Below are 57671 nucleotides of genomic sequence, written 5' to 3' on the forward strand. Positions count from 1 at the left end.
CGATGCCGCGACAGATGGGTCGACCGCATCATCCTGCAGCCACCATGCACCCAATGCAATCAACATGGCCGCCACAAAACCTATCATCCAGACAGGTGCTTTTTTCGACGCCGAATTCTTAGGGACCTCCGGGATGCCGCTACCCTCATCAGCTTCCATGTCGTCATATACCGCAGGCGCACCGCCACCGTTCAAGGCCGGCGCTACAGACACTGCGGCAACATTCTGCTCTTGCGCTGCTGGCGCAAGCTGCGACAAGCCCAACAGGTCGGAAAAATCATCTATAGAGGAAAAGCGCAACTGCGGCAATAAAGACATACCGCGATCAATGACGCCAAGAAACTCACGTGAGTATGCTGGCATAGCCATACCCCGCAAGGGATCACATGCATCCGACACCATACGCTGCACAGCATCAGGCGGGGATTGCTTGAGGATCAGCGTACGGATCAGCGCACACATGCCGTAGATATCTGTCCATGGCCCCAACGGCCAGGCCGGATCGTCGGCATGCTGTTCGAATGCCGCAAACCCGGCACGATTCACGTCGCACAATGCCTCCGACTCCACCCAAGTGTCTGCTGGCACCGCCAATCCCGCCGCTATCCGCAGTATCCCGTCAGCATCGATGAACACATCATCAAGCGAGATCCTTGCGTACAGGCGATCTTCCCGATGCAAAGGTTGCAGTGCTTGCGCTAACTGGGCCATGCACCTTTTAAGGTCAACTTCGGTCAGATTGTGCCCGGCAGACAACCACCCACTGTCGCGCACAGAAATCCAACCGGGAGGTACGTTAGTCATATTAGCGATAGCCTGCATGAGAGATAAATAGTTTGTTGAACAAGGTGGCGTTCAGCGCGCCGCCATGGACGTGGCTCTTGTACGCCGCGCCCTCTATCGTGTTGGTCCACCAATAACTGGTGTGCGAACTTGGGTTGAAGTACGAAGGCAGATCGCGCCACCCCAAGTCGTCATTCGTCGTCACGGACAACGGGGTCGCATGTCCGACATTCAATACGCTCAAAATGTCAGTGCCGGGATCATCAGCCACAACAGGTTGCGGCGTAAGCATCGTATTGATCAGACCGCAGGCCGTTCGCAAGGACAGATCGAACTGCTCTGGATTACACCCATGACGCAAGGCAGCCAACAGACTGACGCCAAGCTGTCGATAGAAAGCAGTCGCCCCGGCCAATACCGCAGGCTGGAAATCTCGCTCCGGCATGCTCAACATGACGGCCAGCGGATAACAGCGCCCGACCCGATCCCGACTGGGTCCGATACAGCCCAGTTGCACCACGCCTGACCCGAATCCCGCCGGAATGGCGAAATTCCATAAAGGCGCGTTCAGATAGGACGCTTCAATACTGGCGGCATCTGACTGATGCATGCCTGCCACGCCCATCTGCAGCCACTTGTCCCACCATAAGATCAGCTCGCGACTTAGGCGCCTGTGTATGAAATCGCCATTGGCAGGGATTTTTCCGTACCAACCCAAGGTTTCCCACCATGCCTCGGCATTCTGCTTGTGCATGCTTGCCTATCCTTTGCCCGGGCAGCTAAAGCCCCGCATCTCATCCAGCCTGAACGGGCTTTTCACGGTATTGGCACTGAGCTCCAGCACCACTTGACGTCCACCGATCGAGAAGGTGGCAATGGTGATTTCGGGTGAAGGTCCGCGCTTCAGAGTCGCCTTGTCCAGAAGGCGATTCAGGGCCCATGGTCCTGAAGCCGACAAACCCGACACCCCGGTCTGTGGCAGCAGTTCAATATTCACCTGATTGCTTGCACGCGTGCCCGGCCACTGCACCGTCGTGCCCACCTGCGGACCATGCGCATAGCTAATCGTTTGTCCATCTACGTTCATGATGAACTGCGTGATAGTCGAATCCATTTGAATAGGCCGGATCGACACACGATAAGACGGATCGGTTCCCGTCGCCGTGAAATACACACTACGTATGGTGCTGGCGCGCTGGAAGGCATCCAGGTAGCCCGCCATCTCGCCCTTCTCGCCATCAATGCCGGGTTTGAAACGCCAGCGCGAGCCCGACATATCGATATGATTCGCCAGGTTCTTCTGGAAGAAATCATCCATCATGGCGTTCGGTGCAAACAGGCGCGCGAAATCGTTGGGGGCCACATCGCGTGAAGATTTAGCCGAGAAGGGATAGCGCCCCGCAATAGCCTGGCGGCAGAACACACCCAGATTGGCGGAAATCGTTTGTCCCAGGCGTTGACGCTCGACATCCGACACCTCGTTCGATGCCTGCAAGGACAACTGCGTCAACATGCCTCCCACCGGTTTGGGCAGCCTTCCCGCTTCGGCCTGAAGCTGCGTGACGACGGGCGATGCCGGCACCGGGCCGGCACTGCGCAGCGCCGCATCCGACGCGGTCAGATACACGTACAGGTCATTAATCAAATCGGTGGTCGCAACAATAGGCGCCTGCCCGCCTTGGGGCGCGGTTGCCATATTGCGGTACATGCCAAAATGCCGGTCGACCAACGCTTCGATGCGTTCACCCGGATCCGTTTGACGCGCCGGATCGCCAGGCAATACAGAACCAAACATCCGTTCCAGCGAATGCTGTGTCGAGTTCACCCTTTCTTTGGCGCGATCGACCAAAGAACGCTCATCGTTCTGGCTGTCGCGAAGCAGCGTCGTTTCCCTGGCAACCGATTGAATGAGACGAACCAAAGGCGAATTGCCGCCCGACAGCGTGCGCGCCATTTCTATACTCTGCAATAGTGTCTGGGCGGGGATCAAAGTCAGATCCGCCAGGTAGGCATCCCAGTTCTTGACGTAGTCAGCCAAATACAGTCGCTTGATATCCGCAATCAACTGCGCATTGGGCACGGTACTGTCACGATCTGCGGCGGCCAAACCCATCACCCAAAGATCGTCACGCTTCAAATTGGCGGCAACCCCGCCAACCTGCTTATCGACTTTGTCCCAATAACCCTGATAGCTGTACAGGCCGGGGATGCCTTCGTTCAAGGGCTTGCCGCTGGCGCGTGTGAATACAGACATCGCCGAAGGTCCAGCCAGATCAAGAAACGTCGTGTCGGTCATCTGGTCATTCAGCAACAAGCGTTTCAAGCGGCTATAAGCCCGCGTCGACAGGGCGTGCTGATCAAGGTTGGCCCGTGTTTTTGCAACCAATGCTTCATTCTTGGCGAACGGTGAGGTCAACACGCGACTGTCGACCAGCCGGCGCAGATGCAGGGATAACTGCTCGTATTGCTTTCTGGTGTACCCCACGGTCAACAGCGCACGCATATCGGACAAAAGCCAGGTGTGCATGAACTCCGGGTCATAGCGTTTGGCGTCATACAGCATTAAATAGGCGCGCAAAGCCTCGTAGGAATATTCCAGATCGCCGCCCGGCGCCGACTCCAGCGCTGCAGTGACGCGCTGCGCTATTTGCGGACTCAGCACCTGATCTTGCGCGGCCTGGTAGGCGCCATCGGCCCCCGCCTGCATTTTCCTGCCCTGATAAAGCCCAAAGCCATGACTAAAAGGCGGATCATCCGTTTCAAAACCATCGCCGGCTGGCAATGCCTGCAACGCATCCAGATAGGGAAGCAAGCCCAGCACATCGCCGGATGCGTCAAGCTTGATGTCGCGGCCCAGCGATTCGACGTCAGGAATACGCGCTTCTACCGTATCCAGATAAGCGCTGTTGTGGCGATAGCTATTAATCCAGCCAAGCAGCAGCAACACCAGACATGTGCCAACCATGGCGTACCCGCCCCACTGCAGCCGCCGGTAGCGTTGCTCCCACTTCATATTGCGTCCGGCCAGCCCCGACTCGGGGAAAATCACCTTTTGCAAAAGATTCTGCAGAAAGAAACTGCGCCCATGTCCGCCCGGCGTGCCGTCTTCCACACTGCTACTGGTGGGCGGGCCATCGATTTTCAGATAACGCTTGAGCGGTCCCGTAACATGATCGAAAGTCTGTCCGCCCTGGGTGCCGCTGGTGAAGTAGACTCCGCGCGGCATCAGCGACGATTCGAACCTGGACGTGGCGAACACGTCGCTAAGAAAGTGGCCGAGTATGGACTGCAGTCCCGCAAACTGCTGAGGCAACAGATAGGCCAATGCACGTCGGCCTTCATCGGGCTCGGCGCTGAGCACATCAGGCAAGGCGGTATACAGCCGCTGTTTCAGCAGCTCGTATTCATTATTGAATGACTCATGCAGATTGAAGCCTTCGGCCTGGGTGTCGGCATAAGGAAACGTGAATCCCCATACCTGCTTCAGTGCTTCACGGCTGCACGACGAAAAGTACTCGCTAAAGCCCGACATCAAGTCTGACTTGGTCACCAGAATATAGACGGGAAACTGAATACCCAGCTGATCCCGCAACTCTTGCAAACGACGGCGCAATATCGCCGCATGCTGTACCCGTTCAGTGTCGGACGACGACAACAAGTCTTCGATACTGACCGTCAGCATGACGCCATTGACGGGCTGGCGTCCACGATAGCGGATCAGCAAGCTAAGAAAGCCTTTCCATTCTTCCTCGTCGCCGGCCGAATCGCTTTCGTGCGTCGTGTAGCGGCCTGCCGTATCCAGCAAGACGGCATCGTCGGTAAACCACCAGTCACAGTTGCGGGTACCCCCGACGCCTTTTAGTGCGACTTTGCCGAATCGTTCGGCCAAAGGAAAGTTCAAACCCGAATTGACCAGCGCCGTGGTCTTGCCCGAACCGGGCGCGCCGATGAATACATACCAGGGCAACTGATACAAATGCTGGCGTGAAAAACGTGCCAACGAAAAGCGGCTTGCCTTGCCATCGAACCGCATCTTGCGCAGAAGACCGATGGCCTCATCGAAGCGATCGGACAAGGCTTTGATCTCTGCGTTCTCTTCGGTATCTTGCGCGACTGTCTTTTTCGACGGACGCCGCAGCTGTCCCAGCAGTTGTGCGTTAAGCCGCCCTTCGCGCCATTTCCTCCACAGCACGCGCAATAGCCAGATTGCGAACAGCGCGACAATCACATAAGTACGGGCCGTTACGGATTCCAGGGGTCGAACGGCACCGACCGCCAGCAGCGGACCTGCCACCCATATCAACAGCGCCAGCGCGACCAGACCAAAAAAGTTCCAGAGACCACGGCTAAGCAGAATACTGATTACATTGCCCATCATGGCCGGGGCCCTCCTTGTGCTTGATTGGTAGCACCTGCCGCCACGGGAGACACCAACAGCGTGATTTCCACGCGACGATTTCTGGCTCGATTAGCCGGACTGTTATTGGGCGCTACGGGATTGGCATCACCACGGCCCTCGGCGCGAACACGTTCGGGCTGCATCACGCGATCCTGCAAAAGCGCCTTGACAGCATCCGCGCGCGCTTGCGAGAGTTCCCAGTTCGACGGAAAGCGCACAGTACGTATGGGTACGTTGTCGCTATAGCCACTGACCAGAATGCTGCCCTGGGTTTGGTTCAGTGCGTCAGCAACACGCGACAGCACCGGAATGTATTCAGAACGCAGATCATTCGAGCCCGATGTGAACAACCCATCGCCACGCAGGATGATGACGCTGCGATCCGCCTCATTACGAACTGCCAGCAAGTTTTCCCTGATCTCCGGCGCCAGAAATCCCATCAGGGTTTGGCCAAACGGGACGGCGGCGGGTGCGGGTGGTGGCGCCTTGGGGGCCGGCGCCGGCAGCACCGGAGGTTTAAGCCCTGCCATCGCGGTGTACACGCCATCGGACTTGCTGCCCAGGCTCCAGCTCATACCGAAATAGGAAAACAATCCAATGGCTGCGGCCATGGCGGCGAACGCCCACAGAGGAACCGGCAAGCGTCTGACCTGCGCCAGCAACGGCGCATCCTGCCAATGCGGCGATAGCGCGGCAGCATATTCCCCACGCACGTCGCGCAGTATCAACAGCAGCCGCTGACGCACGGTATCGAGCTGGCTGCGGCCGTTATCCGCTACCCGATATCGTCCTTCAAAGCCCAACAGCAGGCAGTAGTACAACAACTCCAGCAAATCGATATGCTGCCTGGGGTTTTGCGACAGCTTGGCCAGCAACTGGAAGAATTTCTCTCCGCCCCAGGTTTCGTTATGGAAGGTGACCAAGAGGCTATGGGCCGACCACACGCCGTTGCCGCCCCACGGCGTCAAGGCAGCCGCTTCGTCCAGCGCCGTGCATAGACAGTAACGCGCGCCCAGGATGGTTTCGTTCGCAATACCCGCCTGCTGCGCACGCATCTCGAACTGGCGCACTTCATCCAGCAGATGCTCACGCAACAATTGCGGGGATGGGTGCGTTGGCGTTGCACGGATTTGCGGTATCAACACCAACAATGAATTGGCGGCGGCGACCAACGTATTGTTGGACATGGTGAAGCTTTCTTGCGTCATTCGCGAATCGCCCAAAACTCAAGCTGTAGACCAGGAAAATCGCCCGCCAGATGCAAGGCCAGTCCACCGGTGCGCTCGAACTGTCTCCACATTTCGCCGCTCTTTTCCAGTTCAAAATAGATATAGCCCGCGTGATACGGAAGCGGCTTTGGTACGTTAGCCAAAGGTCGCAAAGTGATGCCCGGCAACTGCAGATGAACCAGATCGCGTATGCGCTCGATAGGCCCCAGCTTGGCCTGCGCAGGTAGTCGGGTACGCGTAAGTTCGGACGGCATTTGTGCATGAACGGCCAATACCAGGCCTGCTGTGCGCACCATGTCGAGGTCATTGAAGTGGGCCACCCGCACGCCCTGCCCTTTGTCTTCCAGCGGAATCTGAATGGCCTTGTCTTCCAGAATGGCCGACAGCGACCGGCGCAGCTGCGCCATCAATGGCTCGAAACTCGATGCCAAGTCATCATGCCTATACTCGGGAAAAGAAACCAAACGCCGCGTTTCAGCGGAAAACGTTGCCAGATCACCCGCCAACATCAATAAGTCGTGGAATATGCGCTCTGGGTGCAGGGTTTCAAGCTGCCGCGCATGCCATATCGCCCCGCGATAACGATTAATTGTTTTAAGCAGCAAGAACTCCGATACTTCTGAAACGCCGCCCCGCCCTGGCTCTGCCAACCGCTGAACCAAAAGCTCACTGCGCGCTTCGAGCAAGCCATAAAGCTCGTGGACGAATGAACGAAGTACCGGATTAAAGCCCGCAGCCAAAGTCGGGGGGACGTAGCGCTCGTCCAGCAGCAGGCGGTTGTCGCTGCGCCGCTCTAGCGCAATCGCAACACCCAAAGCCAGCCATTCGCCGCCCACGTCATCTTCCTGCATTAGACGCATACGCAGGCGCCCCAATTGCAGCACCGCAGGCCCCAGCGCCACGGCGCTTGAGTCGGCAACCTCTTCTTCCACGACGCTGTAACGCGCAAGCTTGTCGGCATCATCCTCAAACGACACGTCCTGCCCGCCACGGCGGCGCCGCGGTACGACCAACATAATTTTCTTGTGATGTGCGCCGGCGGGCAGTTCAAGCGCTTCAGGCGCATCCTCTGGTGAACTGAAATCAAAAGGCGTGCCGTCAGGAAAAACACCTGTCGCCTGCTTCAGGGCCAGGCGACCCAACGCCAGTGCATCCAGATCCAACTGCAAAGTTCTGAATCCCCAGAACACACCTGCTGCGCATTGTGTGTGAACGCCGCTGCGATGCTCAAGATGCCGTTCCATCTGTTGAAAATGATGAGGGCGCAAAAACATGCCCTCGGACCAAACCACTTTCTTTCGTTCCATTATCGACCTTAGCCTGTCTATAGAAATAACTGATCAGTTGCTGGGAACAAGCGTCATGCCGCGCTTTCCAACTTCAATCCTGATGCGCTTTTCGCCCGGCGAAAATTGCCAGAACTTGTAAATATTCGTGCGCCTGGATTCCGGCAATTCAACGACTTGACGCCATTGGCTGGCATCCAGTTCCCGATAGCCGGCCACGACGGCCAGGGCTTTGGCGTTGACATCTCCGGGACGGCTAATGATTTCTGTTTGGCCAGGCTTCAGAATGACGCGGCTCGTGGCCAGCAGCTCGTCGCCAAGCGCCGCATTGGCATCGCCCTGCAATGCAAAGTAGCCCGTAGACTGGAATTTGCTGACCGATTTCAATTCATAAACGGTCAGCTGTATGGGGGATGCCTCGCCGTTGACGCCTGGATTCACGTCAGGCATGGCCTGAAGTTCGACCACATAAGGCACAGCCAAGCGGCTAGCCGTCGCCGCGCAACCGGCCAAGGCCAAACAAAAACAAGCGGTTAAAAACGTACGCCCGTAAGGCCGTGTGATCATGCAATGATTCCCTGTTTTTCTGGTTCCCGGATAAGACCGCTATCAAACACAAGACAGAAGTCATTTACGTTAAACCTACAGAGTCTTACTTCATTTACATTAAGAAAAAACAAAAAACATCAATAACGAGTTGCGAAGGCCTAAGTAAGAAAACAGACACATTGAGCCATTAGGATGGCAAGAATTGCGCAACTTTGTATCAACAACATTCATGACTCACAGCATCCTGACACCGCTCAGCGTCCTATTGACCAGCCTTGCCTTAAGCGCCTGCGCCGTTCATCCCAACGGCCCGGATACGGTAGCCACCCCCGCCCAACAGCAAGCGCTGGCGGAACTGGAACAAGACTACAACGCGGGGAACTATGCACAGGTTGCCCGAACCGTCGGACTGTCGGCCACCCTGCAAACGGCGCCACCCAGTGTTTATATACCGGCGATGAAACTTCAGGCCTTCAGTTATTGCCTGCAAAAAATCACCTATCAATGCGAACGCAGCTTTGACAGACTGCTTGAACGCTATCCCGACTTCGACCTGGCTCCCTCTGAGCGTAATCACCCCATGTGGGGCCCGGTATTTTCCAAGGCGAAGGCAAAATGAGATTCGTTGTCACCCACCCATCATCCTCATTCCTGGCAGCATTTGATTTTACGGAGCCGGGCGGAACAATAGGCCGATGCCCCGGCAATCATCTCCTGCTCAGCGAAGACGTGGATGTAGGCCGGATTCAGGCTGTGGTTCGCATCAGGAACGATGACTGCAGCTTGATGAATGTATCCAGCCACACAGAAATGCGGCTTAATGGCCGCCAGTTGCCCATGATGCAGGAAATGCCCTTCGTTCAGGGCGACACCCTGACGATAGGCGCCTATACGCTCCAGGCCGATACCTTAGCGCCGCCCGCCGCAGCCGTCGTAGTCGCCGACACCATACAACCGGGGCCAGAACCTGACATCACCGCTCAAGATGCTCAAGACATTCAAGATACGTCGGATATCTTCAAGGAGTTGCTAGAGGGCCCCGGCGTATTGCCTGTGGGCCTCCCGGCCGAAACCAACGGCTTGCACCCCTTCGAGCTTGATTCACAGGCGCCACGCAATCATCCCGACCCAATGAGACTGCAGGACAATCAGCATAGGCTGCCGGATTACGAGTCAGCCCATGAACGCTTCAATACCGAACCCGGGCAGCACGACAGCCATATTTTCAGTGATCCTGCACCAAGCACCCTGAACCTTCAGGACCCCCTGGCGCCGCAGCGCAAGAGCCTCATCGACGAAGCCCTTGCGCACGGTCATTCCAGCGAGAAATATCACGAGAAATGGTAGACGAACTCGCCGCCCGCGGCGCCCAGGATTACCGAGTTCATCGACTGGAGCGCAACAGCCGAGGTGAGTAGTTCGCGGCTTATTCTGGGCAAGACCGTGTTGGTCAGTATGGTGTCTATCATCCGTCCGCCGGATTCGACTTCAGTGCAACGATTCACAATAAGATCAACGGCCTCGGGCTGTACCGTCATCTGCATCTGATGGTTTTCAAACAGGCGAACGCGTATGCGTTCAAGCTGCATCGATACGATCTGCGCCAGCATCTCGTCAGGCAATGGGTAGTATGGCACCACGATCAGCCGCCCGAGCAAAGCCGCGGGAAACATCTGCAGCAAAGGCTGGCGCAAGGCCTGCGTCAACTTGTCGGCCGACGGCAAACTCGCCGGATCCTGGCATAGGGTAGCCACCCGGTCTGACCCGACATTGGAAGTCAGGATAATGACTGTGTTCCTGAAGTCGATGTAGCGGCCCTCACCGTCTTCCATCCAGCCTTTATCAAAGACCTGAAAGAAAATCTCGTGCACATCGGGATGCGCCTTTTCGACCTCATCAAGCAAGACCACGCTATACGGACGGCGCCGCACGGCCTCCGTCAGCACACCGCCCTCGCCGTAACCCACATAGCCCGGAGGCGCCCCTTTCAAGGTCGAAACGGTATGGGATTCCTGAAACTCGCTCATGTTGATCGAGATTACATTCTGCTCACCACCATAAAGCGTTTCGGCCAGCGCCAGGGCGGTTTCCGTTTTCCCCACGCCGCTGGGCCCGCACAAAAGAAAGACACCTACTGGTTTGTTGGGGTCGGTCAGCTTGGCTCGCGACGTTTCAATACGCTGGGCAATGGCACCCAGCCCATGACGTTGCCCGACCACTCTTTTTTCCATCGTGTCGGCCAGTTGCAATACCGAGGCGGCTTCGTCCCGCAGCATGCGTCCCACCGGAATACCGGTCCACTCGGCGACAATCGCCGCCACCGAGGCAGCATCTACCGACGGATAAATGAGCGGCGTCTCGCCCTGATGTTGCGCAAGCCGGTCGTGCAAATGGTTAAGTTCCGTACGCAGCCGTGCCTGCTCGTCGGACGCTCGTTCCACTTCGTCCAAAGCACCTCGCAAGCCATGTAACTCGGTAACCAGTACATGCTCGACCTGCCAGCGCCCATCCAGTGCGGCCAACCTTTCCCGACACGCCAATAAACGCGCCTGTACTTGTTCGTTGCGCGCCACGTGCTCGATACCCAGTTGTTGCTCACGTTCCAGTATGGCCGATTCGATTTCCAGCGCCTCGATGTCGCGCCGGCAATCGTCCAGCTCGCCCGGCACGGCATGCTGGCTGACCGCAACCCGGGCGCAAGCCGTATCCAGCAAAGCGACAGCTTTGTCTGGTAACTGACGCGCAGGTATATAACGATGCGATAGGCGTACTGCCGCTTCTATGGCCTCGTCAAGCAGCAACACCTTATGATGTTCGCCCAGGTTTTGCGCCAGGCCTCGCAACATGACGACCGTCTGCGCTTCCGACGGCTCGGCTATCTGGACAACCTGGAAGCGGCGAGTCAGTGCCGGATCTTTCTCGATGTACTTCTTGTACTCTGCCCAAGTCGTGGCGCCTATGGTGCGCAATTGGCCGCGGGCCAGCGCCGGCTTCAACAAATTGGCCGCATCACCCGTGCCGGCGGCGCCTCCCGCGCCCATCAGCGTGTGGATCTCGTCAATGAACAGCACGATAGGCTTTTCGCTTGCCTGAACGGCATCGATGATGGCACGCAAGCGTGCCTCAAACTCGCCTTTCATCCCGGCCCCCGCCTGCAGCAAGCCTAAATCCAGCATGTACAGGGACACCTCACGCAGGGCCGGCGGCACATCGCCTTGCACAAGCCGCAGGGCCAGCCCCTCGATCACGGCTGTCTTTCCGACACCCGCCTCTCCTGTTAGCAAGGGATTATTCTGGCGGCGCCGCATCAAGATGTCGATAATCTGGCGGATTTCTTCATTGCGTCCGGATACCGGATCGATCTCCCCCGCCCGCGCGCGCGCAGTCAGGTCGATAGCATACTGGGCCAGGGCGACAGCACCCTGGGATGTTGCCCCCGCTGCTGGCTGGGGCGCCGCCGGCGAAGCCGCATCCTGCTCTGCCGAACCCCGTACGATGTCGTCAAACTTCATCAGCAGGAGATCGGGAACAATTTTCTTGAACTCGGGCGATATGCTCAATAGCACATGACGCAGGCTGGTCGCCTTCAGCAATCCGGCCAACAGGTGCCCACTGCGTATACGTGGCGCGCTGTATTTGAGCGATGCGTAAATCCAGGCCCTTTCCACAGCTTCATCGATATGCTCGGACAGATCCGAGACCGATCCTGCGCCTTGCGGCAACTGGTCCAGCGCGGCAAGAATACCTGTATCGACCGCCGCCGTATCCAGATCGAAGTACGCCATGATGGCGTGCACATCCGTGTTCTGTGCGTGCGTCAATTGATGCAACCAATGCACCAGTTCAACATGAGCGTGATGCCGCAGTTTGCAAAATGTGGTTGCGCCATCGAGCGTCCTGTACATCAAATCGCCCAGCTTTCCGAAAAGTTCTACACGGCTTATATCCGACATGGTTCCAACTTTATCAATGAAAAATTTTCAGATTTCGACACAGGCATCGCGCAATCTGATTCACGCAGCGCCCATGCGCCGTTCAAGATTCAGCACGACATCGCGCGCATCACCTTGCTGTCGATCCCGCTGACCCAGCCAACTGGCCATGCCCAAGGGAGAGGATTGTCCTAACATCAGTCCCCGCACATCCCGTTCATCCAGCACCAACCGCACATCCCACTCATACTCCAGGCCTACGTACTGACGCACCCAGTCGAGCAACTGCCGAGCCTTGCTTGTGCCGGGCATGAATTGCATATAGGCCTCCATACGCAATGGCCCCAACTCGATGCGAAATTTGTGCTGGGCATCCCGCACGGCAGCGCCCAATAAAGTGGTCTGCCCCAACATCATCCCGGCGCCGCCCAGAGCCAATTGCTGGTCTTCATCCAGATGTATCCAGTGCGGTACGAACTCCTGGATCTGTACAGGCACTTCAAAATAGATGCGCAAAATCTGCAGCAAGCCTTCCGGATTGCGCGTCTGACGCAACAGATGACCCGCCATGTAATACTTTGCGTGGTCGGGCACGCTGTCTCTGCCTTGCTGGCCCTCGGTGCCCATATGCAGCAGGCTGGCCAGGTAACGGCTGAACGGCTGATCTGCATGATCCAGACTGACCGTGCTTTGGGCATCGGCCCACGCCCGGTAAAACAACAGGATCAGCCTATGATGAAAAATGTCGGCAAAAGCAGCCAGCGTTTCATCGCCATGATGATGAATCCGTTCCCGCGCATACTCCGTCAGATGCAGCGGCAAGGGACCATTGGGCCCAAATAGTCCAAAGCTGTATATGGACAATTCAGGAATACTATCGGGGGCACCGCAAGACGCCGCCGACAGCGTAGAGGGGGAAAACGCCATGCTCGGCGTCTGGCGCATCCTCACGGGCTCATCCCTGGGGGTGTTCGCCCGGCCCAACGGTTTGCTTGCGCCGCCCCGGGCATCGATCCATCGCAACACATGAAACAAATCATGCGAATAGGGATTCGCCTCGAGGTTTTCCCAAAAATCCACCGGCAAGGTGTCAGTCATTACAGCAACCGGCTCATCAGGCCTAAACGTGTGTTGCGCTATCGGATACTCGCTCAGCATAGTTCCGCCTTTACACCGCGGGGCGTCCGCCCAGTCGGGCCGGCCAGCCTGCGATTTGCCCACGCTGCAGTGTCGACAGGGTCATTTCAGTCATCATATTCATGGACACATGGCGCGCGAAGAACTGCTCCAGCACCGCTGCAAACATGAACGGGCTGATACCGGCAAACGCGGTCTCATCCACGTTGACATCAATCTTCACGCCACGTCCCAACAACAAGGGACCCGGTACAGGCAAGCGGCGATGCATAGTCTCGATACGGATATGACGCAGGCCGGAAATCTGCCGGGCCGTTGCCGCGTCTGCGGCGTTGCTGTACAGACTGAGCAATTCGCGCATGGCTTGCGCACCTTGCTGCGCGTCAACGTCAACCAGGCTCAGGTAATTAAGGCCCATATGGCTGATCAAACGCCAGGTCGCCGCGCTGTCGGTCAAGGCGGGACGGGGCCGCGACGGCCCTTTAAGAATACGCACCGCCGATACCGGCGCTGAAACTCGAAGCGTAAAATCGGTCTCGCCGCCACGGGGCAGCAACAGAGGCAAGTCGCGGTTAGTGCATAAGGTTTCCACATTCAAATGACGCAACTGACCTGAATGCGGCGCCTCGTTGCGATCCACCAACGACAAGAAAACCTCGCTGCCGGTGTAAGCAGTACGTGTACCTTCACGCTGCCCGGTGTCCGACAGCACACGCGCCTCGCGCCGGGCCGAGAAGTAGGCGCCGTAGTCGCCGCCGTCCTTTTCAAGCGAACCATAAAAGGGCCGGAACTCCTGCTGCTTGCCGGACGAATCGCGCCCCACCACTTTGGTCACGCTGAACACCTCGTAGTCCAGAGGGCTGGAACGCTCGACGAGCACATGATATTCATGATCCCGGGCCGTCACTGCTATGGGATCGGCCCGCTTTTGCACCAGATTGATGGCCGGCGAGCAGAACAAGGCCAAGTGCTCTGCCGTGATCAGATTTTCAAGCTCCGCCGCGCTGCGATCCAGCAATATCGTCAGCTCAAACGCTTTGCACGACTGGCTGGCCGATATCCGTTTCAATGCTGGCTTCAGGTCATTGATGCTGAAGAAACGGTAGCGGTCGGGAAAGGCAAAATATTCCTGCAACAAGCGGTAGCCTTGAAACAGTCGCGGGTCCGCTGGCAGAAGCGCCTGATTCGGCTCGAACCCCTCGTGTCGAATAACGGTTTTGGGTAAGCGCTCTATGCAGGTCACCGGCCGGGCCGTATCGTGGCATAGCACCGCCACCGTATGCCCTGCCACCAACTCCAGCAAACGGCTCATCTGCACGTCCTGGCCATTCAAATAGAACATCAGTTGATTCAGATCCAGCTCGTGCAGCAAGGCGCCGCCACACAGCGCGATGCGGATGCGCAGCGCAGCCCGTACAGGCGAATCCCGTCCGGCCAGCCCTATGCGGCTTAACGGCAGATCCGCCGGCGATCCGGTCAGCTCCGCGCTTTCGACACGCAATGGCCACAAGGTCACATCATGCGCGGTGGAAAATTCACAACGGGTCTGCTCCCCCGGCGTCAAGCCTGCACGCAAGACCGTACCGCGCGGCAAATGGAAACCGGTCGCCAAAGTTCCTTCGTTCATGCTGGGCGAAAACTGAACCACCGTCATGGATGGTACAGGCGCCAGATAGTTGGGATACGCCACATCCATCAAACGCTGCGAGAACCGCGGAAACTGCGCGTCCATCTTCATCTGAATACGGGCCGTCAAGAAGCTGAAGCCTTCCAGCAAGCGCTCTACATAGGGATCAGCCACGTCGGTGCCATTCATGGCGAGACGCCCTGCTGCTTTGGGATAACGCTCGGAAAATTCAGCGCCCAGTTCGCGCAAATACTCGAGTTCGCGATTGTAGTAATCGAGCAGGCGAGGCTGCATCAGTGCGCGCCCATATCGCTTAGGTCCATGTGACCGTTTTCAAGGTCCATCACGGTACGGAACAGAAATTCCTGGGGATAAGGCACGCACCAGAGCAAGCCTTTGATCTTGAAGCTTAGAATATTATGGTGTTCAAGCACATCGGAGTCTGTCATGCACCGGACGACAACCGTGTCGGCCAAAATGCGCGGCTCAAAATGAATGATTGCGTTCTTGATGGCGCATTCCAGGTCCACCCAATCCACTTCCGACATACGCTTTCCAGCCAGGGCGCGCACACCGAAATTCAGTGTCGATGACCTGACATGATCGCAATGACCCAAGTCGTGAGACGATTCAATGCTGACTGTATTAAGCAACCAGTTCAGATCTCGCAATACTGCAATCCTGAGCTGGGCGTGCGTCAACATGCCGCGTTGGGATTCAGCACGCCGCCGCGGCGCATCGTCGGTCAGGCGGTCCAGCAGTGCGGGTTGCAAGCGATCACGCGCAATACGTGGGTCATCGCCGGGGCCGCGTACTTTATCGTTGCCGAACTGCTCACTTTGCTGTCTGGTCGTCATATCTGCTTTTTTAGAATAAAAAAAGCCGGATAACATGTCATGAAACCTGCTACCCGGCCGCCCTTCTACTTATGCTTCTTTGTTCTGCTTGATATCCCAGGCAACCAGGCTTTCGGCACCCTTGCCGCCAGCGTCGGTCTGTTCCCAGTACTGCTGCTTGACCTTTGCCGCCTGAAACGCATAATTCACAAGTACGACTTCCGACTCTTTGTCGGCAGCGATTTGCACCGAAGTCACCAGAACATCTTCCAGCGTGACCTTGGAATATTCGATCTGCGTGCCGCCAGCCTTGCACAAGGAAAGCTCAATCCTGCTCAAGTGCTTGCCATTGGCGCAATGCTTCATGACAGCCGGTGCGGCCTTGTCAATACGTGCCACCACATGCAGGTCGTTGAAGCTGGCCTTGCCTATGCCGCCACCGCCGCCGCTGGTAATGGAACCGGGCTGAGTCGCACCCCAGGAAAACGACTGGATATCGGTCCAATCCTTATGGTTCGCATCTTTCGATTCGCCATTGGCGCCATCGATTTTCATGAACATATCTACAGCCATAAAACACTCCCGGATTTGAAAATAGTGTTAATAAAAGGGCACTACTTGCTACTGCGTAGCAAACTTAAGCTTCTGGCATTCGCGGTGTAGCGGCTAGCCATCGTTCTGTTTCAAAGAGGGCAGCTTGGAAACCAGCCGCAAAGAGACCGTCAGCCCTTCAAGCTGATAGTGAGGGCGCAAGAAGAACTTGGCGGCGTAGTAGCCCGGGTTATCCTCCAGTTCCTGCACCTGTACTTCGGCAGCCGCAAGCGGTTTGCGTGCTTTGGTTTCCTGAGAAGAATTCACCGGGTCACCGTCGACGTAATTCATGATCCAGTCATTAAGCCAGCGCTCCATGTCGTCACGCTCGCGAAATGAACCAATCTTGTCGCGCACAATGCACTTCAGATAATGCGCAAACCGGCAGCAAGCGAACAGATACGGCAGCCGCGCCGACAACCGGGCATTGGCCGTCGCGTCGGCATCGTAATATTCGGCTGGCTTTTGTAGCGACTGCGCCCCGATGAAGGCCGCAAAATCAGAGTTCTTGCGATGAACCAGCGGCATGAAACCGTTCTTGGCCAGCTCAGCCTCGCGCCGGTCACTGATGGCAATCTCGGTCGGGCACTTCATGTCCACGCCACCATCGTCGGTGGGAAACGTATGGCACAGCATGTTTTCCACCGCGCCACCCGACTCCACACCACGTATGGATGTGCACCAGCCAAACTCTTTGAACGAGCGATTGATGTTCGCCGCCATCGCGTAAGCCGAATTCGACCAGGTATAACGATCGTGGCTGGCGCCTTCGGTTTCCTCTTCGAAATCGAACTCGTCCACCGGATTGGTGCGCGCGCCATAAGGCAGTCGCGCCAGGAAGCGCGGCATGGCCAAACCCACATAGCGGGAGTCTTCCGACTCGCGCAGGCTGCGCCAGGCAGCATATTCGGTATTGGTGAATATATTGGTCAGATCGCGGGGGTTGGCCAGTTCCTGCCAGGAATCCATTTGCATGACATCAGGCGACGCGCCTGCAATGAACGGGCAATGCGCCGCGGCGGAGATCTTGGAGATTTCCCCCAGCAGTTCAATGTCCTGCGGGCTGTGATCAAAGTAATAGTCGCCCACCAGGCAACCCAGCGGCTCGCCACCGAACTGGCCGTACTCTTCTTCATACACCCGCTTGAAAATCGGGCTTTGATCCCAGCCCGCGCCTTTATGGCGCTTGAGTGTGCGACCCAGTTCTTTCTTGGTAATGCACATGGCCCGGATCTTCAGCATCTCGTCGGTTTCGCTGTTGTTGACCAGGTAGTGCAAGCCGCGCCAGGCTCCTTCCAGCTGCTGAAACTGCTCATGATGCAAGATCACGTTGATCTGCTCGGACAGCTTCCTGTCGATCTCGGCAATAATCGCCTGAATGGACTGATAAGCATCCGACGACATCGTGGTCGAGTGCACCAGGGCTTGCTCCGCAAGTGTCTTGACGGCATGCTCAACAGCAAGCCTTGCCTGATCGGTCTTGGGCTTGAATTCTTTTTGCAACAAGGCCGACAAACCATCCGCCTGTTCGGCGTACTGATCTTCGGGCTGCTCCTGCAACACAGCGTTCTGAGTATTTGCGTTCATTAAACGGATTCCGTATCAAGCCTGGTTAGTGGCATCGTTGCCGTCGCTGCTGCTGTCCGGCGTGATGGGCTGGGCTTTGGGCGCGGCGGCCAGCGCGCTCATCAAAGCGGGGTTTTCAAGTACCTTGCCTATCAGCTCTTCCGCGCCGGTCTTACCATCCATATAGGTCAGCAAGTTGGCCAGTTCCGTGCGCGCATCCAGCAGGCCCTTTAAGGCCTCAACCTTGTTGGCCACCGTAGCGGGGGAAAAATCGTTAATGCTGTTGAACTCAATGTCCACAGCAAGCTGACCATCGCCGGTAAGCGTATTCGGCACATGAAATGCCACGCGCGGCTTGACGGCCTTCATGCGGTCATCGAAGTTGTCGACATCCACATCCATGAATTTGCGATCCGCCACGTCGGGCTGCGGCTGCGACGACTTTCCCGCCAGATCCGCCATGACGCCCATCACGAAAGGCAGATTGACAGTACGCTCCGCGCCGTAGATCTCGACGTCATACTCGATCTGCACGCGTGGCGCCCTATTACGCGCTACAAATTTTTGTCCACTTTTACTGGTCGCCATGCATCACTCCTTGTGCAGGGTTAAAAATCAAACTGGGTCGGGCTTCTTGAAACCGCATCATTCCGCCGCGGCCTTAGGCACCCATGTCTCGAACTGATCCAGCCCCTGAGGAGCCAGATTCTTCAACATTTCGTAAAAATCCAGGGGAATGGTTTGCTGGGCGCGGCGTATCAAAAAAGGCGCAGGATGGCTGGGTTCGTAGCGCTCGAAATAGCTGCAAACCTGCTCGAGCGCAAGCAAGGCATCGCTGCGGGACTGAATCGCCACCTCTTGCCAGGCAACACTCGCCAAGCCGACCCGAACAGCGCCGGCCGGCTCAGGCGAAATTGCCTCGCCCAACCTGGGCGCACCATCTTCCGAGGACTGAATTTGCTGGTCGGGATGCCCTGCTTCCGTAGCCGTTTCCATCACATTGGCGATCACGTTCAAGGTGCGCCGGATACCTGAAAAGTCAGGCGTCCATTCGGAACCGATCCGCGATGCGACGGTGTCTTCGATCGCCTTCAATCCAGCCAGCGATCGCGAGACCCCCAGCAGCTCGGGCGCCCGCAACAGATGGGCATGGCGCAAGGCCTCGATCAGGCGGGGACGCCCCCCCGGATAGGTTTCAGACTGCGTCCTGCTGCCATCAAGCAAAGCCTCCGCCTCACGCACCGATACCTGACCATGCATACCCTTCAACAACGAGGCCGATCGTGCACTGCGAACTGCGCCTTGCAAGTCACCCAATGCAACCAGCGCATTGATACGAGGCATAGGGTCGTACTCGTCATCCTGATTCAACAAAGGATATATATGATCCCAATGCTGCTCCAGAGTCGTAGCCAGCAGTTCGATACCATCGGCAAATCCAGGTAGCCCCTTCAGTTCAGCCCACGCCTGAGTCAACAAGACCACGATACGAATGTCGCAAGTGCGCTCGCAAAGCTGCACTGCGTCGCGTTCAATCAATGTCCAGTTCGGCGCCTGCTCGGGGATGATGGTCGAGCCGAACTGCTGTTCGGGCCTGCCTGCCACCGCCTGTTGCAAAGCCAGGAATTCCGGGCTGTACTCCAGGTTTTCACCGCAAGAAGACGACATATCGAACGTCGTGAATAAGTCAGCATATACAGCCATTGAATCTCAATCCGCCTAGCAGTCATCAAAGGGTCGCCAGAAATGCGGCCCCCGTTAAAGATGAAGCGATTCTAGGTATGGCGTGAGTAGCCTATGTGACACGTTCTCTTTCTTACAGTTCTTAATATATTGTTTGCTATTGGATACAAAAAGCAACCTGAGAAATAAGCGCTCTATTCAGGTGAAGGTCTTCACGAAGACGTTCTGCCGGTCAGCCAATTAGCGGATATTGGACGCAGACCGGTTACATCATCCCCAATACTTGCCTTAGCTCAAAAACGCATATACAATGCATATATCTTTTCAATTCGAGCTTTATTTTTTTGAGTATTTAAAATGTCCGACAAGCCCACTAAAGTGAAGCTCAATAAAAAAGATAGTCAGCTGCTGATTCGTATTAGCACCGCCGATCGCGAGCAGTTTTTACAGTTATGCGAAGAACTGGATACCACAGCCGCTCGTGAAATCAGGCTATTTATTCGCGGATTTATCAAAAAGCATAAATCCACCGAGTAGCCTAAATAAATGCAAGGAAAGCACCATGTCCAAGAAAGTGAAATCGATCAAACAAAAAATCAAAGCTCGTACAGCTAAAGTAGAGAAGCACGAAAACAAAATCAAAGCGCTGAAAAAGTCGCTAAAGAAAGCCGCTTAAATTTCAACTGAGCCCAAGACGTTGGGCCGTAGAAAGTTAAAGCCATAAGGCCTGAGGCCGGTACATAACCGAGCCCGGGCCTTTTACTTTTAGGTCGCTTGTCGCTACAACAGCTGTACCATTCCCTTACTTTTCGTGACGGACACCGAGCGCTGCAATGCTATGATTCTTAAAGAAAATAGCGGTGCCATAGGCGCCAAGGCCGATGATAAATACAAAAAACCTCAATACTCAAACTACAACGCTTCACCACACGCCACTGCGCCGCAACCTATATCGAACTACCGTTCGGGTGTTGCTTGTGTGCGGACTACTGGCCCCTGCTGGTGTTCTGGCCAACGGCTTAGTTGGCCTTCAAGACGTCACCTTATCCAGCCAATTCGCTCTTCAGGAGTGGCCCACGGAAGAGCCAGATTTCAGACCTGAACGGCTAGGCGACCAACACCTGCAAACACTTGCTGAAGAGGCCGGCAAAGAGGCACAGGCAAAATACCTGGCTAAAAAATTCAAGCAACATCCGACGGCGATACGCAAGTACATAGATCTTGCCTGGGCCGAAGCAGAGAAGCGCGAGGGAATAGAGCCCGAGCTTCTTATCGCCATCATGCAGAAAGAAAGTGCGTTCCGCGCCAAAGTGCAGAACCGCTATGGCGCCCAGGGACTGATGCAAGTCGTTCGCCGCTGGCATCGTGAAAAGCTGAGTCCGTCGGAATCGCTTTTTGATCCGGAAGTCAACATTCGGGTAGGCGCCGATATTCTGGAAGAGTACATCGAGCTGGCTGGCGGAAGCCTGACCAAAGCCTTGATCAAATATTCAGGTAATGCGCGCAGCTACTCCAGCAAGGTTCTTAAAGAATCACGCAAGCTTGCCGAGCTCGCCGACCAGGCTGTCGTTAGCGGTTAATACCCTGCGTATGTCTGCCGCATAAGCAGGATACGAAGCGCAGAATCCCCCGGGCAACTCTACAGCCGACGCCGCCCCCCAACAAAAAGCCATACGATTCGGTTGTATTGCATCAACACGCCTTAGCTCTTGCAACGCGCCATTGAAAAAGACCACATCAATGGCATAAGGCAGCCCGAACGTATGAATGGCCCAGCAAGGCGACAAATATAGACCCGTACCTTGCGACAAAGCGGGTACAGCATGCAGGCCACGTAAACGTGGCCAAAAGTTCGTGGCCTTGTATAGCGTCAATGGGGTTTCCGAGGCCTCTGCCCTCCCCTGCGGTTGAAGATCAAGATCATGCCTTGGGCCGTTCAAAATGTCGTCCCCATCAATTTGACCGCAATCGGAAAGCCAATAATCAGAAAGGTGCAGGGGAAGATGCAAAAAACCATGGGGAACAGCATCTTCACGGGCGCCTCCAGTGCGAGCTTTTCCGCTCTTAAAAAACGTTCCGTACGTCGCTGCTCGGACTGCGAACGCAACAGCGGACCCAGGTTCATCCCTAGCTGATCGGCATGCCTCAGTGCAGTTACCAGGCTTCGTACAGCGCGAAGATCGGTACGCGTCGCCAACTCATTCAAGGCTTGCATACGCGGCATGCCGGCTCGCATATCATTTAACGCATGACGCAACTCGTCCCGCAACGGGCCCTGCGGGCCATGCATTGCCGCCTGTTGCAATGCCCCTTGAAGATTAAGACCAGCTTCCACGCATAGGGTGGTCATATCCAGCAAAAAGGGAAACTCGCGCAACATCATCGCCTGGCGATGTCGCCCGCGTTCACCCAGCCATCGGCTTGGCCACCACATCAACGCCAAGCCCACGCATAGCCCCAGCATCAAGCTTTTAAGCAGATCAGCGCTTCCGAAAACAAGCATAAGCATAGAAACACCTGCCGCTGCAACCACAAACGCCAGGCATTGCAAGGCAACGATATGCTCGGGCGAACAAGCGGCGTCTAGTCCCGCCACTTGAATATGCCGTCGAAGCCTCTGGCGGGCGCGCCAAGAAATAAATGGACCGCAAAGCGGTGCCAGCGCTAGCACCCAAGGCCAGGCCAGCTTCATAGCCACATCACGAAAATATTCAGGAGCCTGCTCGTTTTTTACAGCCACAGGTCGTGTGAATACCCATACTAATAAACAAAGCGACAACCCCGCCGCCGCACTGCTGAGCCAGAAAAACATAGCTTGATCTCACACCTGAATATTAACGATACGTCGTATAAAAATTATTCCTGTCAGTTCCAAGCCGGCAATAACGGCCAACACGGTCCAGCCCAAAGGAGTTTGCCAAAGCACTTGCATGGAATCCGGATCAAGGTGATTCAGCACCATGCCCAGCGCAAAGGGCAGACAAGCCATCACCCAGGCCTGCATGCGCCCTTGCGAAGTCAACGCCTGCACCCGGCCCATCAAATGCAAGCGGGCTCGCAACGTCACGGCGATACGCTCCAGTGTTTCGGCCAGGCTGCCCCCGCTTTGCGCTGCTATCTTCAGCGAGGACACCACTAAGCCTGTCCCCTCTGTCGGCATGCGTCGATAGAGATTGGCCAAAGCCTGCTCCAGCGAAACCCCCATTCGTTGCTCACGCAGCATCAGACCAAATTCCTGCGCCAGCGGAACCGGTGACTGCGCGACGATATGCCGCAAGGCGGACTGTACGCCAGACCCTGCACGCAAGGCACCCGCCAGAGCCTGCAACAAGTCGGGCAGCTGTTCATCGAAATGCTGCAAACGCCGTCGTTTCAACAAATTGATGCTGTATTGCGGCGCCAACAAGGTCAGCGCCCCTATCGCCATTGAAAGCCATACGAAGCCGGACACCAGATAAACAAGAGCGAAAATAAAGCTACATACGACAAGGTTTACAAACCAGAGCTGCGCGGGATCCAAGAAAAGAAAGAACTCGCCCAAGCGTACCGTAGCCTCTATTTTGAAGGCGTTTCGATACCGCCCGTAAGCCTGGCTTGCATACTTTTGCAGAAACCAGCTTAGGACCACGGCCGCAATAGCAACGGAAATCACAAACACAATCACCATAAGTGCCTCACGGTTGATCAGATTTGGACACCGGCGGCATCGAAGCCAGCGGCTTTGGCTGCAGTCAAGCTGCCGGACTCTGCGAATGCCGGTGTGCTTTGGCCAAACCAAGCAATAGGGAGGCACGCCGAACCCAGGCTATCGGTAAAAGATTCAGGAACGACCCCGCAGCCGGAAAAAGCGGCTGGCGGCCCAGGGACATAACGGAACAGCTCCTGAATTTGTATCCTGCCGCTTTCTATACCAGTGACCTCAACAATGGAGGTAATCAAGCGCTTTCCATTACCTAAACGTGCCTGCTGCACAATGAAATCGATACTGGCCGCTATGTGCTCACGAACGGCAGCCAGCGGTAAATCCATGCCAGCCATCAATATCATGGTTTCCAAACGGGCCAGTGCATCGCGGGGACTATTGGCATGCAAGGTAGTCAAAGACCCTTCATGCCCCGTATTCATGGCGGCAAGCATATCGAAAGCCTCTGCGCCGCGACACTCGCCGATGACAATCCGATCCGGACGCATCCGCAAGGCATTGCGCACCAGGTCGCGTATATCGATTTTTCCTCGCCCCTCGAGGTTGGCCGGCCTTGCCTCCAGCGACACCAAGTGCTGATGATTCAAGCGTAATTCTGCTGCATCCTCTATGGTGACGACACGCTCGCCATCGCCGATGCAATTGGACAAAATATTCAGCAACGTGGTTTTCCCTGAACCGGTGCCTCCCGAAACGATAATATTTTTCCGGTGCTGCACGCATGCCGCTAAAAAAGCACGCATAGACTCATCTAGCGCCCCGACGCGCAGCAAGTCATCCATGCCAGGACGATGCTGTGGAAATTTTCGTATGGTCAAACTGGCGCCGCGCAGGGCAACTGGCGCAATCACTGCATTGACACGCGATCCGTCGCGTAGCCGGGCATCGACCATGGGCGAGCTTTCGTCAATCCGCCTGCCCAAGGGAGAAACAATACGTTCGATTACACCCATTACGGCCTGTTCGCTGCTGAATGCCGTGGGATGACGGTTTAACCGGCCATTCGACTCGACAAAAATTTCATCATGGCGATTTACCATGATTTCCGTCACCCCGTGATCAGCGAGCAAGGGCTCCAGAGGGCCAAGGCCTACCGCCTCATTGACCACATCAAGCACCAGCGCGGCGTGGTTCACCGTCGCCGGCAACTCCTTATCCTGGGCAATGATGTCTCGCATTGCCGCCATTGCTTCGCTGTGCAATGCTTCATCGCTCATGCTGGCAATGTCGCGGCGACGCAAGTCCAGCGTTTCAAGAAGCATGCCATGCAAGCGCCGGCGATGTCGCAACAGCGTGTCCAGACCGGGCGCGACCGAATCCGGAGGCTCGGCGCCTTGACGAACTTCTTTCGATATCGACGCCACCGCAGGAGCGGACTCATTTGTAGCCAAGACACCGTGAATATTCGGCTCATCTGCCGCCCTGCATGTTGCAATGCGATCATGCGCATGGACGCTGGAATAAGAGCCCTCCTCAACTTCACGCAGGCGAATAAGGCAAGGCCCAATCACGATCTCATCACCTGCGCAAAGCGGCCCATAGTGCGTGACCCGCTGACCGTTGACCATCGTCCCGCTCAGCGCGCCGAAGTCGTCGAGAAAAAGGCCACCATTTCGTTGCTCTATGCGGGCATGCCGCCGGGCGACACGCCACGCTTTTATGCGAAGGCCGCATTCCGGGCCCCGGCCGATATCCAAAGGTAGAGTAGCCTGCATGCTGTCTATTCTTCCATCTTCAAAATGCAAATCCAGTCCCAACATGACTTACTCCAAAAAATGATGCTGATTCATGCCCGTACGAAGGTCACTTTCAGGCATGGAAGACGGTGCTGGCGAACTGGAGTCGTCCCACTGGGAACCTGATCCGGCCCAGGGATTCCAGTAAGCCTGCTGCCCTGCGGGCAAGCCATTATTGGCGTGTACCGGGACATTCAGAACAGGCTCTGCGGGAAATGCATCATGGAGGATATCTAAGCCTTTCTGCACGCGCCGCATCAAATCGGGATGATCAGGAGCCACCACAACCGGCGTAACGAATATGGCCAGTTCGGTTTCGTTGCGTTGGAAACGAGTGGACTTGAATAAGTGACCCAGAATCGGAACATCGCCCAGCCCCGGCACCTTATCCACATTGCGTGATTCGTCGCGCGAAAGAAAGCCAGCCAAAACCAGGGTCTGCCCCGACCTCACATTGAACTCTGTCGATGCTCGTCGCGTTTTCAGAGAAGGTCCGTTAGACGCAGCAAACGAAGCATCGACTGAGCTGACTTCCACTTCAATACGGGAACGCACCGCGCCATTGCGCTCGATTTGCGGCGTGATCCTGAGCGATACGCCATAGGGCTTGAATGACGTATTCGTATTGCCTTTGGCATCCACTGTCGAATACGGAACCTCGCCCCCGGCGAGGAACTCTGCGGTGGCTCCGCTGCGAGCAAGCAGTTGCGGCTGTGCCAATACGACTGCGCTGCCGGTTTGCGCCATCGCGTTGATACGCGCCGACAGCAACGCATTCAGGCCGAAATACCCCGCCGCCGCGGTAGAGGGAAAGGCCATCGGCAGTACAGTTTCACCGGGCCGTTCATCTAAACGTTTCGACCCGCCGTCCCAAGACAGTCCGGTATTGATACCGCCATCGGCGGCTGGATTCCAGCGCACACCCAGCTCTTGTAATTGGGTGCGCGGCACCTCCACCACTTGAACATCCAGCAACACCATCCGGTCCCACCCGACCTGGCTGGTAAAGTCGAGTAGCTGAGGATAGCGCTTGCTCAGTTCTGCAACTCGCTCACGCTCCCTGTCTGACAAGTCATCGCCTTCTACCATCAGCTTGTCGCCGACCACCGACACACGCGCATTGGGGATACGCTCGAGTACGCTACGCAATTCTTCCTGAGCCTGCCGCGTACCTTCTGGCGCGACCTCGACCTGATATAAATGGCGTTGCCCATTGGCCGACCATATCTGCAAGGCACTGGAGCCTTCGTGACGAGCAAAAACGATCACTTCTTTTTCGTCGGTGGTGACAGCATTGAGCACTTGGCCGTCGCCCACCGCAACACGGGCCACATCAGGTATGGCCAGCACTTTGACTTCTCCGACCTGCAAGCTCAACACGCTGGTTTGCCGTGCGAGAGCGCCAAAGGACGCTGCTAAAAGCAATGACGCCAGAGTATTGGAAATGATTTTTGGATTCATGACGAACGCCTATTCGAGCCCGGCATCTGCCTGCGGCAAGGACGCCGCAGTCTCGTAGTAGTGCGCGGTGTCGGGGCTATCCAGTCCCGAACGCATCCAGGCACTCGCCAAAGCAGGGGTATATGGCAGATCAAAAACGCCAGTTGCCGGCGTCGGCGAAGATGGCTTTGGCGCCAGCCCTGGAACACTGCGCACTGCGCTATTGCCATAGATAACGGGCACTTTCTTACTCGTCGGCGGAGGCGTTGTGCTTACCCCCAGCAGGCTCGCCAAATCGCCACGAACCGCTTTCTGAGTAGAGAGGCTATCGTGCGGGTGACGTAGTACGGCTGTAATAGTCCCGCCCTGGCGGGCAGCGACCAGCTTCACTGCATCTTCGGGAGCCGCATCCAGCGTAACGGTAGCGTAGGCGCCCTGGCGCAATTGGGCCGAGTCCTGTACATGCTGGGTATTGGCACCAGTAGCCAGCACTAAGACACCTTGCAGCAGCGGCGCCGTAATCCGACGGCGCTGATACTCGAAAGATACATACAAGTCGATCAGATCGCCCGGCTGCAATAACCCGGAAACCGAATTGATCGCATCCACTGGCATGGTAATAGCCCGGCGGCCGCTAGCCAGATGGTTTGAAAATGCAGTCTGTTGTTGCGCCATGGCATGCGCCGGCAACACAGGGTCCCCTGCCCGCAAGGGCGAGCGCAAGACCGTACCGCTTAGCTCACCGAAACGCTCTGGAGAAATGCTGTCGCTTGAAGCTATCGAAGCGGGTATCGACCGCACAGCCAGATGTTCTGTTCCCAGGCGCGTGCCCGCAGGTAAATCGTAAGCAGCAACCACGCGCTCTACCATGGGCACCCGCGCCTGGGCTTCCAGCAACTGCACACGCCCTTGTATATGCTGGCGTGCGGCCCAGGCGGCACAGAGGCCGGCAACCAGCGCGAGCAGCAACATTGCCACGGATTTATTAAAGAAAGGCCGCCTGGTGGGATTTCCTTTTGCCATGATTCATTCCACGTAATGGACAAACAAAGATGTACCCACCGTATTGGCATGGGGAAACAGCATCAGCCGCGCATGCTTGCGACGCCAGGCGCTGGCGCCCTCCAGGTCAGTAACCGCAGGCTCGCTAATCCAACCTTCCCGGCGCAGATTTTCATTAATGTACGTTGATAGGTCCTGAGGCTGGAGCGCGATACTGTAGACATACTGGGCCACTGTTTGCGACTTGATCGAGATATCCTGGCCGAACTGCTTGCGCGCATGCAACGGCAGCCATCCAAACCGCACATCGGTGCCAGCCGTTGCCGGACTTAGGCGCCTGGCATCCACATACAGGGCAGACACATAACCCTTTGCCCCTGCTGCAGTAGGTTCGATCTCGGCCAGCCAATGCCAGTCAGGCTCCATGCCCGACAGCACAATCTTGTTTTTTGCCGTGAGAACACGCTGGAATATATCGGCATGATTAGCCAATGATTGAGCTGCCTCGATAGCCGGACCGGAGGATAAGAAAGTTTTGACATACACCGGTACACCCGATAACTGCATGGCCTGCAGCCTTTCCCATTGCAATGGCTTGGCCTCGAGCGCGTCAAGGCGTGCCCGTACAGCATGAGCTGCCTGCGCAAATGAAGCACCGCAGCAAACCACGACACACAATATGACCAGAAAACTTGTCATGATGGCGCACGTCTGCGGCCACCTTACCCCTTTGCGACGACTAACGCCGCTGACCGCTGAGTGGATCACCATACTACCTCCTAGTTCCCAATATGGAACTCGGGCACCTGCCCCGCCCAAGGTTCCAGCCAATCAAATACCGGCTCAGTCCGATTCCAGGCGGCATCGACCAAAGCCATTGCCCCAGCGACCTTGGCGCCGTGGACATACGAATCGTTGGCATTGTTTCCCCATGCCACGGAAGATGCCGCCACCCTTTTTTGAACCTCCAAATCACCCGAAGCATGACCCGCCCCCGTAAGAATGGCGGTATGCCGTCGCAATACCAGTTGCTGGGTGTCCAAACCCGCCAAGCCACCGGCAAACGAATCAGCGACCGATGACGACGCTTTAAATACTGGAGCCACCGAAACCTGGCTTGCCAATATGCCGCTATCTTCAAGGCGCCAGCCATGCCGCAAGGATTGAGCATGAGCGGCAACTCCGCCCGCTTGCGCCTCGGCGGCAAGAGCCGAGTCGCGGGTGGCTGACAGGCTGACCTCGTCAAGCTCCTCTCCAAGCAAGCGCTTTCCCCGACGGTCTGCCCATTGATGGGCTGAGCCAGAAAAATAGTGCTGCCGCAGCTCGGTTTCTATATCGGCAAGCGGATCGCGACCTAGCGCGAAGGCAGCGTATCGACTGGCATGCATTGCCTGTAACCCCATATCCTGAAGCCGTCCCAGCCAAGTTATCCCTACCCACAAAGACAGCAACACAAGCAGCGCTATCATTCCTTCGAGTAAAGCCTGCCCCTTCTGAAAGGCGCTTGTGGGTTGCTGGCCAGATTCAGCCATAACGTGGTCACCATGCCAGAGCAATGAGTAATTCATTGCCGGCCTCGCGCGTTAGGCCCATTACTATCATCTGCGGCCAACCTGGCCTGCCAATAAGGATGGAATAAATTGGCGTGCTCGACCCGGCCATCCAAACGTGACAAGGGACGATCAAAGAAAGTCTCTGCAGCACTGCGTGTACTCATGATCAGGCCTTGCGGCCCCGAGTGCTTCAATGTGACGCCAAAACTCAGCGCTTTACCAGCGCTGGCGATATCGAAATAAGTTGGCAAACCGCCGCCCTGCCAGCGCTGCCGGCTTGCCGCTGCTTTGGAGTTGGCGAGCGGATTATCACTGCCTGACAAGATATCCCAATTGGTAGCTTCCTTTACCCAGCGCCAGAAATCCTGTGCCGAAAAATCGGCAGGCGGATTATCTACATACGGATCCGACATAGCCTGTGATGTAGCGCTGGGTATCCAGCCCCAACCCATCGTGTATTCGCGGTAATAACAGCCTATCCACTTATTCGAACGAAGCGCGTGATAAGACTGCGTATCGATGGAATGCCAACGCCCAGCTGCATCAAGCTCGGTATTACCCCGCCGACGCAATTCATGCCGTAAATGTGGACAACTGGTGTCGACCATCCACGGGTTGGATGCCGTGTAGTCGCGCGGCGACAAGAAACCATACAACTGGGCAACGCCCTGCACAAAAGGCCTTAGCTGCTGTCCCGAATAAGCCTGCACATAACCAGGCCAGTTGTCATGATCGATGACGAGATCGAAGTCGTCGGTAGAAGCATCTGGATAGTTGGCCCGAAGGACTGCCTGCATCGCGGCCCACCGCACATGCGGCAAGCCATCAACGACATCACCCTGCACCGCGGCGAGCACCTCCCGCACCGTATTGTCGTGGGCGGCATAAGCCTGGCCCAATTCGCCCGACGCATTAGCCATAAGCTCGAAACCGGCGGCCTTTCGCGCCGCCTGATAGGCCGCGCCGTGCTGTGGCCCGAACATCATGGCAATAAGATAGGACGGCGGATTGCCAGCAGACACCTGACGTGCCTCATGCCCGCCCAACGATGCCCATGACCCCAGCGTAACCAGATGCGCCATGGCCACCTGATGCCCGACCTGAGCGCGATTGATGTAAGCCAGCATATTCAATGCGCGAGCCTGCGTAAGCGCCCCGCTATAAGCAGCCGCATCAAGCGCATGCAATTGCCTGGCTTTGGCTGCGACGACCTGGCCTGCGGCAAAGTAACGGACAAACACCACAATGGCGACCCCTGCCAGCAGCATGCCCATTACCAGCGCCTGCCCTTGCTGTGCACTCAGTCTGCCCGCCAGGACACGGCCGTCCATTATTGCGCCCCGGCGTTGCCGGTGAAAGATTTAAGACTCTTGGCAGCGGTTTGGGCAGCGGCCGCTTCAGCCGCTGTTTGCGCCATGCGCGATTGCTCAGAACCGTCTTCCCCAGCCAATTCTTTAGCCATGGCGGCGGTCTGGGAACGGACCACTTGGCCGAATAATTGATACACCGCTATAGCAGCCACTGCGACAAGCGCAACCACAATAATGTATTCGGTCATGCCTTGCCCGCGTTGCGCGTAACGTCGTTTTTGCACAGCGCTCTCCTGAAAAATAGTCAGGATGACAGTGTCGACGCAAGCCGGTTCACGAACAATTCGGAGATGCCGAGTTGGGCAAAATCCGCCCTTTTACGCCCAGACCAAATACACCCCCAGCAGCGCCAGGCTGCCGAACATGCAGTAGCGAAAAACCTTGGGTGAAAGCGACTGGCGCAGCAACTGGCCCGCATACATGCCTGCCAGAGCCGGCGCCAGCATCACCAATGACGCACCCGCGGCACCAAAGGAATAGCTGTCGTTGATCCACAACCCCGCGGCCAACGCCACGGTGGAAACGCTGAATGAAACACCCATGGTCTGGATCAAATCATCACGCCCCAGCCCCAACGCCTGCAGGTAGGGTACGGCAGGCACGACAAAAACGCCGGTTCCTGCGGTGACAAAGCCTGTCGTTATACCCGCGACAGGCCCCAGCCATTTTTCCATATGGGCCGGTACGTGGAAAGGTTTGCCGAAGAAGCCCCACACGGCGTAAGCCAGCAACACCACACCTAGCGAAATGGATGCCCATGCTCCTGCGGGCGCGCCAAGCACTATAGCCCCTGCGACAGTCCCTGCCCCAATACCCAATTGCATGCCGCCAACCCGGCGCAGCAATGGCATCAGTACGCGCAACGGCCTCGTTTGCCAGACGTTGGTAACCAAAGAGGGAATAATCAGCAACGCGGCGGCTTGCACTGGCGCCATGAACAAGGCCAGCAAGGCCATGGAAATCGTGGGCAGGCCCAGGCCTACCACCCCTTTAACCACTCCGGCCAATGTAAACACCCCGACAACCAGCCAGAACATGCCCGGGGGCAGTTGGGAAAATGCTTCGATATAGGCCATTGATGTTCACCACTCGTGAAAAACGAAACCTATTCTGCCCTGGTTCCGCTGCGCTGGAAATCTGGATTTCACTAAGCCTGGCTTAGGTTTAGCCGTAGTCAGATCATGCTATGCTTTTCCGCATGCGCTTCGACCTGACTGACCTACGCTTATTCTTGAATGTTCACGAGACAGGCACCATCACTGGCGGCGCCCATCGTTCCCACATGACCTTGGCTTCGGCAAGCGAGCGCATCAAAGGTATGGAAGACGTCTTGGGAGTGGCCTTGTTGGTGCGCAACCGGCGTGGCGTTCAGTTGACTCCGGCGGGACGCGCCTTATTGCATCACGCGCGCGTCGTCCTTCAACAGATGGATCGCATGCAAGGCGAGCTCCACCAATACGGCCAAGGGCTTAAAGGGCATGTCAGACTGCTATGCAATACAGCGGCGCTGGATGAATACCTGCCCGACATACTTAGCGCTTTTCTGGCTCAGCATCCGCAAATATCGGTCGACCTGGAAGAGCGGCTAAGCTATGAAATCACTGACGCGATACGCGACGGCATAGCCGATATCGGCATCGTGGCGGACTCGGCCAATTTGCAGGGCCTGGAAACCTATGCTTTCCGCCCTGATATGCTGACGCTGATCACAGCCAAAACCCATGAACTGGCGCAGCGCGCCTCCCTAAGCCTTGCCGATGTCGCCGATTACGATTTCGTGGGCCTGATAGAAGGCAGCGCGCTGCAGGAACACGTGGCACATCATGCGCGCAGAGCGGGCAAAAAGCTCAGCTATCGGATACGCTTGCGCAGCATTGAAGCGGTCTGCAGAATGGTGGGCCAAGGCATCGGCATCGGTGTGGTGCCCAAGACAGCGGCCATGCGCTGCGCACGGTCTTCAGGCATTAAACGGATACCGCTAACCGATGAATGGGCATCCAGGAATTTGCTGTTATGTGTGCGAAGCGCCGACGCACTGCCTGTTTATGTTCAGCAAATGATGCAGCACATCCTGTCGGCTGCCAAGAAAATGTAGCGCGGCTATGGGCGTGATGCCCACCCGCGTAAACCCATCGGTTAGGCTAACGCCAATATGTCGCCATCAACGCCAATCGACACATTTTCAGGCAGCGTATTGCCAGGGTCCATTAGCCACGTGTCGAAATCATGCCCTATGTGGGTCAAAACGGTTCTCTTCACCGGCAAGGACGCAATCACTTCCAGCGCTCGGGTCAAATCATTGTGATTGCGCGGTGCTTGCGGCATTGGCGGAAAAGAACAATCCATGACCAGAAGATCCAGTGGCCGTTCCTTCAAAAAAGCATCGGTGTCGGGCGGCAATCCCACCGTATCGGTCAAGTAAGCGATGCGGCTGCCCTCGCCTTCGAACAGATAACCCAAGGTGAGTTTTGAATGGTTCAGTGGCAACGGCGTCAGCAGGAAGTCGCCCATCTCTCGCGTTTGAAACGGCATCAGCTTCTGCGAAAAATCGAGTATGCCGGGGTTCTTATATAAATCGGCAAACCCTTGAGGGTCGTCCGGCCCAAGCACCGGTATCCGCATGCCCTGCCCCCAGCGCAAATGCAGCAGGCCCTGTACATGGTCGGCATGGTAGTGGGTTTGGATAACGCCGCTCAGGCTGCCCGGCACAAAACGTTCGGCAAGATCGGTTAAGCCCGCGTCCAGCAACCAGCGCGCTGAGCCGCACTCCAGCAGTGCCGAACAGGGGCCGCGCCGGTAGTCCGCTATACGCCGGGCCCGCTCGCAAGCCAGGCAATGGCAGTTGTAAACCGGCACTTGGGGCGCGTTCCCGGTCCCTAATAAACGTAATTGCATACCTGGCTCGAATAGTCGTGGGTTGCGGAACGCCCGGCAACCAGGGCTTCCGGCGGCCGTCCGTTCTTCAGGTAAGCATACAAGGTCTCGACCGTGTGATCGACATCACCGGAATTATCAATAACGACTGTGGGCTTGGCATTCTTGGCCGCATCCAGGCTAACGAACTGGGCATTGCGTTCCAGGCGTTGCTGGATCTGCTGGTCGTTTTCGCGGCCACGCGCATGCAGGCGCTGCCTTAACAGCTCGGGTTCGACGGTAAGCAGCACAGGCACCAGATCTGCGTAGCGAAGCTGCGCCTCCGGCAAATAGGCCCGCGACCCATTGATCAGCACATCACAACCTTGCACCAATCGGTTGTTGATATCGCACATGAAACCATAGGACAGGCCATTGGCTCGCCAGGCCATGGCCAGCTTTCCGGCCGACTCCAGCCGCTGGAACTCTTGCGAACTTACAGAGACGGATTCCGGCCCCGCTGCCGTCGAATCGCGGGTGACCAGTCGAGGCGCAAGATAACCGCCGCTGCCCAACAAGCGGGACAAGCCTTGCAAGACGGTGTCTTTGCCTGCGCCTGAGGGCCCCATTAAGTAGATGATGCGGCCCATCATCAGAACACGCGCGTCCCGCTGCGCCACACATGTCGCACCACCCATTGCTTTTCGCATGAACGAACCCGCAGCAGATCGGCCCGCAGTCCAACCCGTATTTCCCCGCGATCGTGCAGACCGGCCGCCTGTGCAGGCGACAGGCTGATGGTGCTGACAGCCGAGGGGACGTCGTAACCCACATCCTGATCGGACAGTTTCTGCGCCGCCTGCAGCAGGCTGGACGGATAATAGTCGCTGGACAAAATATCCAGCACACCTTGCGAAGCCAGGTCGGCCGCCGCCACATTGCCCGAATGCGAACCGCCGCGCACAATATTGGGCGCCCCCATCAGCACCTTCAAACCCAGCCTGTGGCTGGCTTCAGCCGCTTCCACTGTGGTGGGAAATTCGGCGATGCTCATGCCGTAATCGGCGGATTCCTGCGCATGGGCCAGGGTCGCGTCATCGTGGCTGGCGACCGATAATGAACGGTCGTGGCATTCCTGAACGATGGAGCGTCGATAGCGGTCGCTGTACTGGCGGGAATTATCAAGCTGCTGCTCGATAAAGGCTTCCATGTCAGCATCGCTAAGATGATATTTCCCTTGATAATACTCGCGGTACTTTTCCATCTTCACGAATTGGCGCTGGCCGGGCGAGTGATCCATTACCGACACTAATTGCACTAACGGGCTTTCCACCAAATCGTGGAACACATCCAGCGTCTTGGCATGGCTTAGTTCGCAACGCAAATGCAAACGGTGTTCGGCACGCGTATGGCCCTGGCTTTGGGCTCGTGTAATCGCATTCAGCATAATCGGCAATTGCTGCAGTCGATTGCCTTTCGGATTCACATCGCCTATGGACAGCGCGTCGAAAACGGTAGTGATACCAGCCGAGATGACCTGCGCATCATGCGCCAGCACCGCCGATTCCGAAGGCCAGTCCACGCCTGGGCGCGGATTCATGTACTTTTCCAGGTTATCGGTATGCAACTCGATCAAACCCGGCATCAGATAATCGCCTTCCAGGTCTTCGGCCTGGGGCAAACTGCTGCGACTATGGCTTACATCGTGGATCATGCCATCAAGCACCGCAACTGTGCCAGTAAAAACATCAGTGGCAGTAACTACACGGGCATTCGTGAATATTTGTTCAGCAGGCATGGGCCGGCTCCTCTAGCGTCATGTCCAGGTAGCAATCAGCCATCCCCTCGCGCGCCTTGGCATCATGGGAAATGGCAATCAGCGCCGATCCGGCCGCCTTGGCTTCGGCAACCAGTTCCAGCACCACTGCCCGATTGGCGTCGTCCAGCGATGCGGTGGGTTCGTCCAGCAGCAGCAAAGGCCAGGGAACCATGAACCCACGGGCAATATTCACCCTCTGTTGCTCGCCGCCGGAAAACGTGCCCGGCGCCAGAGACCACAATCGCTCGGGGATGTTAAGACGCGTCAGCATGGATTCGGCGCGTTCGCGCGCTTCGCTGCGAGCCACTCCACGCGCCAGCGCAGGTTCCATCACGACATTCAGGCAACTGACACGCGGGATCACGCGCAAGAACTGGCTTACATAGCCTAGCGTCGAACGGCGTACGGCAAGCGTCTGGCGAGGCTCGGCACCCACCATTTCCAGCACCTCTCCCGCATGGCGCAAACGAATGCTGCCAGTGCTGGGCAGGTAATTGCCATAGAGCGTGCGCAGCAAGGTCGACTTGCCTGCGCCGGAACGCCCGTGTAGCGCCAGGCATTGACCTGGCTTGACGGAAAAACTGAGTTCGCGCAAGACCTTCAATACGGTGCCGTGCTGCTGATGCAGGGTAAAGGTCTTGGCCAAGCCTTTGACTTCAATAACGGGGGTCATACTTCTACCTCAAGGCTGCAAAACGGAAGACACCAGCAACTGGCTATAAGCGTGTTGCGGATCATCCAGTATCTGGTCGGTCAGGCCGGCCTCCACGACATGCGAGCGGCGCATCACCATCAGGCGATCGGCCAGCAGGCGCGCCACTGCCAGGTCATGCGTCACGATCACGACGGCCAGTTGAAACTCGCGTACGAGACCGCGCAACATATCCAGCAAATGCGCTTGCACCGATACGTCCAGGCCGCCAGTCGGCTCGTCCATGAAAATCAAACGTGGACTCGAAACCAGGTTACGAGCGATCTGCAGCCGTTGCTGCATGCCGCCTGAAAACGTGCGAGGCAAGTCGTCGATGCGCTGCGGATCGATTTCAACCTGCTTAAGCCAGGACAGCCCGGACTGGCGCAGTTGACCGTAGTTACGCACGCCCTGGGCCATCAGCCGCTCACCGATATTGGCGCCCGCCGACACGCCCATACGCAGCCCGTCGCGAGGGTTCTGCTCGACAAAGCCCCACTCCGTCCGCAATAAGGTGCGCCGATGCGCTTCGCTGGCCGCATAGAGATCTATGTTGCAATTATTTTGATCGCGATAAGTGACCGAACCCCTGTCCGGCGTCGTGCGACCCGACAGGACGCTAAGCAGCGTCGACTTGCCTGAGCCCGACTCGCCGACAATACCCAGCACTTCCCCGGGATAAAGATCAAACGACACCGCCTGGCAGCCCTTCTCGGGGCCGTACAACAAGGTCAAATCACGTACTGACAACAAGGGGTTCATACTGTTGCCCCTTGAAGTGCGCAGCGTTCCTGGCAATAGTCTGTATCGGAACATACGAATTCCCGATTTCCGTTGTCATCCACAATCAGTTCATCCAGATAAGATTCGGCACTGCCGCAGAACGTGCAGCTTTGCTCCCATGTGGGGAGCTCGAACGGGTAGTCTTCAAAATCCAGGCTTTCCACCCGCGTAAACGGAGGCAATGCGTAAAGGCGCTTCTCGCGCCCCGCTCCGAACAACATCAGCGCAGGGCTCATATTGAGCTTGGGGTTGTCGAACTTGGGAATGGGCGACGGGTCCATGACGTAGCGATCGTTGACCATGACGGGGTAGGCGTAAGCCGTGGCGATATGGCCATAGGTCGCGATGTCTTCGTACAACTTGACGTGCATGACGCCATAGTCATTCAAAGCATGCATGGCTTTGGTTTCCGAATCGGAAGGCTCGATGAAGCGCAAAGGTTCTGGAATAGGCACCTGGTAGACCAGGATTTGGCCCTTCTGCAGCGGCGTCTCAGGAATGCGGTGGCGCGTCTGAATGATGCTGGCTTCCACTGTACGCTCGGTAGTCCGAATACCTGCCGTGCGAGTGAAAAAGCGTCGGATCGACACCGCGTTTGTCGTGTCGTCGGCCCCTTGGTCAATGACCTTGAGCACATCGTCTTGCCCCAATATGGCAGCCGTTACCTGCATGCCCCCTGTCCCCCAACCATATGGCAAAGGCATTTCACGGCCGCCAAATGGAACCTGGTAACCCGGGATCGCTACAGCCTTTAATAAACCGCGCCGCAAACTGCGTTTGGTTTGCTCGTCAAGATAGGCAAAGTTATAGCCGTCGGTCATGCCGGCTTCTTGTGTCTGTCCGTTCATGCCCTTTTCTCCTGGATGATCTCTTCTGTAGCAGGAGACGGCCGGCGCAGCTTGCGGATCAAATCCAGTTCGGACTGGAAGTCCACGTAATGCGGCAGCTTCAAATGCGAAACAAAGCCACCCGCCTCAACGTTGTCGCAGTGCATAAGGACGAATTCCTCTTGCTGCGCGGGCGACTCGATGTCTTCACCGTATTCATCGGCGCGCAGGGCGCGGTCAACCAGCGCCATCCCCATAGCCTTGCGCTCGGCGTTGCCAAAAGCCAGGCCGTAACCCCGCGTAAACTGAGGAGGTTGGTCTTTGCTACCCACGAATTGATTAATCATTTCGCATTCGGTCACTTCGATATCGCCCAGGGGAACCGCAAAATCCAGTTCTTCAGGCTCTATCCAGACTTCGATATCGCCGATGCGAATTTCGCCGGCAAACGGGTGATTGCGGCCGTATCCACGCTGGGTGGAATACGCCAGGGCCAGCAGAAATCCTTCGTCGCCGCGAGCCAATGCTTGCAAGCGCTGCGGGCGATTCGAGGGAAAATCCATGGGCTCGCGTGTGATATCGGGAACGTTCAGGCCACGGTCGATTTCAATTGCCAATAGCCCTTCTTCCGCCAGCATATCCACGACACGTGGGCACGGTGCTTGATGTTCTGGCGCTTGAGCCGCCTCAGGCGCCGGGGGCTCAAGACCTTCGGCCAGCAAAGAAAAGTCCAGCAGACGGTGCGTATAGTCGAACGTTGCCCCTAATAACTGCCCACCTGGCAAATCCTTGAAGGTCGCCGAAATACGGCGCTCCAGGCTCATGCTCTCGGTCTGCAAGGGACGGCTGGCCAGAAAACGCGGCAACGTCGTGCGGTAGGCCCGCAGCAGAAATATCGCTTCCATCAAATCACCTGCCGCCTGCTTGACTGCCAAGGCGGCCAGCTGCGGGTCGTACAACGAACCCTCGCTCATCACGCGCGAAACAGCCAACGGCATTTGCTGGCGTATCTGCTCGACACTCAGCTCTGGTACTGAAACATCGCCCCGCCGCTTTGCGGCAAGCAAGGCGTGGGCATTATCAATGGCTTTTTCACCACCCTTTACGGCTACATACATTCAAACCACCTCTTGCACGCTGTACTGCACGCGGGTGCTGCGCGGCAACGCCATCAGCGTTTCCCCGCTAGTAAAGAAAATATCCAGCCCCTTGGGAAAGGCGTTGGATGCATTGCGCTCTTGCCAGAAAGCAGGTTTCAACGGCAGGCGCAAGGCGCGCTCCCGCTCGATACCGGGTCCACGACACGACACGGCAGGCCCCTGCTCCAACCCTGGCAGCTGGACGAACAGCGTGCAGGACTGGTCAGGGTCGCGATCGGTTCCCTGGTTAAAGCCCTGAAGATCGACCAGTTCATTTTCTGTGAGCAGCGCAAACGCCGCATCGGTCCGATCTTCCACCACCGGACAACCGCAATGGAAGGCCAGGTTCGCACGCAGCACAGGGGTATCCAGAGCCGGCGCCAGCCAGACCGGTGTATCGGCATCCAGCAGGCTAAGGCACAAGGCGTAGGTGGCGGGAGCCAGCACATCCAGTGACGGTGCGCCATCAACGACCTGAGTTGTTCCCGGTTCCGACATGGCAGTCATGGCAAGGCGGAATGTCTGTTGAGTCTGTGCGACGGCATCGGAAAATGCCGGTAGCAGTAATGTGCTATCCATTAGTCTTCTCCTCGCACCAGCGTCATGAAGTCCACTTTGGTCGCCGCGCTTTGCGCCGCTTTGGCTGCGCGCGTCTGCGCCTGCTGTTGGGCCAAAGGAGTTATCAGGCAGTCCAGCCAATGCTGTTGGCGGTCGCCCTGCAAATGCGCATCGGCCAGGGCGGCAAGTTCCGCGTGCGGCTTGCTGCGACCAGCGACATAGCTATGGCCAGTGCTGCCATTTTCCAGTTGTACAACGCAACGGGTCGCCGTCATCTCTCCCAGATTGAATGCGGCGCCGCTGGCGCCGACACGACCTCGCACCATTACCATGCCAATTTCAGGCGGACGAATCAGGCGGTAAGCCGATGCGCGCAGTTGCTCGCCATACGCATCGAGTTGTCCGCCGGCACGCGCCAGCACGCTCATCCAGTGCTGGCGCCCTGCCGATCCTGCCGGTTCATTTTCTACAGTCATATTCATACCTAACCAAGGGCATTGACCCTGGTTTCCTTAAATAAAGAATTTGCGCAGTCGCTGCGAAACAATGTCGATAGCGCTTACCACCACAATAATGATGATCAGGATGGCGCAGGTCTGGGCAAGCTGAAAGCCACGTATGGCTTCCCAAAGCGTGACGCCAATGCCGCCCGCACCTACCATGCCGACCACGGTGGCGGAACGCACGTTCGATTCAAAGCGATACAGCGCATACGAAATCCATAGCGGCAGCACTTGCGGAATCACGCCGTAGATGACCTCTTGCAACGCGCTTGCACCTGTAGCCCTGACGCCCTCGACCGGTCCGTGGTCAATGGCTTCGACCGCCTCGGCGAAAAGCTTGGCCAACACGCCAGTCGTACCAATAAACAGTGCCATCACACCGGCAAACGGGCCCAGCCCGACGGCCACCACAAACAACATGGCGAAAACCATTTCGTTAATGGAGCGAAATGCGTCCATCACCCGGCGCACTGGCTGGCTCACCCACCACGGAGCGATATTTTCCGAGCATAAGATTCCCAGCGGGATCGAGCACACGATCGCCAGGACGGTTCCCCACAGTGCAATCTGCACTGTAATGACCATTTCTTTAAGATACAGCTCCCAGTACCGGAAATCCGGAGGGAAAAAGTCAGCGGCAAATTCGCGCATATTGCTCGCGTCGCGCCACAACATGGCCGGATTCATTTCGGCGCCCTTCCAGGACCAAGCCAGGGCGGCGGCCAACAAGGCCCAGCCCAGCCATTGATACCAGGGGCGCTTTTGCTGCGAATCAGCCAATGCGGATACAGTAAGAGCAGTCATGTAAAACGGGTTCCGGATAAATTGATCTTCGCCCGGCCACGCGCCGGGCGAAGACATAGGCCATTTACTTGGCGCTGGCTACTTTCTTGTCTAGCGCTTCCATACGCGCATTCAGCTTTGCCAGGCTGGCATCGATTTCCTTGATCTTGGCCTCTTTCTCGGCCGCCTTGAAGGTATCGTCGGCGCTTACCTGACTACGTTGCTTGAACAGTTCCAGTTGGCGGATAGGCAACAACTGATCGTCGCTGGAGGCGCGGAACTTGCCCCACTGCAAGCCTGCCAGCACAGCAAGTTCTTTCTCGTTAGCGCCATAGTTGGCAAAGAAATCACCAATTTTTTTCTTGACGTCTTCAGGCAAGTTCTTGCGCCATACGATAGGATCGGACGGGATCAGTGGCGACTTCCAGATGACTTTAAGCTGCGCAGCCTTGGCGGCGTTGGTTTCTTCCAGACGTTCCATGCCCTCGGTGTTGAACGTGGCAACATCGGCCTGCTTATTGGCCACGCTCAGCGCGTTGACCTCATGGCTGGCATTCAATGTGCGCTTGAACACCTTGGCCGGCTCGACATTGTTCTTGGCAAAAACGTAGTAGCCCGGCACCAGATAGCCGGATGTTGAGTTTGGATCGCCATTGCTGAATGTGAGGTCCTTGGCATTCTTGAGCATGTCCTCCACCGAATTGATGGGGCTGTCTTTATGCGCGATCAGCAAACTCCAGTAGCCTGGATTTCCATTGGCTGCCACAGTTTGCGCGAACACTTCGCCGTTAGCGCGATCTACGGCTTCCATCGCAGATTTATTGCCATACCAGGCGACGTCAACTTTATCAAAGCGCATGCCCTGGATGATGCCGGCGTAATCAGGAGCGAAGAAAGCGTTGATCTTCATGCCCGTGCGCTCACTCATCTCGGCCAGGAAAGGCTCCCACATACCTTTCAAGTTCTGCGATGACTCGGTTGAAATAATGCCAAAGTTCAATTCTTTGGTATCGGCGGCGCTGGCGGAAGCAAATGCTGTCACGCCGGTTAGCGCCAAAGCCAAAGCAAGCTGCTTCATATTTTTAAACATATCAATACTCCTGTAGTGCTTCATTAGCTTGTCTGAATCAGTTGAAAATGGTTGGAGCGAAGCCTTTACGCGGCGACAAGCGACAAAGGACGCGTTGCCGGCCGGCGCGCGACAGGCTCGGGCAGCACCAATGGCGCTTCCAGGTCCCCGCCATAAAGCTCGCTCAAGAATTCACGGCTCAGTGCATCAACCGAACCGTCGAAATGGATATGCCCCGACTTCAACGCCACCACTCTTTCGCAGTAACGCATGGCATAGTCGACCTGATGCAATGTGACCAAAACCGTTTTGCCGTCTTTCTCGTTGATGTCGGCCAGAATTTCCATCACTTTGCGTGCGGACTCGGGGTCCAGTGAAGCGATGGGTTCGTCGGCAAGAATAATTTCCGCGCGCTGGGTCAATGCCCGCGCAATGGCGACACGCTGCTGCTGCCCGCCGGATAGCGTGGATGCGCGGCGATGGGCGAATTCGGCGAGGCCCACTCTTTCCAGCGCTGCCATGGCCAATTCTTTATCTTCGGATGTAAACATTCCCAGTGAACCGCGCCAGCGAGGCATGCGGCCCAGGCAACCCAACAAGACATTGCGCAAAACACTTAAGCGCCCTACCAAATTGAACTGCTGGAAGATGTAGCCGATATCCGCGCGCAAGCGGCGGACTTGGCGGTTAAGGTTGCCATCGGCTTGCAAGGGACGACCCAGAACTTCGATTGAGCTTGCCCCTTTGGAATCGCCACAAGCCAGACCCGAAATATGGCGCAACAGCGTTGACTTGCCGGACCCTGACGCTCCGATCAGCGCCACCATTTCGCCAGGCTGGACTGCCAGCCCCATATTGAATAGGACTTGCTTGCCGCCGAAGCTTTTATTCAACCCGTTAACTCGAATCACTGAGTTCATTTACGTATCCCCAAAAAGCCGGGCGACACAAGCCGCCTTCGATGTCCAGCATCATAGAGACGGCGTATGACGTAAGGATTACGTTCGGGTGACGGTTTTATTACGCGCAGGCCCCTTCCCTGGATAGGCCACCGATATAATCCCTAGACGAACAAGAAAGCAGCCGGCCAGCCGCTTGCGTACGAACAACTTATAGGATTAGCGACATGGAACCCTTAGCGTTTGACCACCTAGTACTGATGGTGAGAGATCGCCTGACAGACCTGGCCCCCCGGTTTGAACAGGACGGCTACACCCTGACCGACCTGTCTATCCATAATCTGGGTTCCATCAACCGCCTGATTACCCTGGACAGCGCCTATATCGAGCTGCTTGGATGGCCACAAGGCAAACCGCCCGCACGCAAGGAAATTGCCGATTCACCCGAAGGGTTGGATGCCCTGGTCTTGCGCAGCAACAACGCTGGGCAAACCTTCGAATACCTGAAAAGCCAAGGGTTTGCCGTTAACCCGGTTCAACGGCTGGAACGTGCGCTCGTCTTGAACGGCGCCACGCATACGGCACGCTTCGACACAGTCAGGTTTTCAGTACAACCCCTAGCAGGGCTAAGGGTTTATTTTTGCCAACACTTGACGCCGGAACTGGTGTGGGCCGAGCCATTCATGCAGCACGATAATGGCGCTAAGAATCTGACCGACATTGTCATTGCCGCACGACAACCGCAATCCGTAGCGCAAACCCTTGCGACTTTGGCCATGGCCAGTATCGACAAGGATGACAAAGATAACTACGTCATTACCTTGCCTAACCTTCGTCTGCGCGTAAGTTACGATGCCAAGGTTCCAGAAGCAAAAATCACTGAGGCCTCGCTGGTCGGCAATAATGGTAAGGAATGGGCATTCAATACACGGCTAACTGAACATTTCCCTAACTAGTTATACTGAACTGGTCTTTACTTACAGTCGCCTCAATAAAGGAATCTTGAATGTCGACTACATCAGCAGCTTTTCTGACCAAAATTGGCGCCTCATGTTTGCTGGCGCTCTCAATGGTGGGCATTGCCAGCGCCGACACTGCACCTATCAGGCTGGTCGTACCCTTCCCCCCGGGCGGCAGCACCGACATCGCATCCCGCATTATTCAGCCCAAGCTTGCTGAACTGCTTGATCGGAACGTTATTGTCGAAAACAAACCCGGAGCAGCCAGCCAGATCGCCAGCCAGTATGTTGCACGTGCAAAACCCGATGGCAACACTTTGCTGGTCAGCTTTGACACGCACGCCATCAATCCCATCGTAAAGTCGGATCTTCCCTACGATACCTTCAAAGACTTCCGAGGCATTGCATTTGCCTTACGCTTCCCGCTGGTCATTGGCGCTTCCGAGGCCACGCCTGGTAAGAATCTGAAGGAATTCCTGGCAATAGCCAAGAACCAACCTGAAAAGTTCAGCTATGGGTCGACAGGAGCCGGATCACTGAATCACCTTGCAGCCGAAGATCTGAAGCGCCAGGCAAAAGTCGAGATTCTTCATGTCCCGTTTGGCGGCGGCGGGCCAGCTGTGCAAGCTGTGCTGGGCAATGTGGTCAACTTTACGATGCTCAGCTACGCGGCAATGAAAACGCACATCGCAGCCGGCAAGATCAAACCTTTGGCAGTTACTGGCACCACTCGCCTGCCCGATTTACCCAATACACCCACAGTGCAGGAATCAGGCTTCCCCGGCTACGAAGCCTACTCGTGGATAGGCATATTTGCCCCTGCAGCGACACCGGACGACGTAGCCAACACGCTGACTACCGCTTTCCAGAAAGCGCTGAATGACAGCGAAGTCAAAGGAAAGCTGACTGCCTTGGGATTTGACGTGGTAGGCACCGATGGCCCCAGCGTGGACAAATATACGGTCGAACAATATAAGCGCTGGGATAAGTTTGTGAAAGAAACCGGACTTTCGTTGACAGACTGAACCGTCGCCGCACGCATACGATAGTGCCAGATAAAAAGAAGCGCCTGCGTTTACACGCAGGCGCTTCTTTTTATGCAAACTGAGTTGGCCAGGATTAACCCCGGCCTAATGCTTTATTTATCTGCAGACCTGGTAATAGCATTACCCGCCTTGCTGATGTCTTCGCCAGCGCCGGCCATGGTATTGCAACCTGCCAAAGCAAAACAACCGATCAATGCCAGAGATGCAAGAATTTTAGTAGCCATGGTGTTCCTTTCGAGATGTAGGTATTTTAAATGACAAGTGAACAGATTCTAATACAAGACTAGCCGATTTTCACATGAAGCTCGCCCAGACCGGCGATTGCGCCAACCAGGGTATCGCCCGTTACCACAGGGCCTACGCCTTCGGGGGTTCCGGTGAAAATGATATCGCCGGCTTTGAGCTCGAACAAGCCTGACAAGTAGGCAATGGATTCGGCCACATTCCAGATCATTTGCGACAAATCGCTGGACTGTTTGACGGCGCCATTGACGCTTAGCGAGATAGCACCGGAATCCAGTGTGCCGACTTGTTCGCGCGGATGCAGCGGACCAACCGGCGCAGACTGATCAAACGCCTTGCCAACTTCCCATGGCCGCCCCTGTTTCTTGGCTTCGCCTTGCAAGTCGCGGCGCGTCATGTCAAGGCCAATACCGTAGCCCCATACGCATGCAGCGGCCTGTTCGACAGTCAGATCGCGTCCGCCTTTATCCAAAGCGACAACCAGCTCGATTTCATAATGCAGATTCGCCGTCTTGGGCGGGTAAGCCATCAGGCCGACCTGCCCATCAGCCACATTAAGCAATGCATCGGCGGGCTTATTGAAGAAAAAAGGATCCTCGCGCCCGGTAAACCCCATTTCTTTGGCGTGTTCCGCGTAATTGCGGCCAACGCAGTAAACACGGCGCACAGGAAACACGGCATCGGAACCCGCTACAGGAATCGCAGCAACAGGAAGCAAAGGAATAATCGTGTTCATTTAATTGCCACCTTTCGCGTAGCGATCAGCACCATCGCGGATTTCCTTAATGGCGGCGTCACGGCCTTCCCAGCCTTTGACCTTGACCCATTTGCCTTTTTCCAGATCTTTGTAATGTTCAAAGAAATGCTGAATGCGGGCGAGATCTTCAGTCGGCAAGTCTTCCGGCTTCTGGATATGGCGGTAAGGAGGATATAGCTTGTCGACCGGCACGGCCAGCACCTTGGCATCGCCGCCTGCTTCGTCGTCCATCATCAAGACGCCAATGGAACGGCAGCGAATGACTGCCCCGATCTGGATTGGAAACGGAGCCAGCACCAATACGTCGACGGGATCCCCATCGTCAGATATGGTTTGCGGAATGTAGCCGTAGTTGCAGGGATAATGCATGGCAGTCAGCATGAAGCGATCCACGAATACCGCGCCGGAGTCTTTATCGACTTCGTATTTGACCGGATCCGCATTCATGGGAATTTCTACAATGACATTGAATTCTTCTGGCAAATTGTTGCCGGCCGGCACACGGTCTAAACTCATGCTACTTTCAACCTTAAAATTTAAATGTAAAAAAGATCAGGATCGACTGGAACCGCGTGGCGGCCGGTCGGAAGTTTGGGACAAATCGACGCCCGGAATTGGCGCGCTGTCAAAATATTCGTCAAGTTCAGCGTCTATAGCAGAATGAGGCGATGAACCCGTAGCTATCGCAGGCTCCCTTGGAGGCGAAGCAGGAAACGGCGCTGAACCGATGACATCGTCGTCGGTGAAATCGGCCGCGCTGGCTGCAACAGGTGCAGCGTCCACATGCCTTACCACATGGGCTTCCGGCAGACTTTCCACATCGATAAGCGTAGGGTCGCCACGAGTATCAGCCGCCGGCAAAGCCCGATTGATGGGCAACACAGGCAACACGCCAGCAACACCGGATGCCAGGCGCCAATGCGTCATTGCGTCCGCCGAACGGCCCAGGCGATCGTATAAATTACCCAGCAAGGCGTGAATACGCATATCGCTGCGTATTTTCATGCTGCGCAGCAGGTAATGTTCGCCCTGCCCCCATAGTTGTCCAGTAAGACACAGATTACCCAAGGTAGCCAGCAAGACCGAGTCTTCAGGATGGGATTTGAGCCAAACTTCGGCTTTGCTAAGCCGGCGGGCGACCAAGTCGGGCGGGCATTGGGAATAAGCGCTAAGCAAGCGCGGTTCCAGCTTGACGTTGATTGCCGCCTCGAGAATCTTCGAGGCCTCTTCGTAATTGCCTTGCCCTTCCTGAATAGCAGCGCCAGCCAGCGCAATATCAGGCAAGCACCGCTCTTCGCCCTTCAGGTCACCCCAAATGGATTTGAATCCATCGGCCCCACCTGCATGCAAGCGAGCCGCCGCAGACGTTTCGATGAGTTGCAAGGCTTCGGCCTTGTCGATGACGCCGCGGCGCGACAGCAAGCGCGTAAGTTCGTAGACGCGATCATGATTGCGCAATTGGCGATGGGCGCGCAATAGCAAACGGGTTGCATGAAAATAGCGCGAACTGGCGTCTTGCAGCGGCTGCAATAACACCAATGCGTCTTGCGGCCGATTCTGATCCAGGTACATTTCGGCGGCTACCGTCGCGGCGGCTTCGCGCAACCTTGGGTCTGTACCGGCGCTTTCCTGCGCAAGGGCCAGAGCCTGGTCGCGGCGCGTGTATTCGCCCAAATGATGGGAAGCCCGGGCTGACGCCAAACCGGCCAAGACTTTGCGGCTACTGGAACGAGTGCGCCCCAACAGCTTGGAAAGCACTTTTTCCGCTTCCGTATAGCGACCTTCCAGCACATTGATCCAGCCGCTTTCCAGCAGCTTGTAATCATGATTCTGTGCACGCAGGCCGCGCCATGACCGAAAACGCTCCGGACCCCTGGATATCCACACCAGGACACGCAACACCACATACAAAATAATAAAGCAGCCCAGTATCAGCAAAACCGCCAAAGTCAGCGACAGCTCGACACGCCAGGGTTGCGCCACAATCAGCACGTTACCGCTGTGGTCACGTAAAACCAGCGCCAATCCGACGGCAGCTACGAATACCAGCAGTGTCCAAAACCATGTTCTCATTGCTTACCCCTGTGGCGTAACTGGCGCCGCATCGGCAGGCTGTGCGGAAGGCTGTTCTGAAGGCTCGGCCTGCCCGGACTCGTCGGTTTGAGGGCTTTGCTGCGAACCCGCATCGGGCTCGCCCTGCGGCTCGCCGGAAACACTTGGGTCGGTTGCGTCAACCGCGCTGTCCCTGGCCGATTTGGCACTGGCTTCGCGCAAGGCTTCGACAGCCTGCAAGCTGTTAGTGACCGTTGGCAACTTCAGATCGATGGACGTATCGGCCATTTGGCGAGCCAGCTTCAGCGCTTGGCGAGCCTGCTGTGATTTTTGGTCATAGCGGCTTTCCACGGCTTTGACCAGCGCATCGGTTTCAGCTTCCCATACCTTGGGCTGGCGCATCATCAGGGCCAGCTGCGCCGTCATAATGCGTAAACGCAGGTTTTCGCGGAAACGCGTGGCCTGGTCAGGCGACATCAACAAGGCAGTGGGGTCGTCGACCCGGCGAACCGTAATGAATTGGCCCAAATCCTGGCGTATGGACGACCAGGCGCTGCGCGACCAATCATCAGCGGTATCAAGTGCCTGACGCCACCACGGGGCTGTGCTATCAATGCCGTTTTCTGAAGAAACCGAAACAGCAGCCGGAGGCGTCGGTTCTGATTCGACAATAGCGGGTGCGGCATCGTCGGGAACCAGCAAAGGAGCTTCGCTGATCAAAGCACTTAGCTCGTCGAGCTCGGTGGACAGCAGGGCAATATCGATGGTCGATGCGGCCCGCAAACGGTCGAGGTCGCCATTGATGGTTTGAAGCAAAGAAGCCAGCCCTGGACGATTGGCGCGGGCCAATTGCGCTTGTGCTGTTTCCAGCGAAATAACTGCATTGGCGACATTGCCGCTTAACTGCAATTGCTGCTGGGCGATGGTTAATAAATGATCGACGTCGTTAAGCAGCACCAGATCGGAGCCGCTATCGGTCAGATTGCGAAATGCCTGCTCCAGGCTTTCGATATGGTTCTTGGATTCGCCCAATGCGCTTTCCAACGCCGCTATTTGCCTGGACTGCTCCTGAAGCGACGACAGCGCTTGCTGGGCCTGTTCGGCTGCCTGGTTCGCCGTACTGGCGCCAGTATTCACTTGCGTAGCCAGGCTACTGCTAGTTTGCTTGAATTGTTCTTGCTGATACCACAATGCAGCAGCCAAAGCCACGGCAAGCAACAACACAATAATGAACGCAGGCAACAAAATAGTGCGTGGTTTTTTAGCAGGCGGCGCCGCTTTAGGCTGAGGCTTTGTTGCCGGCCCAGGGGAAGCAGAAGTACCTGGGGCAGCTTGCGAGATCTCGGGTTTTTTATCAGTCATGGCGAGATTGTAATCCTAGGAGCTTTCTTAAGGCGACGTCATCTGGCCTATGGCCTGGAAAATGGCGTCATCGCTGGGTGAGCATACTTTTACCATTGGCGGCTCTGGATTGCCAGTAGCATTAATCAGGGATTGTAAACGGCTTGCAACGCGTTCATGTATCACAAGGAAACGGCACTTGACCCAAGCGGTTTCCAAGCCTAATCGCTGAATATTGGCAAAGACGGCATCGACGCTTTCACCGCTAGTCAATAAAAAAACACAAGGCTGGGACGAAGCCAGCACAGCTTGCAGCGCCGCGGCCTGCTCGTCTTGCCATTGCGCGGGCGTCCGGCCATACAAGGCCAGCCGCTGCACACGGCTACCGGCCTTTTCACATTGGGCGCCCAACCATTCGCGCCCCGACTCGCCTCGTACTATCAATACTCGGCCAAGCTGATGCAACCGGGGCTGTAACAAGGCCCACAAGGCTTCGGAATCCTGGCCCTGAGCCTCGGCATCTGGATGCAAAATCTGGGCGTGCGGGATCAAACCCGAATCGTACAAGGGCCGCGCGCTGGCGTGCCCGACCGTCGCCGCGAGCGTGCCCGCCGGCCAGGAATCGCCATTGCCACGCTGAGCCAATAAATCAAGATAAAACTTAACGGCGTTGCTACTGACGAAAACGACAAGATCATAGTCGTCGGGGGCCGGCAATTGCGCAGCATCGGTGATGAGCGGATGCAAGGTCAAGGCTGGCAGCGTAAGCGCCTGCCAGCCATCGGCTGCCAGGCGGGAGGCAAGCTGCGTGTTTTTGCCTTGCGGCCGTGTCAGTACAACGTTGGCTTTCATGGTTGCTGCAACCACTAAATGGCCGCCACGTATCAGGAGGCCGAGTCCGGGGACAAAAGCCTGGACAAAATGGCCTTGGCTCCCTTTTCGAGCAATTCTTGTGCTGCCTGCTCGCCCAGCGCCTGCGCCGAGGAAACCGGACCGGAAGCGTGAGAGCGAATGATCTGTGAACCGTCGGGTTCAGCCACTAGTGCGTCGACATGCAGGGTACCGTTATCCAACCAGGCAAAGGCCGCCAAAGGCACTTGGCATGATCCGCCAAGCACCCGTGAAACCGCACGCTCTGCCGAGGTGCAAGCCGTAGCTTCAGCGCATGCCAATGGCGCAAGAATAGCCTGCATATCGCTGCGGGATTCGAGAATCTCGATACCCAAGGCCCCCTGACCTGCTGCCGGCAAGCTTTGCTCGACAGACAGGAAGCCCCGTATACGAGAGGCCAGGCCCAAGCGCCGTAACCCAGCTGCCGCCAGGATGATGGCGGCATAGTCGCCACGATCCAGCTTGCCCAGACGGGTATCGAGATTACCCCGCAAGGCCTGAATTTTCAGTAATGGATACTGCTGGCGTATTTGCGACTCGCGGCGCAGGCTCGATGTACCGACAACCGCCCCGGCAGGCAAGGCGTCCAGCGAGGCGTAATCATTGGAAACGAAAGCGTCGCGAGGATCGTCGCGTTCAAGGATGACCGACAAGGCAAACGGGCTTTGCATATCGACCGGCACGTCTTTCAACGAATGCACGGCCAAGTCTGCGCGCCCGTCCAGCAGCGCGGTTTCCAGCTCTTTGACGAACAAGCCTTTACCGCCGATTTTGGACAAGGTGCGATCCAGTATCTGATCGCCCCGCGTCGTCATGGTCAGCAAGCTGACCTGGCATTCGGGATAAAGCGCTTGCAGGCGGTCACGCACATGCTCGGCCTGCCATAAGGCAAGCCGGCTGGCACGGGTTGCGATAACCAGCTTGGAGGGTGCTACTACCATACCCTAGCCTGCCAACAGCGAGAAGATAACGGTAAGCACGATACCGATAATCGCCAGAATGCCCAAGCCTTGAAGCAGCGACAAACCCGCCTCGTCAGGCTTTTTGCGACCCGAAGATTTAAACAGCCCCATCTGTACTTCCCTTGGCGGCACTGTTACGGCTGGCTATCCATTTGCCAATCGCGACCACGAGAATCGCGCCTATGATCTCTGCGGCTAGCTTGATTGTACTAGGCTGCACACCCCAACGGCTTTCGATGAAGATATCGGTAACCAACATGCCGCCGGCAATCCAGCCCAGCAATGCCGCGCCCAATGTAACGACCAGCGGGAAACGATCAATCAGCTTCAGAACAATCGTGCTGCCCCAGATAATGATAGGCACGCTGAGCAGCAAACCAAAAATCACATAGCCCAATTGGTGATCGGGAATGGTATTTTGTGCAGCACCGGCGATAGCGATAACGTTATCCAGACTCATGACGAAGTCGGCAATAATGATCGTCTTGACTGCCGCCCAGATTGACGCGTTAGCCTTGATGTTGTCGTGGTGGTCGTCTTCTGGAACCAGCAGTTTGATACCAATCCACAGCAGCAACAAGCCGCCTACGATTTTAAGGAAAGGAATGCCAAGCAAAGTCAGTGCGAAGGCAATAAGAACAACGCGCAATATGATAGCGCCGGCCGTTCCCCATAAGATGCCTTGCACGCGTTGCTTTGGACCCAGATTACGACATGCCAATGCGATGACCACGGCATTATCGCCACCCAGCAAAATGTCGATCATGACTATCTGGAACAACGCGCCCCAGTGTAGTGTTTCAAAAAACTCTACCATCTAAATTCCTGTTTCAACGTGAAAAAGCGTTAAGAACCCCGGCACTGCGTCGAGGTATTTAATATAGCGGCTCATTGTAATTCAGGCAGTATTCTGCTTTGACTTTTACCTGAAAAATGTCACCCCGCCCCCTGCTCAATTATTGCATAGGAAAAAAAGCCTCCTGAGGGAGGCTCTTTTTTCCTACCGTATACTTCTTTACAGCACCGATTTGAGCAATTTGCCCATTTCCGATGGGTCGCGCGTAGTGCGCATACCGCAAGCTTCCATGATTTCAAGTTTGGCATCAGCCGTATCGGCGCCACCGGAAATCAATGCGCCTGCATGACCCATGCGTTTGCCGGCAGGAGCGGTAACACCCGCGATAAAGCCAACAACAGGTTTGGTCATGTTGTCTTTAGCCCATTCCGCAGCGTTGACTTCATCAGGGCCGCCGATTTCGCCGATCATGATGACTGCATCGGTATCGGGATCGTCGTTGAACATTTTAAGCACATCAATGTGCTTGAGACCATTGATGGGGTCGCCGCCAATGCCCACAGCCGTCGATTGGCCCAGACCAAGTTCGGTCAGTTGAGCAACGGCTTCATAGGTTAACGTACCAGAGCGGCTGACCACGCCGATACGACCCTTGCGAGCAATATGGCCGGGCATGATGCCGATCTTGAGTTCGTCAGGTGTAATCAGACCGGGGCAGTTAGGGCCCAGGACCAAGGACGTCTTGTTCTGGTCGCGCATGCGATTGCGCAGTTCCAGCATGTCGCGCACAGGAATGCCTTCCGTAATGCAGATGACCAGATCCAGGTCGGCTTCGACCGCTTCCCAGATGGCTGCCGCAGCGCCAGCAGGGGGAACATAGATAACCGAAACGGTGGCGCCGGTTTCTGCCTTGGCGTCTTTGACGCTGCCGAAAATTGGCACGCCTTCAAAGTTTTCGCCAGCTTTCTTAGGGTGCACGCCAGCAACAAATGCAGCTTTGCCGTTGCCGTATTCACGGCACATATGCGTATGGAACTGCCCGGTTTTACCGGTAATCCCTTGGGTAATGACTTTGGTGTCTTTGTTGATCAGAATCGACATTTACAAATCCTCAGCAATATTCTTATTTCGCGGCGGCTACGACTTTAGTCGCGGCTTCGGCCATGGTGTCAGCACTGATAATGGGCAGGCCCGATTCAGCCAGCAATTTCTTGCCTTGCTCTTCGTTGGTACCCTTCATGCGCACAACCAGCGGCACGCTGAGGTTCACAGCCTTGCAAGCAGCAATAACGCCTTCGGCGATGACATCGCAACGCATGATGCCGCCGAAAATGTTGACCAGAATGGCCTTGACGCCTTCATTCTTGAGCATGATCTTGAATGCTTCGGTCACCTTCTCGGCCGTAGCGCCACCGCCCACGTCCAGGAAGTTGGCTGGCTCGCCGCCGAACAGCTTGATGGTGTCCATGGTTGCCATGGCCAGACCCGCGCCGTTGACCAGGCAGCCGATATTGCCTTCAAGCTGGATGTAGGCCAGGCCGAATTGGCTGGCTTCAACTTCAGCGGGATCTTCTTCGGCCAAATCGCGGTATGCAACGATTTCAGGATGGCGGTACAAGGCGTTGGAATCGAAGTTGAACTTCGCGTCCAGGGCAATGATGTCGCCCGAACCGGTCAGGATCAGCGGATTGATTTCAGCCAACTCAGCGTCAGTTTCCCAGAAAGCTTTGTACAGCTTCTGGAATTCGGCAGCGGCTTTGGACACCGAGGCTTCAGGAACGCCAATACCGCGTGCCAATTCAGCGGCTTCGCTGTCGGTCAGGCCAGTCTTGGGGTCTACGAATACCTTGAGGATTTTTTCCGGCGTTTTTTCAGCGACTTCTTCAACGTCCATGCCGCCTTCGCTCGACGCCATGACGCATACGCGCTGCGTACCGCGATCGGTAACGATACCTACGTAGTATTCTTTCTTGATGTCGGCGCCTTCTTCGATCAGCAGGCGACCTACTTTTTGGCCTTCAGGTCCGGTTTGATGCGTAACCAGTTGCATGCCCAGGATTTCAGATGACAATTGGCGCACTTCATCAATGGAGCGGCCCAATTTAACGCCGCCGCCCTTGCCGCGGCCACCCGCGTGAATCTGCGCCTTGACTACCCAGACCGGACCGCCCAGCTTTTCAGCTGCGGCAACGGCCTCATCAACGGAAAAAGCAGGAATTCCGCGTGGAACAGTCACGCCAAATTGCTTCAGCAGTTCCTTGCCTTGATACTCGTGAATTTTCATTTATTACCTGTCAGAACGTAAAGAATAAGAAAAAGAACGCGTGCGCCAGTGCTGAAAAGCACGGCTGCCCGCCCTGTGAGGATGGCTTACTCGCACTTCGCCTCGACCTTAGGGGCCACATACCATTTGGGATAGAACTCTTTTGCCACAGGCCCGTCAACCCTAAGGGCATGGCACCCATCGAGTTGAAAGGGGCGCCTGGCCGGTTGGCCGGGAGCTTGCTGTTCTTTGCGGCGCTTGTTCGCCATGGTCTGGATTGCGACCGTAGGCAAGACGTACGACAGTTCTGTCATGTGGCTGCAGCCTGCCGTTTTACCGTAGCGGTCTTTGACGACCTGACGAAAATTGCGCAACAGATTCATGCCAACTAAATCCCGGTAATTGGGAGCGATGGCAGTGCAGTGTTCGTTGTACGGTGCGGCATCGTAATCGGCAACAGCGGCTGTGATCATGAACTGATCGTCAATCGTGACGCGAAGATGCATATGGTGAATAGGGTCGCCGGCGCGATGTACCGCGTCGCCGCCCTTTATGGGGAAATCGTAAGCCTTAACGTCGATCAGTTCGGCTTCGAGATCCCACTGCCCATCCTCCCGGGCATACGAGCTCACGCGTATGGAACGCGTATGCAATGGTTCGCGAGCTATGTCGGGAGGCGGTAGGGGCATTTACAAAATAATCTATGGCGAATAACCCTCTAAGTATAACGCAGAGCCTGGGCAGCACTCACCATCTTGACCAGGGCCGCTTCCGTTTCGACCCAACCGCGAGTCTTCAGGCCGCAATCGGGATTGACCCACAGGCGCTCGCGAGGCAAGCGGCTGGCGGCTTTTTTCATCAGAGCGACCATCCAGTCCACTTCGGGCACATTCGGCGAGTGAATGTCGTACACCCCTGGACCGATATCGTTGGGGTAATGAAAATCCTCGAATGCACCGAGCAGTTCCATGTTGGAACGCGAGGTTTCAATGGTGATGACATCCGCGTCCATCGCAGCAATTGCCTCGATGATGTCGTTGAACTCGGAATAGCACATGTGCGTGTGCACCTGTGTTGCTTCCTTGACGCCGCCAGTCGACAAACGGAAGCAATCAACAGCCCATTCAAGATAGCGCGCCCAGTCAGCGCGGCGTAAAGGCAAACCTTCCCGGAATGCCGGCTCGTCGATCTGGATGACAGTAATACCCGCCGCTTCCAAGTCCACCACTTCGTCGCGCAAGGCCAAGGCTAGTTGGCGGCATGTCGTTTCGCGCGGCTGGTCGTTACGCACAAATGACCACTGCAATATGGTGACAGGCCCTGTCAACATGCCTTTAACTGGCTTTTCGGTCAGCGATTGCGCATAAGCAGACCAGGCCACCGTCATTGGAGCGGGCCGCGCCACATCACCGAAGATGATCGGCGGTTTTACGCAACGCGAACCATAGCTTTGCACCCAGCCATTCTGCGTAAATGCGAATCCACCCAGCAGCTCACCAAAATATTCGACCATGTCATTACGCTCGGCCTCGCCATGCACCAGCACATCCAGGCCGACTTTTTCCTGGAAACGAATGACATGCTCGATTTCTTTGCGCATCGCTTCTTGATAGGCTGCATCGCTAAGCGCCCCGCTCTTCCAGTCACGGCGCGACACCCGAATTTCAGCCGTTTGGGGAAACGACCCAATAGTCGTTGTTGGATAAGCCGGCAGCCCTAGTTTTTCCTGTTGGGCCACGATACGCTGAGTAAAAGGCGCGCGGTCACGAACCAGAGTGGAGGACTTGGCCAGGCGAGCCTGGACAGCGCCATTATGAATGCGCACCGACTCCTTCTTGGCCTTCAGCGCTGCCCTTTGGCCTTCCAAAGCGGCTTGCGTAGCCGCTGCTGGCGTAGGCGACAGCGAATCGGCCAGCCAAGCCAGCTCATCCAGTTTTTGGGTAGCAAACGACAACCAGCCCCGCAGCTCGGCATCAAGATCCTTTTCAGCATCCAGGTCTACCGGCACATGCAGCAATGAACATGACGGCGCCAGCCAGAGGCGCTCGCCAAGGCTTGCCGCCAAAGGTTCAACGACCGTACGGGCCTGGTCAAGGTCCGTGCGCCATACATTTCGCCCATCGATCAGCCCAATCGACAGTACCTGATCATTGCCCAGGACAGCCAAAACGTCGTCAAGCTGATCGGGAGCCCGCACCAAGTCAATATGCACGCCCTGAACCGGCAAGTCCTTCAAAACTTCAATATTTTCTTTCAGATGTTCAAAATAGGTGGCCAGCAACACGTTGACGCCAGCTTCGGCCAATGTGTCGTACACGTTCTTGAACGCGTCCTGCCATTGGGCAGGCAAGTCCAGGCCCAAAATAGGTTCATCTATCTGCACCCACTCAACGCCCAAGGCCTTGATTTGTTGCAACACCTCTTTATAGACAGGCAATAGCTGATCCAGCAAAGCGAGCTTGGAGACATCACCCGCGCCTTGGGAGAATGCGTCGCCCTTGCCCAGCCACAACCATGTCAATGGACCCGGTATGACAGGTTTAACGCTGTGTCCTAAAGCCTGAGCCTCGCGGATTTGGTCAAACAAATAACTGCGGGCAATACGATAAGAGGGCTCGGGTGCCAGCTCGGGCACAATGTAGTGGTAGTTGGTATCGAACCATTTGGTCATTTCGCAGGCGGCGGCAGGCGTCCCCTTAGGCGCACGCCCACGCCCCATCCGGAACAAGGTATCGAGGCCAACAGTATCTTTATCCGATTGCGCAAAGCGAGCTGGAACGGCCCCCAACAATGTAGTCCATTCCAAAATATGGTCATACCAGGCGAAATCACCGACCGGCACGAACGCCACGCCCGACTTAGCCTGAACATTCCAATGCCTGGCCCGCAATTCCCGTCCGGTGTCCTCTAGCTCTTCCGCTGACAGATTGCCCGCCCAATACGCTTCGATTGCCCGTTTCAGTTCCCGTTGGACGCCGATGCGAGGAAAACCTAGATTATGAGTAATAGTCATGATAATTCTTTATTGAATGAAATATATTTGCTTAACGGAGCTATTGTGCCTATACAATTCATTGAATCAAAATCAAATACACCATCCTTAGTATGAATTATTTTCATTTAATGCGAGAAATTTGAAAGCAATGCTTGAAATACGCCATATGGAAACCTTGTGCGCCATACGCGATGCGGGCAGCCTTCAGGAAGCTGCCGAGCGGCTCCACGTCACCCAATCCGCGTTATCCCACCAATTGCGCGACCTGGAAGTACGCCTTAAAACGCCGCTGCTGAACCGACGAACACGCCCTGCCCGCCTTACTACAGCAGCGCTGCGCATCCTTGCTCTCGCCGACGAAGTGCTGCCGCGATTAAAGGCCACCGAACGCGAATTGCAACGGCTGGCCGCAGGGCGCACCGGCCGGCTTCATTTAGCAATCGATTGCCACTCGTGTTTTCAGTGGCTGATGCCAGCGCTGGATGCATTCAGGCAAGACTGGCCTGACGTCGAACTGGATCTGTCGGCGGCATTCTCATTTGCGCCGCTACCCGCACTGGTTCGGGGCGATCTGGATGTCGTGGTGACATCAGACCCGCAAGAAATCGACGCCGTCGAATACGTGCCGCTATTTCGGTATGAACTGGTTCTGGCCGTCTCCGCAGCCAACCCATTGGCCCAGCATAAATATATTGAACCTGAACAGTTGGCGGATCAGGTTTTGATTACCTATCCCGTAGATCGCCAGCGCCTGGACGTTTTTACGGTATTTCTTGATCCTGCGGATGTAGAGCCTGCGGCTATCCGCAAGGCAGAACTGACACCGGTCATTGCACAATTGGTCGCGAGTCAGCGCGGGGTAGCGGCTTTGCCCAGTTGGGCTCTGACCGAGTATGTGGATCAGAGTTGGCTGCGAGTATGCCGTTTGGGTCCACAAGGTGTGTGGCGTACGCTGTATGCGGCGATGCGCACTGAGGATCTGGATGCGGATTATTTGCAGGCTTTTTTGACGCAGGCTAG

Annotated in this window: 57 protein-coding genes (1 of these 57 running past the window's edge); 8 read left to right on the forward strand and 49 right to left on the reverse strand. The window is 56.3% G+C overall.

What is annotated here, in order from left to right; genetic code table 11:
- The 6 genes from ABWO67_RS01975 to tssJ form a co-directional block, all read right to left on the reverse strand.
- The coding region (locus tag ABWO67_RS01975) for a serine/threonine-protein kinase (RefSeq protein WP_502929946.1) at positions 1-804 on the reverse strand (804 nt) is incomplete at its 3' end.
- Between the two features lies 1 nt (position 805).
- Positions 806-1537, reverse strand: coding sequence for a type VI secretion system-associated protein TagF (gene tagF, locus ABWO67_RS01980; protein ID WP_353146750.1), 732 nt, complete (start codon positions 1535-1537; stop codon positions 806-808).
- Between the two features lie 6 nt (positions 1538-1543).
- Positions 1544-5161, reverse strand: a complete 3618-nt coding sequence (gene tssM / locus ABWO67_RS01985; protein ID WP_353146752.1) for a type VI secretion system membrane subunit TssM — start codon at positions 5159-5161, stop codon at positions 1544-1546.
- Positions 5158-6390 carry a DotU family type VI secretion system protein gene (locus ABWO67_RS01990; RefSeq protein WP_353146754.1) on the reverse strand — a complete coding sequence of 411 codons (1233 nt, stop codon included), beginning with the start codon at positions 6388-6390 and terminating at the stop codon, positions 5158-5160. The genes tssM and ABWO67_RS01990 overlap by 4 nt, the downstream gene beginning before the upstream one ends.
- Positions 6387-7718 (reverse strand): type VI secretion system baseplate subunit TssK, encoded by a 1332-nt coding sequence (tssK, locus tag ABWO67_RS01995; protein WP_353146756.1) that lies wholly within the window; start codon positions 7716-7718, stop codon positions 6387-6389. Before tssK ends, ABWO67_RS01990 begins: the two co-directional genes overlap by 4 nt.
- 33 nt (positions 7719-7751) lie before the next feature.
- A complete protein-coding gene (gene tssJ / locus ABWO67_RS02000; protein ID WP_353146758.1) occupies positions 7752-8264 on the reverse strand; it encodes a type VI secretion system lipoprotein TssJ in 513 nt (170 codons plus the stop codon).
- Between the two features lie 211 nt (positions 8265-8475).
- Here tssJ and ABWO67_RS02005 point away from each other — a divergent pair, with 211 nt between their 5' ends.
- Both ABWO67_RS02005 and ABWO67_RS02010 read left to right on the forward strand, forming a co-directional pair.
- Positions 8476-8865, forward strand: a complete 390-nt coding sequence (locus ABWO67_RS02005) for a TssQ family T6SS-associated lipoprotein (protein WP_353146760.1) — start codon at positions 8476-8478, stop codon at positions 8863-8865.
- Positions 8862-9593, forward strand: coding sequence for an FHA domain-containing protein (locus tag ABWO67_RS02010; RefSeq protein WP_353146762.1), 732 nt, complete (start codon positions 8862-8864; stop codon positions 9591-9593). The genes ABWO67_RS02005 and ABWO67_RS02010 overlap by 4 nt, the downstream gene beginning before the upstream one ends.
- Here the strand turns inward: ABWO67_RS02010 and tssH are convergent.
- From tssH to tssA, 8 genes are all read right to left on the reverse strand, one after another.
- Complete coding sequence (gene tssH / locus ABWO67_RS02015; RefSeq protein ID WP_353146765.1) at positions 9578-12199, reverse strand: type VI secretion system ATPase TssH; 2622 nt, start codon at positions 12197-12199, stop codon at positions 9578-9580. The two genes, ABWO67_RS02010 and tssH, sit on opposite strands and share 16 nt — an antisense overlap.
- Before the next feature lie 60 nt (positions 12200-12259).
- Positions 12260-13276: a type VI secretion system baseplate subunit TssG gene (gene tssG, locus ABWO67_RS02020; RefSeq protein WP_353146768.1), complete on the reverse strand. Its 1017-nt coding sequence runs from the start codon at positions 13274-13276 to the stop codon at positions 12260-12262.
- A gap of 70 nt (positions 13277-13346) precedes the next feature.
- A complete protein-coding gene (gene tssF, locus ABWO67_RS02025) occupies positions 13347-15236 on the reverse strand; it encodes a type VI secretion system baseplate subunit TssF (protein ID WP_353146771.1) in 1890 nt (629 codons plus the stop codon).
- Positions 15236-15799 (reverse strand): type VI secretion system baseplate subunit TssE, encoded by a 564-nt coding sequence (gene tssE / locus ABWO67_RS02030; RefSeq protein WP_353146774.1) that lies wholly within the window; start codon positions 15797-15799, stop codon positions 15236-15238. Before tssE ends, tssF begins: the two co-directional genes overlap by 1 nt.
- 69 nt (positions 15800-15868) lie before the next feature.
- The gene (locus tag ABWO67_RS02035) at positions 15869-16351 is read right to left on the reverse strand and encodes an Hcp family type VI secretion system effector (RefSeq protein WP_353146776.1); all 483 of its coding nucleotides are present in this window, start codon (positions 16349-16351) and stop codon (positions 15869-15871) included.
- 93 nt (positions 16352-16444) lie between these two features.
- Positions 16445-17956: a type VI secretion system contractile sheath large subunit gene (gene tssC, locus ABWO67_RS02040; protein ID WP_353146778.1), complete on the reverse strand. Its 1512-nt coding sequence runs from the start codon at positions 17954-17956 to the stop codon at positions 16445-16447.
- A gap of 15 nt (positions 17957-17971) precedes the next feature.
- Positions 17972-18523: a type VI secretion system contractile sheath small subunit gene (gene tssB / locus ABWO67_RS02045; protein ID WP_353146781.1), complete on the reverse strand. Its 552-nt coding sequence runs from the start codon at positions 18521-18523 to the stop codon at positions 17972-17974.
- A gap of 57 nt (positions 18524-18580) precedes the next feature.
- The gene (gene tssA / locus ABWO67_RS02050; RefSeq protein WP_353146784.1) at positions 18581-19639 is read right to left on the reverse strand and encodes a type VI secretion system protein TssA; all 1059 of its coding nucleotides are present in this window, start codon (positions 19637-19639) and stop codon (positions 18581-18583) included.
- A gap of 336 nt (positions 19640-19975) precedes the next feature.
- Here tssA and ABWO67_RS02055 point away from each other — a divergent pair, with 336 nt between their 5' ends.
- Together ABWO67_RS02055 and ABWO67_RS02060 are read left to right on the forward strand one after the other, a co-directional pair.
- Positions 19976-20155 carry a hypothetical protein gene (locus tag ABWO67_RS02055; RefSeq protein ID WP_353146787.1) on the forward strand — a complete coding sequence of 60 codons (180 nt, stop codon included), beginning with the start codon at positions 19976-19978 and terminating at the stop codon, positions 20153-20155.
- A 344-nt stretch (positions 20156-20499) separates the two neighbouring features.
- Positions 20500-21198, forward strand: a complete 699-nt coding sequence (locus tag ABWO67_RS02060) for a transglycosylase SLT domain-containing protein (RefSeq protein WP_353146790.1) — start codon at positions 20500-20502, stop codon at positions 21196-21198.
- A 356-nt stretch (positions 21199-21554) separates the two neighbouring features.
- Here the strand turns inward: ABWO67_RS02060 and ABWO67_RS02065 are convergent, their stop codons facing one another.
- From ABWO67_RS02065 to ABWO67_RS02110, 10 genes are all read right to left on the reverse strand, one after another.
- On the reverse strand, positions 21555-22214 hold the full coding sequence (locus ABWO67_RS02065) for a type II secretion system F family protein (RefSeq protein WP_353146793.1): 660 nt from the start codon (positions 22212-22214) through the stop codon (positions 21555-21557).
- Positions 22215-22439: 225 nt separating this feature from the next.
- Positions 22440-23285: a type II secretion system F family protein gene (locus ABWO67_RS02070; protein ID WP_353146796.1), complete on the reverse strand. Its 846-nt coding sequence runs from the start codon at positions 23283-23285 to the stop codon at positions 22440-22442.
- 17 nt (positions 23286-23302) lie between these two features.
- Positions 23303-25081 (reverse strand): TadA family conjugal transfer-associated ATPase, encoded by a 1779-nt coding sequence (locus tag ABWO67_RS02075; RefSeq protein WP_353146799.1) that lies wholly within the window; start codon positions 25079-25081, stop codon positions 23303-23305.
- A gap of 3 nt (positions 25082-25084) precedes the next feature.
- On the reverse strand, positions 25085-26518 hold the full coding sequence (locus ABWO67_RS02080; RefSeq protein ID WP_353146802.1) for a type II and III secretion system protein family protein: 1434 nt from the start codon (positions 26516-26518) through the stop codon (positions 25085-25087).
- A 9-nt stretch (positions 26519-26527) separates the two neighbouring features.
- Positions 26528-27520, reverse strand: coding sequence for a Flp pilus assembly protein CpaB (gene cpaB / locus ABWO67_RS02085; protein WP_353146804.1), 993 nt, complete (start codon positions 27518-27520; stop codon positions 26528-26530).
- 3 nt (positions 27521-27523) lie between these two features.
- Positions 27524-28270 (reverse strand): hypothetical protein, encoded by a 747-nt coding sequence (locus tag ABWO67_RS02090; protein ID WP_353146806.1) that lies wholly within the window; start codon positions 28268-28270, stop codon positions 27524-27526.
- Positions 28271-28278: 8 nt separating this feature from the next.
- Positions 28279-29031 carry a pilus assembly protein gene (locus tag ABWO67_RS02095; RefSeq protein ID WP_353146809.1) on the reverse strand — a complete coding sequence of 251 codons (753 nt, stop codon included), beginning with the start codon at positions 29029-29031 and terminating at the stop codon, positions 28279-28281.
- A gap of 32 nt (positions 29032-29063) precedes the next feature.
- The gene (locus tag ABWO67_RS02100) at positions 29064-30383 is read right to left on the reverse strand and encodes a hypothetical protein (RefSeq protein ID WP_353146811.1); all 1320 of its coding nucleotides are present in this window, start codon (positions 30381-30383) and stop codon (positions 29064-29066) included.
- Positions 30383-30610, reverse strand: coding sequence for a hypothetical protein (locus ABWO67_RS02105; RefSeq protein WP_353146891.1), 228 nt, complete (start codon positions 30608-30610; stop codon positions 30383-30385). Before ABWO67_RS02105 ends, ABWO67_RS02100 begins: the two co-directional genes overlap by 1 nt.
- Before the next feature lie 129 nt (positions 30611-30739).
- The gene (locus ABWO67_RS02110) at positions 30740-31498 is read right to left on the reverse strand and encodes a sulfite exporter TauE/SafE family protein (RefSeq protein ID WP_353146813.1); all 759 of its coding nucleotides are present in this window, start codon (positions 31496-31498) and stop codon (positions 30740-30742) included.
- A gap of 122 nt (positions 31499-31620) precedes the next feature.
- On the opposite strand from ABWO67_RS02110, the gene ABWO67_RS02115 reads away from it, so the two are divergent.
- Positions 31621-32517: a LysR substrate-binding domain-containing protein gene (locus tag ABWO67_RS02115; protein ID WP_353146893.1), complete on the forward strand. Its 897-nt coding sequence runs from the start codon at positions 31621-31623 to the stop codon at positions 32515-32517.
- A 41-nt stretch (positions 32518-32558) separates the two neighbouring features.
- On the opposite strand, the gene phnP is transcribed toward ABWO67_RS02115, so the two are convergent.
- The 12 genes from phnP to phnC form a co-directional block, all read right to left on the reverse strand.
- Positions 32559-33317 (reverse strand): phosphonate metabolism protein PhnP, encoded by a 759-nt coding sequence (phnP, locus tag ABWO67_RS02120; RefSeq protein ID WP_353146816.1) that lies wholly within the window; start codon positions 33315-33317, stop codon positions 32559-32561.
- Positions 33299-33985 carry a phosphonate metabolism protein/1,5-bisphosphokinase (PRPP-forming) PhnN gene (phnN, locus tag ABWO67_RS02125; RefSeq protein ID WP_353146819.1) on the reverse strand — a complete coding sequence of 229 codons (687 nt, stop codon included), beginning with the start codon at positions 33983-33985 and terminating at the stop codon, positions 33299-33301. The genes phnP and phnN overlap by 19 nt, the downstream gene beginning before the upstream one ends.
- Positions 33928-35073: an alpha-D-ribose 1-methylphosphonate 5-triphosphate diphosphatase gene (locus tag ABWO67_RS02130; protein WP_353146822.1), complete on the reverse strand. Its 1146-nt coding sequence runs from the start codon at positions 35071-35073 to the stop codon at positions 33928-33930. Before ABWO67_RS02130 ends, phnN begins: the two co-directional genes overlap by 58 nt.
- A complete protein-coding gene (gene phnL, locus ABWO67_RS02135; protein WP_353146825.1) occupies positions 35063-35767 on the reverse strand; it encodes a phosphonate C-P lyase system protein PhnL in 705 nt (234 codons plus the stop codon). The genes ABWO67_RS02130 and phnL overlap by 11 nt, the downstream gene beginning before the upstream one ends.
- A gap of 9 nt (positions 35768-35776) precedes the next feature.
- Positions 35777-36547, reverse strand: coding sequence for a phosphonate C-P lyase system protein PhnK (gene phnK, locus ABWO67_RS02140; RefSeq protein ID WP_353146828.1), 771 nt, complete (start codon positions 36545-36547; stop codon positions 35777-35779).
- Positions 36544-37416 carry an alpha-D-ribose 1-methylphosphonate 5-phosphate C-P-lyase PhnJ gene (locus ABWO67_RS02145; RefSeq protein WP_353146831.1) on the reverse strand — a complete coding sequence of 291 codons (873 nt, stop codon included), beginning with the start codon at positions 37414-37416 and terminating at the stop codon, positions 36544-36546. The genes phnK and ABWO67_RS02145 overlap by 4 nt, the downstream gene beginning before the upstream one ends.
- A complete protein-coding gene (locus tag ABWO67_RS02150; protein WP_353146833.1) occupies positions 37413-38513 on the reverse strand; it encodes a carbon-phosphorus lyase complex subunit in 1101 nt (366 codons plus the stop codon). Before ABWO67_RS02150 ends, ABWO67_RS02145 begins: the two co-directional genes overlap by 4 nt.
- On the reverse strand, positions 38514-39113 hold the full coding sequence (phnH, locus tag ABWO67_RS02155; protein ID WP_353146836.1) for a phosphonate C-P lyase system protein PhnH: 600 nt from the start codon (positions 39111-39113) through the stop codon (positions 38514-38516).
- Entirely contained in the window at positions 39113-39568 is a 456-nt protein-coding gene (gene phnG / locus ABWO67_RS02160) for a phosphonate C-P lyase system protein PhnG (protein ID WP_353146839.1), read from the reverse strand. The genes phnH and phnG overlap by 1 nt, the downstream gene beginning before the upstream one ends.
- Before the next feature lie 36 nt (positions 39569-39604).
- On the reverse strand, positions 39605-40399 hold the full coding sequence (gene phnE / locus ABWO67_RS02165; RefSeq protein WP_353146842.1) for a phosphonate ABC transporter, permease protein PhnE: 795 nt from the start codon (positions 40397-40399) through the stop codon (positions 39605-39607).
- 64 nt (positions 40400-40463) lie between these two features.
- Positions 40464-41468, reverse strand: coding sequence for a phosphonate ABC transporter substrate-binding protein (gene phnD / locus ABWO67_RS02170; protein WP_353146844.1), 1005 nt, complete (start codon positions 41466-41468; stop codon positions 40464-40466).
- Between the two features lie 65 nt (positions 41469-41533).
- Positions 41534-42367: a phosphonate ABC transporter ATP-binding protein gene (phnC, locus tag ABWO67_RS02175; RefSeq protein ID WP_353146847.1), complete on the reverse strand. Its 834-nt coding sequence runs from the start codon at positions 42365-42367 to the stop codon at positions 41534-41536.
- A gap of 206 nt (positions 42368-42573) precedes the next feature.
- Here phnC and ABWO67_RS02180 point away from each other — a divergent pair, with 206 nt between their 5' ends.
- Both ABWO67_RS02180 and ABWO67_RS02185 read left to right on the forward strand, forming a co-directional pair.
- The gene (locus ABWO67_RS02180; RefSeq protein WP_353146850.1) at positions 42574-43302 is read left to right on the forward strand and encodes a VOC family protein; all 729 of its coding nucleotides are present in this window, start codon (positions 42574-42576) and stop codon (positions 43300-43302) included.
- A gap of 50 nt (positions 43303-43352) precedes the next feature.
- Positions 43353-44330 carry a Bug family tripartite tricarboxylate transporter substrate binding protein gene (locus ABWO67_RS02185; RefSeq protein ID WP_502929947.1) on the forward strand — a complete coding sequence of 326 codons (978 nt, stop codon included), beginning with the start codon at positions 43353-43355 and terminating at the stop codon, positions 44328-44330.
- Positions 44331-44443: 113 nt separating this feature from the next.
- On the opposite strand, the gene ABWO67_RS02190 is transcribed toward ABWO67_RS02185, so the two are convergent.
- From ABWO67_RS02190 to metE, 13 genes are all read right to left on the reverse strand, one after another.
- Entirely contained in the window at positions 44444-44575 is a 132-nt protein-coding gene (locus tag ABWO67_RS02190) for an entericidin A/B family lipoprotein (protein ID WP_353146853.1), read from the reverse strand.
- Between the two features lie 59 nt (positions 44576-44634).
- Positions 44635-45330, reverse strand: a complete 696-nt coding sequence (locus ABWO67_RS02195) for a fumarylacetoacetate hydrolase family protein (protein ID WP_353146856.1) — start codon at positions 45328-45330, stop codon at positions 44635-44637.
- Positions 45331-45867, reverse strand: a complete 537-nt coding sequence (gene ppa / locus ABWO67_RS02200) for an inorganic diphosphatase (protein WP_353146859.1) — start codon at positions 45865-45867, stop codon at positions 45331-45333.
- A gap of 36 nt (positions 45868-45903) precedes the next feature.
- Positions 45904-47424 carry a heme biosynthesis HemY N-terminal domain-containing protein gene (locus ABWO67_RS02205; protein WP_353146861.1) on the reverse strand — a complete coding sequence of 507 codons (1521 nt, stop codon included), beginning with the start codon at positions 47422-47424 and terminating at the stop codon, positions 45904-45906.
- A 3-nt stretch (positions 47425-47427) separates the two neighbouring features.
- Complete coding sequence (locus ABWO67_RS02210; RefSeq protein WP_353146864.1) at positions 47428-48765, reverse strand: uroporphyrinogen-III C-methyltransferase; 1338 nt, start codon at positions 48763-48765, stop codon at positions 47428-47430.
- A 27-nt stretch (positions 48766-48792) separates the two neighbouring features.
- On the reverse strand, positions 48793-49596 hold the full coding sequence (locus ABWO67_RS02215; protein WP_353146867.1) for a uroporphyrinogen-III synthase: 804 nt from the start codon (positions 49594-49596) through the stop codon (positions 48793-48795).
- Positions 49597-49628: 32 nt separating this feature from the next.
- On the reverse strand, positions 49629-50576 hold the full coding sequence (hemC, locus tag ABWO67_RS02220; protein ID WP_353146870.1) for a hydroxymethylbilane synthase: 948 nt from the start codon (positions 50574-50576) through the stop codon (positions 49629-49631).
- Between the two features lie 3 nt (positions 50577-50579).
- A complete protein-coding gene (locus ABWO67_RS02225; RefSeq protein WP_353146873.1) occupies positions 50580-50708 on the reverse strand; it encodes a hypothetical protein in 129 nt (42 codons plus the stop codon).
- Positions 50695-51414, reverse strand: coding sequence for a TerC family protein (locus tag ABWO67_RS02230; RefSeq protein ID WP_353146876.1), 720 nt, complete (start codon positions 51412-51414; stop codon positions 50695-50697). The genes ABWO67_RS02225 and ABWO67_RS02230 overlap by 14 nt, the downstream gene beginning before the upstream one ends.
- 198 nt (positions 51415-51612) lie before the next feature.
- Positions 51613-52494, reverse strand: a complete 882-nt coding sequence (gene sucD, locus ABWO67_RS02235; RefSeq protein ID WP_353146879.1) for a succinate--CoA ligase subunit alpha — start codon at positions 52492-52494, stop codon at positions 51613-51615.
- A 22-nt stretch (positions 52495-52516) separates the two neighbouring features.
- Complete coding sequence (sucC, locus tag ABWO67_RS02240; RefSeq protein ID WP_353146882.1) at positions 52517-53677, reverse strand: ADP-forming succinate--CoA ligase subunit beta; 1161 nt, start codon at positions 53675-53677, stop codon at positions 52517-52519.
- An 86-nt stretch (positions 53678-53763) separates the two neighbouring features.
- Complete coding sequence (locus tag ABWO67_RS02245) at positions 53764-54345, reverse strand: DUF2889 domain-containing protein (RefSeq protein ID WP_353146885.1); 582 nt, start codon at positions 54343-54345, stop codon at positions 53764-53766.
- 29 nt (positions 54346-54374) lie between these two features.
- A complete protein-coding gene (gene metE / locus ABWO67_RS02250; protein ID WP_353146888.1) occupies positions 54375-56669 on the reverse strand; it encodes a 5-methyltetrahydropteroyltriglutamate--homocysteine S-methyltransferase in 2295 nt (764 codons plus the stop codon).
- Between the two features lie 130 nt (positions 56670-56799).
- Between metE and ABWO67_RS02255 the strand changes: the two genes are divergently transcribed.
- Positions 56800-57671: the 5' portion of a LysR family transcriptional regulator gene (locus tag ABWO67_RS02255; RefSeq protein ID WP_353146899.1), read on the forward strand. Its footprint extends 46 nt past the window's final position; only the first 872 of its 918 coding nucleotides appear in the window; the start codon lies at positions 56800-56802; the stop codon falls past the right edge of the window.

Origin of the sequence: Pollutimonas bauzanensis, from assembly GCF_040393045.1 — a bacterium.
Taxonomy (GTDB): domain Bacteria; phylum Pseudomonadota; class Gammaproteobacteria; order Burkholderiales; family Burkholderiaceae_B; genus Pollutimonas; species Pollutimonas bauzanensis_A.

Bases quoted from the DNA above. Each gene is read 5' to 3' on its own strand.
- ABWO67_RS02100 (WP_353146811.1), bottom strand. From the start codon at position 30,383: ATGGACGGCCGTGTCCTGGCGGGCAGACTGAGTGCACAGCAAGGGCAG.
- tssG (WP_353146768.1), bottom strand. From the start codon at position 13,276: ATGACTGACACCTTGCCGGTGGATTTTTGGGAAAACCTCGAGGCGAAT.
- ABWO67_RS02210 (WP_353146864.1), bottom strand. From the start codon at position 48,765: ATGACTGATAAAAAACCCGAGATCTCGCAAGCTGCCCCAGGTACTTCT.
- ABWO67_RS02005 (WP_353146760.1), top strand. From the start codon at position 8,476: ATGACTCACAGCATCCTGACACCGCTCAGCGTCCTATTGACCAGCCTT.
- ABWO67_RS02225 (WP_353146873.1), bottom strand. From the start codon at position 50,708: ATGGGGCTGTTTAAATCTTCGGGTCGCAAAAAGCCTGACGAGGCGGGT.
- metE (WP_353146888.1), bottom strand. From the start codon at position 56,669: ATGACTATTACTCATAATCTAGGTTTTCCTCGCATCGGCGTCCAACGG.
- ABWO67_RS02190 (WP_353146853.1), bottom strand. From the start codon at position 44,575: ATGGCTACTAAAATTCTTGCATCTCTGGCATTGATCGGTTGTTTTGCT.
- ABWO67_RS02110 (WP_353146813.1), bottom strand. From the start codon at position 31,498: ATGGCCTATATCGAAGCATTTTCCCAACTGCCCCCGGGCATGTTCTGG.
- ABWO67_RS02115 (WP_353146893.1), top strand. From the start codon at position 31,621: ATGCGCTTCGACCTGACTGACCTACGCTTATTCTTGAATGTTCACGAG.
- sucD (WP_353146879.1), bottom strand. From the start codon at position 52,494: ATGTCGATTCTGATCAACAAAGACACCAAAGTCATTACCCAAGGGATT.
- ABWO67_RS02095 (WP_353146809.1), bottom strand. From the start codon at position 29,031: ATGGCTGAATCTGGCCAGCAACCCACAAGCGCCTTTCAGAAGGGGCAG.
- tssK (WP_353146756.1), bottom strand. From the start codon at position 7,718: ATGGAACGAAAGAAAGTGGTTTGGTCCGAGGGCATGTTTTTGCGCCCT.
- tssM (WP_353146752.1), bottom strand. From the start codon at position 5,161: ATGATGGGCAATGTAATCAGTATTCTGCTTAGCCGTGGTCTCTGGAAC.
- ABWO67_RS02035 (WP_353146776.1), bottom strand. From the start codon at position 16,351: ATGGCTGTAGATATGTTCATGAAAATCGATGGCGCCAATGGCGAATCG.
- ABWO67_RS02130 (WP_353146822.1), bottom strand. From the start codon at position 35,073: ATGCCTGCTGAACAAATATTCACGAATGCCCGTGTAGTTACTGCCACT.
- phnE (WP_353146842.1), bottom strand. From the start codon at position 40,399: ATGACTGCTCTTACTGTATCCGCATTGGCTGATTCGCAGCAAAAGCGC.
- ABWO67_RS02245 (WP_353146885.1), bottom strand. From the start codon at position 54,345: ATGCCCCTACCGCCTCCCGACATAGCTCGCGAACCATTGCATACGCGT.
- ABWO67_RS02070 (WP_353146796.1), bottom strand. From the start codon at position 23,285: ATGGTGATTGTGTTTGTGATTTCCGTTGCTATTGCGGCCGTGGTCCTA.
- ABWO67_RS02090 (WP_353146806.1), bottom strand. From the start codon at position 28,270: ATGGTGATCCACTCAGCGGTCAGCGGCGTTAGTCGTCGCAAAGGGGTA.
- ABWO67_RS02230 (WP_353146876.1), bottom strand. From the start codon at position 51,414: ATGGTAGAGTTTTTTGAAACACTACACTGGGGCGCGTTGTTCCAGATA.
- tagF (WP_353146750.1), bottom strand. From the start codon at position 1,537: ATGCACAAGCAGAATGCCGAGGCATGGTGGGAAACCTTGGGTTGGTAC.
- ABWO67_RS02010 (WP_353146762.1), top strand. From the start codon at position 8,862: ATGAGATTCGTTGTCACCCACCCATCATCCTCATTCCTGGCAGCATTT.
- tssH (WP_353146765.1), bottom strand. From the start codon at position 12,199: ATGTCGGATATAAGCCGTGTAGAACTTTTCGGAAAGCTGGGCGATTTG.
- ABWO67_RS02105 (WP_353146891.1), bottom strand. From the start codon at position 30,610: ATGACCGAATACATTATTGTGGTTGCGCTTGTCGCAGTGGCTGCTATA.
- ABWO67_RS02060 (WP_353146790.1), top strand. From the start codon at position 20,500: ATGATAAATACAAAAAACCTCAATACTCAAACTACAACGCTTCACCAC.
- ABWO67_RS02180 (WP_353146850.1), top strand. From the start codon at position 42,574: ATGGAACCCTTAGCGTTTGACCACCTAGTACTGATGGTGAGAGATCGC.
- sucC (WP_353146882.1), bottom strand. From the start codon at position 53,677: ATGAAAATTCACGAGTATCAAGGCAAGGAACTGCTGAAGCAATTTGGC.
- ppa (WP_353146859.1), bottom strand. From the start codon at position 45,867: ATGAGTTTAGACCGTGTGCCGGCCGGCAACAATTTGCCAGAAGAATTC.
- ABWO67_RS02185 (WP_502929947.1), top strand. From the start codon at position 43,353: ATGTCGACTACATCAGCAGCTTTTCTGACCAAAATTGGCGCCTCATGT.
- tssB (WP_353146781.1), bottom strand. From the start codon at position 18,523: ATGGCGACCAGTAAAAGTGGACAAAAATTTGTAGCGCGTAATAGGGCG.
- phnH (WP_353146836.1), bottom strand. From the start codon at position 39,113: ATGGATAGCACATTACTGCTACCGGCATTTTCCGATGCCGTCGCACAG.
- phnP (WP_353146816.1), bottom strand. From the start codon at position 33,317: ATGCAATTACGTTTATTAGGGACCGGGAACGCGCCCCAAGTGCCGGTT.
- tssF (WP_353146771.1), bottom strand. From the start codon at position 15,236: ATGCAGCCTCGCCTGCTCGATTACTACAATCGCGAACTCGAGTATTTG.
- ABWO67_RS02215 (WP_353146867.1), bottom strand. From the start codon at position 49,596: ATGAAAGCCAACGTTGTACTGACACGGCCGCAAGGCAAAAACACGCAG.
- ABWO67_RS02055 (WP_353146787.1), top strand. From the start codon at position 19,976: ATGTCCGACAAGCCCACTAAAGTGAAGCTCAATAAAAAAGATAGTCAG.
- phnD (WP_353146844.1), bottom strand. From the start codon at position 41,468: ATGTTTAAAAATATGAAGCAGCTTGCTTTGGCTTTGGCGCTAACCGGC.
- ABWO67_RS02205 (WP_353146861.1), bottom strand. From the start codon at position 47,424: ATGAGAACATGGTTTTGGACACTGCTGGTATTCGTAGCTGCCGTCGGA.
- cpaB (WP_353146804.1), bottom strand. From the start codon at position 27,520: ATGGCAAAAGGAAATCCCACCAGGCGGCCTTTCTTTAATAAATCCGTG.
- ABWO67_RS02150 (WP_353146833.1), bottom strand. From the start codon at position 38,513: ATGTATGTAGCCGTAAAGGGTGGTGAAAAAGCCATTGATAATGCCCAC.
- tssA (WP_353146784.1), bottom strand. From the start codon at position 19,639: ATGGCTGTATATGCTGACTTATTCACGACGTTCGATATGTCGTCTTCT.
- ABWO67_RS01990 (WP_353146754.1), bottom strand. From the start codon at position 6,390: ATGACGCAAGAAAGCTTCACCATGTCCAACAATACGTTGGTCGCCGCC.
- ABWO67_RS02075 (WP_353146799.1), bottom strand. From the start codon at position 25,081: ATGTTGGGACTGGATTTGCATTTTGAAGATGGAAGAATAGACAGCATG.
- tssJ (WP_353146758.1), bottom strand. From the start codon at position 8,264: ATGATCACACGGCCTTACGGGCGTACGTTTTTAACCGCTTGTTTTTGT.
- ABWO67_RS02080 (WP_353146802.1), bottom strand. From the start codon at position 26,518: ATGAATCCAAAAATCATTTCCAATACTCTGGCGTCATTGCTTTTAGCA.
- phnL (WP_353146825.1), bottom strand. From the start codon at position 35,767: ATGACCCCCGTTATTGAAGTCAAAGGCTTGGCCAAGACCTTTACCCTG.
- phnG (WP_353146839.1), bottom strand. From the start codon at position 39,568: ATGACTGTAGAAAATGAACCGGCAGGATCGGCAGGGCGCCAGCACTGG.
- hemC (WP_353146870.1), bottom strand. From the start codon at position 50,576: ATGGTAGTAGCACCCTCCAAGCTGGTTATCGCAACCCGTGCCAGCCGG.
- phnK (WP_353146828.1), bottom strand. From the start codon at position 36,547: ATGAACCCCTTGTTGTCAGTACGTGATTTGACCTTGTTGTACGGCCCC.
- ABWO67_RS02195 (WP_353146856.1), bottom strand. From the start codon at position 45,330: ATGAACACGATTATTCCTTTGCTTCCTGTTGCTGCGATTCCTGTAGCG.
- ABWO67_RS02145 (WP_353146831.1), bottom strand. From the start codon at position 37,416: ATGAACGGACAGACACAAGAAGCCGGCATGACCGACGGCTATAACTTT.
- tssE (WP_353146774.1), bottom strand. From the start codon at position 15,799: ATGACGACCAGACAGCAAAGTGAGCAGTTCGGCAACGATAAAGTACGC.
- tssC (WP_353146778.1), bottom strand. From the start codon at position 17,956: ATGAACGCAAATACTCAGAACGCTGTGTTGCAGGAGCAGCCCGAAGAT.
- phnC (WP_353146847.1), bottom strand. From the start codon at position 42,367: ATGAACTCAGTGATTCGAGTTAACGGGTTGAATAAAAGCTTCGGCGGC.
- phnN (WP_353146819.1), bottom strand. From the start codon at position 33,985: ATGCGAAAAGCAATGGGTGGTGCGACATGTGTGGCGCAGCGGGACGCG.